Annotated in this window: 51 protein-coding genes (1 of these 51 only partly in view); 17 read left to right on the plus strand and 34 right to left on the minus strand. The window is 64.2% G+C overall.

Translation table 11 applies throughout. The features are described 5' to 3' along the window. Positions 1-383: 383 nt before the first annotated feature. Positions 384-1076: a short chain dehydrogenase gene (locus tag AB2B41_RS10800; RefSeq protein ID WP_367877803.1), complete on the plus strand. Its 693-nt coding sequence runs from the start codon at positions 384-386 to the stop codon at positions 1074-1076. A gap of 241 nt (positions 1077-1317) precedes the next feature. On the opposite strand, the gene AB2B41_RS10805 is transcribed toward AB2B41_RS10800, so the two are convergent. The 14 genes from AB2B41_RS10805 to AB2B41_RS10870 all read right to left on the minus strand — a co-directional run bounded on the left by AB2B41_RS10805 (position 1318) and on the right by AB2B41_RS10870 (position 18403). Then, entirely contained in the window at positions 1318-2136 is an 819-nt protein-coding gene (locus AB2B41_RS10805; protein ID WP_367877804.1) for a DUF2189 domain-containing protein, read from the minus strand. 352 nt (positions 2137-2488) lie between these two features. Then, positions 2489-4345: an ABC transporter ATP-binding protein gene (locus AB2B41_RS10810; RefSeq protein WP_367877805.1), complete on the minus strand. Its 1857-nt coding sequence runs from the start codon at positions 4343-4345 to the stop codon at positions 2489-2491. Beyond that, positions 4345-5178: an ABC transporter permease gene (locus AB2B41_RS10815; protein ID WP_367877806.1), complete on the minus strand. Its 834-nt coding sequence runs from the start codon at positions 5176-5178 to the stop codon at positions 4345-4347. Before AB2B41_RS10815 ends, AB2B41_RS10810 begins: the two co-directional genes overlap by 1 nt. Further along, positions 5175-6116 carry an ABC transporter permease gene (locus AB2B41_RS10820; protein ID WP_367877807.1) on the minus strand — a complete coding sequence of 314 codons (942 nt, stop codon included), beginning with the start codon at positions 6114-6116 and terminating at the stop codon, positions 5175-5177. The genes AB2B41_RS10815 and AB2B41_RS10820 overlap by 4 nt, the downstream gene beginning before the upstream one ends. Before the next feature lie 65 nt (positions 6117-6181). After that, positions 6182-7726: an ABC transporter substrate-binding protein gene (locus AB2B41_RS10825; RefSeq protein WP_367877808.1), complete on the minus strand. Its 1545-nt coding sequence runs from the start codon at positions 7724-7726 to the stop codon at positions 6182-6184. Positions 7727-7808: 82 nt separating this feature from the next. Continuing rightward, positions 7809-9461 carry an amidase gene (locus tag AB2B41_RS10830; protein WP_367877809.1) on the minus strand — a complete coding sequence of 551 codons (1653 nt, stop codon included), beginning with the start codon at positions 9459-9461 and terminating at the stop codon, positions 7809-7811. Between the two features lie 141 nt (positions 9462-9602). Continuing rightward, the gene (locus AB2B41_RS10835) at positions 9603-10352 is read right to left on the minus strand and encodes a DUF1028 domain-containing protein (RefSeq protein ID WP_367877810.1); all 750 of its coding nucleotides are present in this window, start codon (positions 10350-10352) and stop codon (positions 9603-9605) included. 10 nt (positions 10353-10362) lie between these two features. Beyond that, positions 10363-12156 carry a gamma-glutamyltransferase family protein gene (locus tag AB2B41_RS10840; protein WP_367877811.1) on the minus strand — a complete coding sequence of 598 codons (1794 nt, stop codon included), beginning with the start codon at positions 12154-12156 and terminating at the stop codon, positions 10363-10365. 15 nt (positions 12157-12171) lie between these two features. Then, a complete protein-coding gene (locus AB2B41_RS10845) occupies positions 12172-13053 on the minus strand; it encodes an ABC transporter permease (protein WP_367877812.1) in 882 nt (293 codons plus the stop codon). Further along, positions 13050-13994 carry an ABC transporter permease gene (locus AB2B41_RS10850; protein WP_367877813.1) on the minus strand — a complete coding sequence of 315 codons (945 nt, stop codon included), beginning with the start codon at positions 13992-13994 and terminating at the stop codon, positions 13050-13052. The genes AB2B41_RS10845 and AB2B41_RS10850 overlap by 4 nt, the downstream gene beginning before the upstream one ends. A 77-nt stretch (positions 13995-14071) precedes the next feature. Then, positions 14072-15583 (minus strand): ABC transporter substrate-binding protein, encoded by a 1512-nt coding sequence (locus AB2B41_RS10855; RefSeq protein ID WP_367877814.1) that lies wholly within the window; start codon positions 15581-15583, stop codon positions 14072-14074. A 5-nt stretch (positions 15584-15588) separates the two neighbouring features. Continuing rightward, entirely contained in the window at positions 15589-16689 is a 1101-nt protein-coding gene (locus AB2B41_RS10860; protein ID WP_367877815.1) for an ABC transporter ATP-binding protein, read from the minus strand. Beyond that, positions 16686-17690: an ABC transporter ATP-binding protein gene (locus AB2B41_RS10865; protein WP_367877816.1), complete on the minus strand. Its 1005-nt coding sequence runs from the start codon at positions 17688-17690 to the stop codon at positions 16686-16688. The genes AB2B41_RS10860 and AB2B41_RS10865 overlap by 4 nt, the downstream gene beginning before the upstream one ends. Next, positions 17687-18403, minus strand: coding sequence for a FadR/GntR family transcriptional regulator (locus AB2B41_RS10870; RefSeq protein WP_367877817.1), 717 nt, complete (start codon positions 18401-18403; stop codon positions 17687-17689). The genes AB2B41_RS10865 and AB2B41_RS10870 overlap by 4 nt, the downstream gene beginning before the upstream one ends. Positions 18404-18834: 431 nt before the next feature. Here AB2B41_RS10870 and AB2B41_RS10875 point away from each other — a divergent pair, with 431 nt between their 5' ends. Both AB2B41_RS10875 and AB2B41_RS10880 read left to right on the plus strand, forming a co-directional pair. Further along, positions 18835-19584 (plus strand): gamma-glutamylcyclotransferase, encoded by a 750-nt coding sequence (locus AB2B41_RS10875; RefSeq protein WP_367877818.1) that lies wholly within the window; start codon positions 18835-18837, stop codon positions 19582-19584. Between the two features lie 99 nt (positions 19585-19683). After that, a complete protein-coding gene (locus AB2B41_RS10880; RefSeq protein WP_367877819.1) occupies positions 19684-21051 on the plus strand; it encodes a dipeptidase in 1368 nt (455 codons plus the stop codon). Positions 21052-21106: 55 nt separating this feature from the next. Here AB2B41_RS10880 and AB2B41_RS10885 read toward each other — a convergent pair whose 3' ends face one another. Further along, the gene (locus AB2B41_RS10885) at positions 21107-23389 is read right to left on the minus strand and encodes an Orn/Lys/Arg family decarboxylase (RefSeq protein WP_367877820.1); all 2283 of its coding nucleotides are present in this window, start codon (positions 23387-23389) and stop codon (positions 21107-21109) included. A gap of 177 nt (positions 23390-23566) precedes the next feature. Here AB2B41_RS10885 and AB2B41_RS10890 point away from each other — a divergent pair, with 177 nt between their 5' ends. The 3 genes from AB2B41_RS10890 to AB2B41_RS10900 all read left to right on the plus strand — a co-directional run bounded on the left by AB2B41_RS10890 (position 23567) and on the right by AB2B41_RS10900 (position 25170). Further along, the gene (locus AB2B41_RS10890; RefSeq protein ID WP_367877821.1) at positions 23567-24139 is read left to right on the plus strand and encodes a Gfo/Idh/MocA family oxidoreductase; all 573 of its coding nucleotides are present in this window, start codon (positions 23567-23569) and stop codon (positions 24137-24139) included. Next, positions 24022-24858, plus strand: a complete 837-nt coding sequence (locus tag AB2B41_RS10895; RefSeq protein WP_367878007.1) for an SAF domain-containing protein — start codon at positions 24022-24024, stop codon at positions 24856-24858. The genes AB2B41_RS10890 and AB2B41_RS10895 overlap by 118 nt, the downstream gene beginning before the upstream one ends. Positions 24859-24999: 141 nt before the next feature. Further along, the gene (locus tag AB2B41_RS10900; RefSeq protein WP_367877822.1) at positions 25000-25170 is read left to right on the plus strand and encodes a hypothetical protein; all 171 of its coding nucleotides are present in this window, start codon (positions 25000-25002) and stop codon (positions 25168-25170) included. A gap of 6 nt (positions 25171-25176) precedes the next feature. Here the strand turns inward: AB2B41_RS10900 and arsJ are convergent, their stop codons facing one another. Together arsJ and AB2B41_RS10910 are read right to left on the minus strand one after the other, a co-directional pair. Continuing rightward, entirely contained in the window at positions 25177-26448 is a 1272-nt protein-coding gene (arsJ, locus tag AB2B41_RS10905) for an organoarsenical effux MFS transporter ArsJ (RefSeq protein WP_367877823.1), read from the minus strand. After that, a complete protein-coding gene (locus tag AB2B41_RS10910) occupies positions 26445-27443 on the minus strand; it encodes an ArsJ-associated glyceraldehyde-3-phosphate dehydrogenase (protein ID WP_367877824.1) in 999 nt (332 codons plus the stop codon). Before AB2B41_RS10910 ends, arsJ begins: the two co-directional genes overlap by 4 nt. A 134-nt stretch (positions 27444-27577) precedes the next feature. Between AB2B41_RS10910 and AB2B41_RS10915 the strand changes: the two genes are divergently transcribed. Together AB2B41_RS10915 and AB2B41_RS10920 are read left to right on the plus strand one after the other, a co-directional pair. After that, positions 27578-27748, plus strand: coding sequence for a hypothetical protein (locus AB2B41_RS10915; protein ID WP_367877825.1), 171 nt, complete (start codon positions 27578-27580; stop codon positions 27746-27748). Further along, positions 27702-28271, plus strand: coding sequence for an SDR family NAD(P)-dependent oxidoreductase (locus AB2B41_RS10920; protein ID WP_367877826.1), 570 nt, complete (start codon positions 27702-27704; stop codon positions 28269-28271). The genes AB2B41_RS10915 and AB2B41_RS10920 overlap by 47 nt, the downstream gene beginning before the upstream one ends. Positions 28272-28283: 12 nt before the next feature. Here the strand turns inward: AB2B41_RS10920 and AB2B41_RS10925 are convergent, their stop codons facing one another. From AB2B41_RS10925 to AB2B41_RS10965, 9 genes are all read right to left on the minus strand, one after another. After that, entirely contained in the window at positions 28284-28898 is a 615-nt protein-coding gene (locus AB2B41_RS10925; RefSeq protein ID WP_367877827.1) for a nucleoside/nucleotide kinase family protein, read from the minus strand. Between the two features lie 20 nt (positions 28899-28918). Then, positions 28919-29848 (minus strand): carbohydrate kinase family protein, encoded by a 930-nt coding sequence (locus AB2B41_RS10930; RefSeq protein ID WP_367877828.1) that lies wholly within the window; start codon positions 29846-29848, stop codon positions 28919-28921. A 4-nt stretch (positions 29849-29852) separates the two neighbouring features. After that, positions 29853-31349 carry a mannitol dehydrogenase family protein gene (locus AB2B41_RS10935; RefSeq protein ID WP_367877829.1) on the minus strand — a complete coding sequence of 499 codons (1497 nt, stop codon included), beginning with the start codon at positions 31347-31349 and terminating at the stop codon, positions 29853-29855. Further along, complete coding sequence (locus tag AB2B41_RS10940; protein ID WP_367877830.1) at positions 31349-32122, minus strand: L-iditol 2-dehydrogenase; 774 nt, start codon at positions 32120-32122, stop codon at positions 31349-31351. The genes AB2B41_RS10935 and AB2B41_RS10940 overlap by 1 nt, the downstream gene beginning before the upstream one ends. Then, complete coding sequence (locus AB2B41_RS10945) at positions 32119-33123, minus strand: ABC transporter ATP-binding protein (RefSeq protein ID WP_367877831.1); 1005 nt, start codon at positions 33121-33123, stop codon at positions 32119-32121. The genes AB2B41_RS10940 and AB2B41_RS10945 overlap by 4 nt, the downstream gene beginning before the upstream one ends. An 11-nt stretch (positions 33124-33134) precedes the next feature. After that, entirely contained in the window at positions 33135-33965 is an 831-nt protein-coding gene (locus AB2B41_RS10950; protein ID WP_367877832.1) for a carbohydrate ABC transporter permease, read from the minus strand. A gap of 73 nt (positions 33966-34038) precedes the next feature. Continuing rightward, positions 34039-34905, minus strand: a complete 867-nt coding sequence (locus AB2B41_RS10955; RefSeq protein ID WP_367877833.1) for a carbohydrate ABC transporter permease — start codon at positions 34903-34905, stop codon at positions 34039-34041. Between the two features lie 114 nt (positions 34906-35019). Beyond that, positions 35020-36324, minus strand: coding sequence for an ABC transporter substrate-binding protein (locus AB2B41_RS10960; protein ID WP_367877834.1), 1305 nt, complete (start codon positions 36322-36324; stop codon positions 35020-35022). 106 nt (positions 36325-36430) lie between these two features. Next, positions 36431-37462 (minus strand): LacI family DNA-binding transcriptional regulator, encoded by a 1032-nt coding sequence (locus AB2B41_RS10965; RefSeq protein WP_367877835.1) that lies wholly within the window; start codon positions 37460-37462, stop codon positions 36431-36433. Between AB2B41_RS10965 and AB2B41_RS10970 the strand changes: the two genes are divergently transcribed. After that, a complete protein-coding gene (locus AB2B41_RS10970; protein ID WP_367877836.1) occupies positions 37437-37655 on the plus strand; it encodes a hypothetical protein in 219 nt (72 codons plus the stop codon). The two genes, AB2B41_RS10965 and AB2B41_RS10970, sit on opposite strands and share 26 nt — an antisense overlap. A gap of 84 nt (positions 37656-37739) precedes the next feature. Here AB2B41_RS10970 and ubiG read toward each other — a convergent pair whose 3' ends face one another. Together ubiG and AB2B41_RS10980 are read right to left on the minus strand one after the other, a co-directional pair. Beyond that, the gene (gene ubiG, locus AB2B41_RS10975) at positions 37740-38447 is read right to left on the minus strand and encodes a bifunctional 2-polyprenyl-6-hydroxyphenol methylase/3-demethylubiquinol 3-O-methyltransferase UbiG (protein ID WP_367877837.1); all 708 of its coding nucleotides are present in this window, start codon (positions 38445-38447) and stop codon (positions 37740-37742) included. Continuing rightward, positions 38440-39255, minus strand: a complete 816-nt coding sequence (locus tag AB2B41_RS10980; protein WP_367877838.1) for a methyltransferase family protein — start codon at positions 39253-39255, stop codon at positions 38440-38442. The genes ubiG and AB2B41_RS10980 overlap by 8 nt, the downstream gene beginning before the upstream one ends. A gap of 105 nt (positions 39256-39360) precedes the next feature. Between AB2B41_RS10980 and AB2B41_RS10985 the strand changes: the two genes are divergently transcribed. Further along, on the plus strand, positions 39361-40689 hold the full coding sequence (locus AB2B41_RS10985; RefSeq protein WP_367877839.1) for an ABC1 kinase family protein: 1329 nt from the start codon (positions 39361-39363) through the stop codon (positions 40687-40689). Here AB2B41_RS10985 and AB2B41_RS10990 read toward each other — a convergent pair. The 4 genes from AB2B41_RS10990 to AB2B41_RS11005 are packed head-to-tail and all read right to left on the minus strand — an operon-like array spanning position 40686 to position 45282. Continuing rightward, positions 40686-41240: a pyridoxamine 5'-phosphate oxidase family protein gene (locus AB2B41_RS10990; protein WP_367877840.1), complete on the minus strand. Its 555-nt coding sequence runs from the start codon at positions 41238-41240 to the stop codon at positions 40686-40688. The genes AB2B41_RS10985 and AB2B41_RS10990 overlap by 4 nt on opposite strands. Continuing rightward, positions 41233-42273, minus strand: a complete 1041-nt coding sequence (locus AB2B41_RS10995) for a lipocalin-like domain-containing protein (protein WP_367877841.1) — start codon at positions 42271-42273, stop codon at positions 41233-41235. Before AB2B41_RS10995 ends, AB2B41_RS10990 begins: the two co-directional genes overlap by 8 nt. Then, on the minus strand, positions 42263-44629 hold the full coding sequence (locus tag AB2B41_RS11000) for an FtsX-like permease family protein (RefSeq protein ID WP_367877842.1): 2367 nt from the start codon (positions 44627-44629) through the stop codon (positions 42263-42265). The genes AB2B41_RS10995 and AB2B41_RS11000 overlap by 11 nt, the downstream gene beginning before the upstream one ends. Then, positions 44626-45282: an ABC transporter ATP-binding protein gene (locus tag AB2B41_RS11005; protein ID WP_367877843.1), complete on the minus strand. Its 657-nt coding sequence runs from the start codon at positions 45280-45282 to the stop codon at positions 44626-44628. Before AB2B41_RS11005 ends, AB2B41_RS11000 begins: the two co-directional genes overlap by 4 nt. 361 nt (positions 45283-45643) lie before the next feature. Between AB2B41_RS11005 and AB2B41_RS11010 the strand changes: the two genes are divergently transcribed. From AB2B41_RS11010 to AB2B41_RS11040, 7 genes are all read left to right on the plus strand, one after another. Beyond that, positions 45644-46810 (plus strand): efflux RND transporter periplasmic adaptor subunit, encoded by a 1167-nt coding sequence (locus tag AB2B41_RS11010; RefSeq protein WP_367877844.1) that lies wholly within the window; start codon positions 45644-45646, stop codon positions 46808-46810. A 5-nt stretch (positions 46811-46815) separates the two neighbouring features. Next, positions 46816-49986 (plus strand): efflux RND transporter permease subunit, encoded by a 3171-nt coding sequence (locus AB2B41_RS11015; RefSeq protein WP_367877845.1) that lies wholly within the window; start codon positions 46816-46818, stop codon positions 49984-49986. Positions 49987-50044: 58 nt separating this feature from the next. Continuing rightward, positions 50045-50923, plus strand: a complete 879-nt coding sequence (locus AB2B41_RS11020) for a LysR family transcriptional regulator (protein WP_367877846.1) — start codon at positions 50045-50047, stop codon at positions 50921-50923. A gap of 94 nt (positions 50924-51017) precedes the next feature. After that, a complete protein-coding gene (locus AB2B41_RS11025; protein WP_367877847.1) occupies positions 51018-51842 on the plus strand; it encodes a putative hydro-lyase in 825 nt (274 codons plus the stop codon). A gap of 40 nt (positions 51843-51882) precedes the next feature. Beyond that, a complete protein-coding gene (locus AB2B41_RS11030) occupies positions 51883-52914 on the plus strand; it encodes a TRAP transporter substrate-binding protein (protein ID WP_367877848.1) in 1032 nt (343 codons plus the stop codon). A gap of 99 nt (positions 52915-53013) precedes the next feature. Continuing rightward, entirely contained in the window at positions 53014-53562 is a 549-nt protein-coding gene (locus tag AB2B41_RS11035) for a TRAP transporter small permease subunit (protein WP_367877849.1), read from the plus strand. Next, complete coding sequence (locus AB2B41_RS11040; protein ID WP_367877850.1) at positions 53559-54842, plus strand: TRAP transporter large permease; 1284 nt, start codon at positions 53559-53561, stop codon at positions 54840-54842. Before AB2B41_RS11035 ends, AB2B41_RS11040 begins: the two co-directional genes overlap by 4 nt. 85 nt (positions 54843-54927) lie before the next feature. Here the strand turns inward: AB2B41_RS11040 and AB2B41_RS11045 are convergent, their stop codons facing one another. Both AB2B41_RS11045 and AB2B41_RS11050 read right to left on the minus strand, forming a co-directional pair. Then, positions 54928-56535: an N-acyl-D-amino-acid deacylase family protein gene (locus AB2B41_RS11045; protein ID WP_367877851.1), complete on the minus strand. Its 1608-nt coding sequence runs from the start codon at positions 56533-56535 to the stop codon at positions 54928-54930. 12 nt (positions 56536-56547) lie between these two features. Next, a protein-coding gene (locus AB2B41_RS11050; RefSeq protein ID WP_367877852.1) for a TRAP transporter large permease crosses the window boundary here: on the minus strand, positions 56548-56619 show its 3' end. 1218 nt of this gene lie beyond the right edge of the window; 72 of the gene's 1290 nt are visible here — the last part of the coding sequence; the start codon falls outside the window, past its right edge; its stop codon occupies positions 56548-56550.

Consider the following 56619-nt stretch of genomic DNA (forward strand, 5'->3'; position numbering starts at 1 on the left):
CGCACCAGGCGCTCAACATGCGACCGCCAATGCCCGAGACTCTACAAAGAAGTGGCCCAGTCCGTGGGGGCTAGACACCTTGAGCTGGCAGCTTGGACACGAGTAGCCCGGCGCATGTCATTGAGATAACGGACAGGTTACGTCGCTACGTTTTTCCATCGTAATCTCTTGAAAGAGCCCAATAGAAATAAGGACCGAAAACCTGAACGGCGTGTATCAGGGAGCAACGTGATCCTATGAACAATGCGGGCCGTGTCAGATTGTTCGACCTGGTTCAGGCCAAAAGCGCAAATTCTCGAGGACCGACAGATGGAATTCGACCGGGGTCGTGCGATCCTTTACCGAAAAGTGCGACGCTATGACGAGAAAATGAGGGATCAGGCATGAGGATCATCGTGGTTGGCGCGGGTGGGGACATTGGACAGGCCGCCTGCAAGGAGCTTCAGCAGAGGCACGAAATCGTCACGGTAGGTCGTTCTACTGGCGACTATCAGGTCGATGTCAGCGATCTTGGTGCGGTGAAGTCGATGCATGAAGCGGTCAGCACTTTCGATGCCGTCGTGTCCTGTGCAGGGGATGCCACCTTCGCGCCATTGGCCGATTTGACCCACGAGGCATTCATGGTGGGGCTTCGGCAGAAAGTCATGGGTCAGGTAAATCTCGTCCTCGCCGGACTTGATAGGATTTCTGATGGAGGTTCGTTTACCCTGACAAGCGGCGTCCTTGATCGTGACCAAATCCGAATGGGTTCTAATGCGGCAACTGCTAACGGTGCGTTGGCAGGCTTCGTGAAAAGTGCCGCTATCGAAATGCCGCGTGGCCTGAGGGTAAATGTTGTCAGCCCGGGAATGCTGGACGTGTCTGCGCCGCGCTACGGCGCATGGTTCCATGGCCACAAAACAGGTCCAATCCTACGATGTAGGGTTGGCATATGCGAAATGCGTGGAAGGCGCTCTGACCGGGCAAGTTGTCATCGTGGATTGATGGTCGCTTCATGGAACCGGGCGTTCGGGCAGCAGCAGCGAGTTGGCGCTCGGTCCCGCAGATGCGGCATCGGGAACAGCCGCAGCGAATGACTTATCATGGGAAGAATGACCTTGCGGTGCGAAAGCGTAGCATGCGGCACTTTCGGTTTGCCTTGAGTGACCGCTGATTGCGGCCTTGGCTTCCTGGCTTAGATTTCCAAGATGGGGCAGCGTGCGGAGGTATGGCGTTTGTAGCCATGTCTGAAAACTCGCGCTCCGACGACCTGCAAAATTCTAGGTCTCCTGTCTGTACACGAAGGGTACGAAGCTGCTCAAAGTGCTGACTGCTTCGTTACCCAGCTGCAGGCGTCACAGCGCGTTGATAGAGATGCCAGGTGGCGTGACCAAGGGTCGGGAGTGTCACGATCAGGCCCAGAAAGGCGGGGATCAAAGACAAGATCATGGTGACCGAGATGATTGCCGCCCAGGTGAGCATAACCGCCGGGTTGTTCCTGACGACGCGAATGGATGTAAGCATGGCGGAAACGAAATCGATTTCCCGATCGAGCAGCATGGGCATTGCCACGACGGTTAGCGAGAACAGGACAGCCGACAGAATTGCGCCAACGCAGGTGCCAATAGCAAGGAAGATCCAGCCCTCCGGAGTGAAGAACACGGTTCTCAGAAACCCAGCCAAATCCGAGAAGGACGAATCTTGCAGTACGATCACCAGAACAGTCCGAAACTGGTAGAACCACACCCAGAAAATGAACAGGGTGACAAAGGCCATCCAGCCCATCTCGCGCTTTCGTTGATTGGCCATCGCCCTGAGGATATCAGACCAGCCGAAGCTCTCTTGCCTTTGTAACCGGCGGGACATTTCGTAAAGGCCAGCCGCGGCGAAAGGCGCGACCAGCGGAAACCCGACCGCGGCGGGAACAACCATCCAGATTGCGCCAAGCCAGACCAGACACCAGACAAACAGGATTCCGAAAGCCGCAAAAAACAGGCCGAATGACCCGCTCATTAGGGGGCGAGCGAGAAAGTCGGAATACCCGGCCTTCAGCGACGCGGTGATCTCGCTCGCGGTGATCATATTGACCTGGGGCATGGCCTGCTGCTGCGGCGTTGGATTTTCCGGTGGCCTGGAGCCCGTGGCGTCTGATGTCATGACACATTCCTCCGAAAGCATTGCGCCGCACTTCTGCTCTTGATCGCAGAGGCAGCGGTGAAACAGCCATTCCTTCTGCGCACACAGGTTCGCATCAGGTAAGGCATAACGGCAAGCAAAGAGAATAATGGCATCGTCCCGCCCGGGCGGGTCTTCGTGCCTTCCGCAGTCAACGGCTGCAACCAGCCGATCCCTCTGCATGCCGAGAAAAGCGCCCGAGACCGATGGCAGGCCACTATGTCGTCACGGTCTGCCGCCCGAAAATCAAGAACGGGCAAGCTCAAGGCTCGACGATGGAACCCTTAAGCAAGGCGCCGAAGCGCGGGGCAGCTTCTGCGTTGTGGACGAAGGTTCACGGCGTTTTCGCGGGACGCACTTCGAGATTGATCTCGTCCCGCAACACAAGGTGGCCCTCTTCGATCTCGTCGTAGACCGAAGGTTGCGCCACGTGACCGACCGGGAAGACGGGTGAGGGGATGGGACGGAAATTCAGATCGTCGTGGTCCCTGCGCCGGGTCGGATCCGCAATCGGCACGGCGGAGAGCAGCGACTTGGTGTAGCTGTGCTGCGGGTTTTCGAAAATCTGCTGCCGGGTGCCGATTTCGACCAGCCGCCCAAGATACATCACCCCGACCCGGTGCGCGACACGTTCGACGACGGCCATGTCGTGGCTGATGAACAGGTAGGAGACGCCGAGTTCGGCCTGCAATTCCAGCATCAGGTTCAGCACCTGGGCCTGTACCGACACGTCAAGCGCCGACACCGCCTCGTCCGCGATGATCAGCTTGGGGTTGACCGCCAGTGCGCGCGCGATGGCGATGCGCTGCCGCTGTCCACCGGACAGCTCGTGCGGAAAGCGGGACATGAAGCTGCGCGGCAGTTCTACCCGGTCGAGAAGTTCCGCCACGCGGTCCTCGACCGCACCGCCGGTCTGGATGCCGAAATTGCGGATCGGTTCGGCGATCTGTTCGCGCAGGCGCATGTAAGGGTTGAGAGAGGCGAAGGGGTCCTGGAAGACCATCTGCATGTCACGCCATCCCCGGCGCCGAAGGTCGCGGTCACTCAGGGCAAGGATATCGGTTTGCTCAAGCAGCACTTGCCCTGAGGTCGGCTCGGCCAGCCGCAGGATCGAACGGCCGCAGCTTGATTTGCCGCATCCGGATTCTCCCACCAGCGCCAGCGTCTGGCCGCGCGCGATCTCGAAACTGACGTCTTCGACCGCGTGCACGTTTGCGACGGTCCGGCGAAAGAGCCCGCCCTTCACCGGGTAGCGCGTTGTCAGGTTGCTGACCTGCAGAAGCGGCTTTGGCGCGGTCTCCACCGGGCGCGGTGCGGTTGCGGCGGTCTCCTCGCCCACAAGGCGCATCGGCTCCGGCGCGGGCTTTCCGCGCATCTCGCCGAGGCGCGGGACGGCCGCGAGAAGCTTGCGGGTGTAGTCCTCCTGCGGATCAGCAAAGATCTGCTCAACCGGCCCCTCCTCCACGAGGTTGCCCCGGTACATCACGACCACGCGGTCCGCCATCTGCGCGACGACGGCCATGTCATGCGTGATGAAGAGCACCGCCATCCCCGTCTCGCGCTTCAGCCGGTCGATCAGGGCAAGGATTTCGGCCTGAATGGTGACGTCAAGCGCCGTCGTAGGCTCGTCCGCGATCAGCAGGCGCGGCTCGCAGGCCATGGCCATGGCGATCACCACCCTCTGACGCATGCCGCCCGAAAGCTCGTGCGGATATTGCTTCAGCCGTCGCTCCGGTTCGGGGATGCGCACCTGCTTGAGCAGTTCCAGCGCCCGCTCGCGCGCCTGCGCGCGGCTCATGCCGCGATGGGCCTGCAGCCCGTCGGTCATCTGCCGTTCGATGGTGAAGACGGGGTTGAGCGAGGTCATGGGCTCCTGAAAGATCATCCCGATCTCGTCGCCGCGAATGGTCTGCATGGTTTCGGTATCGGCCTCGGCCAGATCGATCTGCTTGCCGTTGAGCGAGAAAGCCAGCCGCCCCGAGGTGATCCGCCCGCCGCCGAATTCCACCAGCCGCATGAGAGACAGGGAGGTGACGGATTTGCCCGACCCGCTTTCGCCCACGACGCAAACCGTCTCTCCCGGTGCGATGGCAAAGGAGATGTCCTCGACCCCGACAATGGGCCCATCCTCGCCCCGGAATTCCACCCGCAGCTTGTCGATGCTGACCAGCGGTGCCTGATCGTTCGCCATCACGCGCCTCCCCTCGCCCGGGGATCGAGCGCATCGCGCAGCGCGTCGCCGAACATGTTGAGCCCCAGCACCGTGATCGCCACCGCCGCCCCCGGCACAAGTGCGGTCCATGGCGCGCGGTCGAGATAATCGCGCGAGGCCTGAATCATCAGGCCCCATGAGGCATCGGGCGGCTGGGTGCCAAGGCCGAGGAAGCTCAGGCCCGCCTCGGCAAGGATCGCGAAGGCGAGGCTGATGGTAGCCTGCACGATCACGGCCGGCATGATGTTGGGCAGGATGTGGAGCGTGATGAGGCGGAAGTCGGAGTTACCTGCCGTCCGCGCGGCCTCCACGTAGGGCATCTGTGCCACCCGCAGCGCCTCGCCCCGGATGATCCGGGCAAGGAAGGGCGTGAAGGCGATGCCGATGGCGATGATCGTGTTCTGCAGGTTCGGGCCAAGTACGGCGGAGATGGTGAGCGCCAGCAACAGCGCTGGAAAGCTCAGCAGCGTGTCCACCAGCCGCATCAGGACGTTGTCCGTGGTCTTGCCCACATAGCCCGAGATCAGGCCCAGCGGCAGGCCGATCACGATGGACATCAGCACCGCCGCCGTGGCGATGTAGATCGAGGTCTGCGCGCCCAAGAGCACCCGGTACATCAGGTCGCGCCCCAGCTGGTCGGTACCCAAGGGATGCGCCCATGTCGGCGGGGAGAGTCGCGCGCGAATGTCCATTTTCGTGGCGAAATCGGGCGGGATCAGCAGCGGGGCGAGAACAGCCACGGCGATCACGGTCAGCACGATCAGCGCGCCGATGATGCCCTTGGAACTGCGGAAGGCGGCAGGCAGCTTCATGACAGGCGGATCCTCGGGTCGACCACCGCGTAAAGCAGATCGACGATGAGGTTCGACAGCATCACGACGGCGGCGATGACAAAAACGCTCGCCTGTATCAGCGGGATGTCCCGGTTCAGCAGCGCCTGATACGTGAGCCACCCCATGCCGGTATAATTGAACAGGCTCTCGATCACGATGATCGAGCCAAAGAGGTACCCGACCTGCAACCCCGCCACCGTCATCACCGGCCCCACGGCGTTGGCAAGACCATAGCGCCAGACCACCGTTTTCTCGTTCAGCCCCTTGGCACGGGCCACGCGGATAAACTCTTGGTTCAAGATGCCAGTCATCGTCGCCCGCGTCATGCGCGTCAGATGCGCCATCAACCCGAGCCCCAAGGCAAGCGAGGGCAGCAGTGCGTGGCGAACCGCCGCCAGCAAGTCCTCGCCCGGATCAACGAAACCGGATGAGGGCAGCCAGCCCAGACCCCGCGCGAAGAGCAGGATCAGCATGATGCCCCAGAAGAAATCCGGCAGGCTCACCCCCAGCATCGCGGTGGAACTGGCCGCCGTGTCCTGCCAGCGATTCGCATGGACCGCCGCCCAGACCCCCAGCGGGACGGCGCAGGTCAGCGCGATGGTCATCGAGAACAGCACCAGCAGCCCGCTCGCCGTCATCTTTTGCAACAAGAGCGGCGCGATAGGTTCCTTGAACACCAGCGACGTGCCCCAGTCGCCGGTAACCATGCCCCCGATCCAGCGCCCGTATTGCACCAGCAAGGGATCGTTCAGCCCCAGGCTCTCGCGCAGGCCTGCCAAGGCTTCGGGATTCGATTGCGTGCCCATAATCATCATCGCCACGTCGCCGGGCAGGATGTTCGTCACCGCGAAAGTGATCGCGGAGATCAGGAACAGGGTCAGCAGCATCGAGAAGATGCGATTGAGGATATAGCTCACGCGAGAGAAGCCTTTGTCAGCAGGTCAGAAAGCCGGGGCAGGTTGCCATGCCCCGGCAGGTGGCATCACGCCTCAGCAAGCCAGACCTTGTGGAACCGCAGGTTCGACCCGTTGGGATGCACGATGGTATCGAGCCCCTGCACATTCGGCTGCGCCCCGATGGTGCCGTTGCGGAACCACAGCACGATGTCGAGCGTGTCGTCGTGGATCACCTGCTGCACTTGCTTGTAGATCGCCGCACGCTCGGTGGGGTCCACCGTCACGCGCGCCTGAGCCGTCAGTTCGTCCACCTTCGGATGCGAAATCTTGCGGTAGTTGAACGCGCCTTCGGTGTTCCAGAGCGAGTAGTAAAGGAAATCCGGCTCCCACAGCGTGAAGAAGTTCATCATGGAAATCTGGAAGTCCTTGTCGACCCAGACCTGGCTCAACCAGTCGGACCACGTGAGCTGCTCGATCGACGCGTCGACGCCCGCCAGACGGAACCACTCCAGCATGATCTGCGCGGATTCCACATGGTAGGGATAGTTCGTCGTGACCTTGAACACCACCGAAAGCTCGCCCGGCCCATAGCCTGCCTCTGCCAGCAGCGCCTTGGCCTTTTCGATGTCCTGCGGACGCTGGCCGAGATCGCTGTTGTAGGAGGCCGACGTCGGGTAGCTGGGCGAGGCGGTCGTCGCCCCCTGACCCCAGAGCGCGCCTTCCAGCAGCACTTCCTTGTCGATCATGTAGTCGAAGGCCTCGCGCACCTTCGGGTCCTTGAACGGCTCGAACTCGTGATTGAAGTTCACGAAGTCCCAGTTGAGCGGGAACCAGGAGACCACCTGCAGGCTGTCGTCGCCCTCGATCTCGGCGATCCGGTCTGCAGGGATGTCGTTGATCATGTGCAGCTCGCCTGTCCTGAGGCCGGTCAGGCGCACCGTGGGTTCCGTAATCTCGCGCGCGATGACGCGGTCGAGGTAGGCAGGCCCGCCCCAGTAGTCGTCAAAGCGCTCCAACTCTACCTCATTGCCGAACTCGCGGCGCACGAACTTGAAGGGCCCGCAGCCGATGGGCGTGGTGCCCTGCACGTCGCCCGAGCCCTCGGGCATGATCACGCCCGCGCCGTTCTCGGCCAGACGCGACAGGAAGGGCGCGTTGACCGCGTCCAGCGTGACGACAACCGTCAGATCGTCGGGCGTTTCGATGCTTTCCACCGCGTTGAACACCTCGAAGTTTACCGCACCGGTCTCCGGGTTGCGGCAGCGGTCGAAGGAAAACTTCACATCCGCCGAGGTCATGTTCTTGCCGTTGTGGAACTTCACGCCCGAGCGCAGCTTGAAGGTATAGGTCAGCCCGTCCTCGCTCTGCTCGAAGCTTTCGGCGAGGTTTGGGATCACCGTCAGGTTCTCGTCCACGGTCACGATGGAATCGTGCACGTTCTGCAGGACACGGCCTGTCGAGGCGGTGCCGGTCTGGTGCATGTCGAGGTTCTGCGTGGTCTCCGAATGACCCCAGATCAGGGTGCCACCCTTCACCGGCTCGGATTGCGCCAGCGCGGGCTGGCCAAGACCATAAAGGATCGTTCCGCCCATCAGCGCGGAAGTCGTCTTGAGAAAATCCCTGCGTTTCATCATGTCTTCTCCTTGTTGCACATGGCCGGGCGTCCTCGCCCGTCCGATTGGTGTCAGCCGACCTTGATCGGTCGGTTCTTTCTCAGTCTGGCTGGCGCGGCCGCTCGTCCGCGACGCCAAGGCTGGCCTCGAGGGCCTGCCCGAGATTCAGTATCGTGCCTTCCTCGAAAAGCCGCCCCCAGAGGGAGATGCCCTGCGGGACGCGGTGTTTCTGGCCGCTGTCATCGGCCTCGCCCGTGGTCAGCTTGCCCGCACCCAGCGAGGCGGGGCTGCGCGTTCCCAGTTCTTCGAAACCCGCCCGCAAATGCAGGCAGGGGTGGCCGGTAAAGTTCGAGGCAACCAGCATCGGCCCGGTCATGAAGGGCCCGATCAGCACGTCGATGTCCTTGAACAGCCCGTCCAGCGCCTGCATCACCAGATAGCGCAGACGGTCCAGCTGCACGTGATCCACCGCCGACAGGAAGCGCGCCTTGCGGAAGGTGTTGGGCCATGCGCCCTCGTCCTGCCAGGTCAGCGTGTCATCTTCGTCCGTCAGCGTCAGATGCTCGAAGGCCGCCGCCGCTTCGGCATAGACCACGTTCATCAACGCGCCATAGGGCAGATCGGGCAAAGATACTTCGACCACCTCGATGCCCAGCTTCTTCGCCGCCTCCAGCGCCGCGCGGTCGACATCTGTCGCGCCCTCTTCGAAGGCCTCCGGCAGATACCCCAGCTTCAGGCCCTCGATGCCCTTCGCGGCATCGAAGTGGAAAGGCGCCTGGATAGAACAGCGGTCGTTCACGTCTCCGCCGTTGATCGCTGCCAGCACCAGCGCGGTGTCCTCCACACCCCGGCAGATCGGCCCCACCTTGTCGAGCGACCAGCAGAGCGCCATGCCGCCTGCGCGGCTGACCCGCCCGAAGGTGGGGCGCAGCCCCGTGGTGCCGCAGCGCTGGGAGGGCGAGGTGATCGAGCCCAGCGTTTCGGTCCCGATGGCAAAGGCACAAAGCCCCGCCGCCGTGGCGGATGCCGACCCGGCGCTCGAGCCGGAAGAACCTTCTTCGAGGTTGAAAGGGTTGCGCGTCACGCCGCCATACCAGATGTCATTGTACGCGAGCGCCCCCACGGTCGTTTTGCCCAAAAGCACCGCACCCGCCTCGCGCAGCATCGTGACGATGCGCGCATCGCTTTCCGGCACCCTGTTCTGGTAGGGCTCCGCGCCCCAGCCGGTGACGATATCCCTCGTGTCGAAGAGGTCCTTCACGCCGTAGGGAATGCCGTGCAATGGCCCCCGCGATAGCCCCTTGGCCGTCAGCTCATCCATGGCGTCCGCCTCGGCCAAGGCAAGTTCCGGCGTGACCGTGGCAAAGCAGTAAAGATGCGGGTTCAGCCGCGCGATCCGGTCTAGGTAGATTTCCGTCAGCCGCCGACTGCTCAGTGCGCCGGAAGCGATCCAGCCGGAAAGCTGCGGCAGGCTGGCAAAGGCGATATCCTCGTCGCTCTCGGGCAGCGGCGCGTCTGGGCGTGAACCTGTCACACCATCGGCAGTTGGCATCTCGAAACCGGGCAGGCGGGGATCGAATCGCAGGCTCATCGGCACAGTGTTCGGCAAATCCACCTTGCGCCGGGCGACGGCGGAGTCGATCTGACCCTGCAGGTTGCCGACCATCTGCGCGCGTTCTTGAGCCGTATACGCAATGGCCAGCAGTTTTTCGGCCGCCGCGATGTCAGCTTCGGTGATCGGATCGGTTTCCATGCGCTTCCCCTTTCCTGAGTCCTTCTTATTCCATCTTGCGCGCGACGCCCCTTAACACCTTGCGCCAGCGGCAAAAATCCAGACCTCCTGCCACCGTGCGCCAGGAAAACCGGCAACGTCGCCCGGATGCCAAGCAGCCTGTCAAAGCGGCGTCGCGAAGGAGCGGCTGGCGCGGCCTTCGGCCTTTCGACGGTCTTCAGCGGCGGCGATCTCGGCGTCGATTCCCTTACGGTCCAGCGTACCGTGCGGATTAGCCCGGGTCGGCAGTGTTTTCGACATGATGAGAAATCTTTCATGCGCCACGTCATAGAGGCGCCGCAGCTCCGCGAGCGGATCCGGATGATCGTCGGCGCGCAGATCGAGCCAGGGATAGGGCTCGGTCCGGTGCACGATCACCGCCGCCGACTGGGTCCCGCGCTTGTCGCCCCCGGCCTTTTCGCCCGCCTCCATGGCGGTCATCAGCCGCTCGATCAGGGGCAGCCCGGCGTGGGCCTGATAGGCCGCCATCGTCTCGGCCACCACGGCCTCCCCGGCCAGCATGTTCCCCGCGACAGACACGCCCTCTGCCGTCAGGTGGCCGCACCAACCGACACAGTCAGGGCCGGTGTAGGCCGCCGTGCGCCCCTGCGCATCGACCATGTGCAGCTGCCGGTTCGCCCGGCCCTCGTCCGCGCGCACCAATGCCTCCAGCACATCCTGCGGTGCCTCGCCTGCCGCGAGGCGATCGGCGGCGTCGATGCCCCAGAGTGGGCTGACGAACGCCTGCGTCGCAACCGCGCCCTTACCCGCCCGGATGTGCGGCACGAGCGCGCCCACGGCAAAGAAGCGGCTGGCCACGGCGACCCCCAGCTCGCCCGTATCTGCATCATGTGCCACGATGGAATAGGTCATGCTTCCCCCTCTATCTTCCCACCGCATAGGCCTGCATCAGCCGCGGCGTTGCCGCGGCGCGCAGCAGGCCGTCGGGCGACCGGCTGGCGGCCGTGAGGCGTCCAATGGTCCAGGGCTCGGCCACTTCCAGCGCGTGTCCCCTGCGCCGCAAATTCGCGATCACTGCTTCGCCAAAGTCTGGCTCCACCATTAGGTGACCGGGCTGAACCGGCCGCGGGTCAAAGGAGCCCTGGAAATGCGCGGTGTTGAAGAGCGGCGCGTCTATGGCTGCCTGCAGGTTCATGTCGCTGTGGACGAGGCGCAGGAAGAGCATCAGTTGCCACTGGTCCTGCTGGTCCCCGCCTGGCGTGCCGAAGGCGTGGCGCGTGCCGTCGGGTGCCTGGGCCATGGAAGGCGACAGGGTCGTGCGCGGGCGGCGTCCGGGGGCGAGCGACGTGGGCAGCCCCTCGTCGAGCCAGAACATCTGGGCCCGGCTGTTGAGCGGCATGCCGAGGCCGGGCACGATCGGAGAGCTTTGCAGCCAGCCGCCGGAGGGGGTGGCGGAGACCGAATTGCCCCATCGGTCGATCACGTCGATATGCACCGTGTCGCCGCGCTTCTCCGACAGATGCGCCATGGTGGGTTCGCCCGCGCCGATGCCTCCGTCTGCGGCCTCTTCGCTGGCTTTCGCGCGGGCGATGGCGGCGTCGGCGAGGTCGTTGTAGCCGTCGATCCGGCCGGGGCGCTGGTCGAGGCTGGCCTTTTGTCCCAGCAGCGCGCGGCGCTCTTCGGCGTAAGCGCGCGAGAGAAGGGTTTCGGTGGGGATATCGCTGTGATCGGGGTCGCCGTAGTAGGCTTCGCGGTCGGCAAAGGACAGCTTCATGGCCTCGGTGACGGTATGGACGAACTCCGCGCCCCGGCTGTCCATCTCCGCGATGCCGCTGCCTTCGAGGGTGCGGAGGGATTGCAGCATCGTGGGCCCCTGGCTCCACATCCCGGCCTTCCAGACGGTCCAGCCTTCGTAATCGACCGAGAGGGGGGACTCGTAGCTGGCCTGCCAGCCCGCCATGTCATCGCCCGTCAGCACGCCGCTATGGGCACTCCCGGAGGCATCCATCACGCAGGCTTCGCGCATCCAGTCGTCGATCGCCTCGGCGACGAAGCCTTGGTAAAAGGCGCGGCGGGCGGCTTCGATCTGGGCTTCACGGCCCTTGGCGGCCTCGGCCTCGGTCAGCAGCCTCTCCCACGTGTCAGCCAGCGCCGGGTTGCGGAAAAGCGCGTCTGCCATGGGCGCGTGCCCACCGGGGAGCCATGTGGCGTAGGACGTGGGCCATTCGTCCCGGAAGAAGTCCGCCAGCCCCGCGATGGTCGCGGCAACACGCGGCAGCACGGGGTGGCCGTGGCGGGCGTAGTGGATGGCGGGTTCCAGCACGTCGCGCAGCGGCAGGCGGCCATGGTCGCGCAGCATCAGCATCCACGCGTCGAAGGAGCCGGGGATCACGGTGGCCAGAAGGCCCGAGCCGGGGATGCGGTCCAGTCCCAGTCCACGATAATGCGCGATGGTGGCCCCGGCGGGGGCGGTACCTTGCCCGCAGATCACCGTCGGCGCGTCATCGCCTGCGGGGCGAATGAGGGCGGGCATGTCGCCAAGGGGGCCGTTCAGGTGCGGTTCCACCACCTGCAGGGTAAATCCCATCGCCGCTGCGGCGTCGGCTGCGGTGCCGCCAGCCTCAAGGATTTTCATTCCGACGGCTGAGGCGATCCAGTGGGTCGATGTGGCGACGCCGAAGGTGCCTTTGATCTCGGGTCTGGTGGTGAAACTCATGCCCCTGCCCTCCTGTCAGTGATCGCGCGGGTCGAGCGCGTCGCGCAGACCGTCGCCCAAGAGATTGAAGCCCAGCACCACGAGAAAGATCGCGACACCGGGATAAAGCGCCATCCACGGGGCCTGTTCGAGGAAGTTCTTGGCGATATTCAGCATCGCACCCCAGCTCGGCGCGGGTGGCTGCTGGCCTAGACCGAGGAAGGAGAGCGACGCCTCTGCGATGATCGCGGTGGCGATGGTCAGCGTTGCCTGCACGATGATGGGTGGGATGATGTTGGGCAGGATGTAGCGGCCGATCATGCCCAAGTGCCCGATGCCCACGGCGCGGGCGCTTTCGACGTAGTCTTCCGTCATCACGCTGAGGGTCTGCGCACGCGCCAACCGAATAAAGATTGGCATGGCCGAGAGGCCGATGGCGATCATCGCGTTTGTCAGCGACGGGCCAAGGAAGGCGGCAAGCGCAATGGCCAGGATCAGGAAGGGTGCCGCCAGAAGCGCCTCGGTGAAGCGCGAGATGATGGCGTCGGTCCAGCCGCGCAGGTAGCCCGCAAGCATGCCCAGAGGCACGCCGAGGAAGACAGCGATCAGGACCGAGACGACGCCTGCGAGCAGCGAGGCCTGCGCGCCCCAGATCATCCGGCTCAGAACGTCGCGCCCGATCTCGTCGGTACCAAAGGGATGTGCCCAGGTGGGGGCCTTGCGCACCGCGCCCCAGTCGGTCTCGGCCGGTCCCGGCACGGGCAGCAGCGGGGCGAGCAACGCCACGATCAGGAAAAAGACGACAATCACGCCGCCCAGCAAAGCCGAAGGGCTGCGGCGGAACTTCTCCCAGGCGCGGTTGCGGCGGCGGGGCGGCAATGCATCGGCTGCGGCTTGGGGGTCGACGACGGCGGTCATTGATCGGACATCCTCGGGTTCAGGATGCGGTAGGCCGCATCGGCCAGAATGTTCATGAAGATGAAGGCAATACCGGTGCACAGCACGATGCCCTGCACCACGGCGTAGTCACGGTTGAAGACCGCATCGACGACCAGCTTGCCGAAGCCGGGAATGGTAAAGATCTGCTCGGTCAGGACCGCTCCTGCCAATAGCTCACCGAACAGGAGCGTGATCACCGTCACCACCGGCACCAGCGCGTTGCGCAACGCGTGTTTGACCAGCACCACGCGTTCCTTCAGCCCCTTGGCGCGGGCCGTGCGCACGTAGTCGGATTTCAGCACGCTCAGCATGGCCGAGCGGGTGTGGCGCATCAGCGTGGCGGCAATGGCTGTGCCCAGCACGAAGGCGGGCATGATCATCGTGCGGATGGATTGCAGCGGATCCTCGGTCAGCGGCATGTAGCCCGAGGCGGGCAGCCAGCCGAGTTTCACCGAGACAAGAAGGATCAGCATGATGCCAAGCCAGAAGTTCGGGACGGAAAGACCGGAAAGCGCCACGATATTGGCAAGCCAGTCGATCCATGTGCCCTTCTTGTAGGCCGAAAGCACGCCAGCCGGGATGCCGATGAGGATCGCGATGACCAGCGCCATGACGGCCAGCTGGATGGTGACGGGCAGCTTCTCACCGATCAGCTCAAGCACCGGTTGCTGGGTGCGCAGCGAGATGCCCAGATCGCCTTGCAGCGCGTTCCCCGCCCAGGCGAGGTATTGCACCGGGATGGGATCGTTGAAGCGGTACTTCTCGCGCAGGGCTGCGATCACGTCGGGATCACGCTCTTCCCCCGCCATCACGAGGATCGGATCGCCCGGCAGCAGGTGCTGCAGGGAAAAGACGAAGATCGAGATCAGGATGATCGTCGGGATCGCGATGATGATCCTGCGTCCGATGAAAGCGAGCATGGTGAAGCCTGGCTGAGAATGAAGTCCAAGTGCCGCCCCGGGATCTGCCCGGAGCGGCTTTTGATTGCGTTCTTCCGTTACTCGGAGAGCGACACGCCGTGCAGGCGGATCATCCCGTCGGGATAGGGCACGAAGCCGCTGATCGCGTCGTCAAGCGCCCAGATCCAGACCTGGTGGTAGAGGTAGACGATGGGCATGTCTTCCTGCTGCTTGGCGATGGCCGCGTTGTAGCTTTGCTTGCGCGTGGCGGTGTCGGTCGACAGCCGCGCCTCGTTCAGCAGACGGTCCATTTCCGGGTCGGAATACTTGCTGTCGTTGATGCCGCCACCGGTGGTCATGAACTGGTGGATGTTGCCATCGGGATCGACGCGACCGGACCAGCCGATCTGGCTGGCGGTGTATTCGCCCGCCGACTGGTCAGCCAGCAGCGTGGCGAATTCCTTGGCCGCCAGCTCGATGGTGATGCCCGCCTCGGCGGCCATGGCCTGAACGACCTGCATGACCTGCGTCTGCACCGGATTGTTCGCGACCTGCACCTCGATGGTCACACCGTCGGCGAAACCCGCCTCGGCCAGCAGCGCCTTGGCGGCCTCGACGTCGCGCTCGGGCACGGGGAAATCCGCGTTGTACCAGGGCGAAGTCGGCGAAAAGGGCTGGTTGCCCGCGGCAAAAGCCCCTTCAAAGACTACCTGGTTCAGGGCGTTGCGGTCGATGGCAAGCGACAGCGCCTTGCGCACGGCGGCGTTCTGGCCCAGCGGGTTTTCCGCCTTGGGACCGTTTGCGATGTTGATGGTGATGCCCTGATAGCCCAGCGATGTGGCCTTTTCGACTTTCAGACCCGCATCGCCCTCGGCAGAGGCAAGGTCGGTCGCGGCAAGACGCTCCAGCATGTGCAGATCGCCTGCACGCAGGTTCGCCAGACGCACGGTGGTGTCGGGGATCGGCAGGAAGGTCACGCTGTCGAAGTTGATCTCGTCCGCGCGGTAGTAGTCGGCGAACTTCTCAAGCACGATGCGGTCCTGCTGGATGCGCTCCTTGAACGTGAAGGGGCCTGCGCAAACCGGGTTGAGGCCGAAAGCCTCGCCCGCCTCGGCGGTCGCCTTGGGCGACAACATCATGCCCGAGCGGTCGGCAAACTGTGCAAGCAGCGTCGCGTCGGGGGCCCCGAGGGTGAATTTCACCGTGTAGTCGTCCACCGCTTCGGTGCTGACGATGGATTTCACTTCGGACTTGCGGCGGCTCAGTTCGAAATTCTGCGAGCGGTCGATATTGGCGACCACTGCGGCGGCGTTGAAAGGCTCGCCGTCGTGGAAGGTCACATCATCGCGCAGCTTCATCGTCAGTTCGGTGCCTTCGGCATTCCATTCCCACTCGGTCGCCAGCATGGGAATGATTTCGAGGTCGGGCGTGATGTCCACGAGCTTGTCGCAGAGCGAGGCATAGACGATCCGGCCCACGAAGGTCCGGGACTGATCAGGGTCCAGAACGTCGGGGTCTTCCTGCAGCCCGATCCGCAGGTCCTGTGCCTGTGCGAGGCTGGTGGTCGCGGCGAGGATCGCCGCCAGCCCCAGTGTCTTGAAGATACGCATGTGAGTTACTCCTCTGTCGTTTTGGTCGTGGTGGGGGATGTCTGTCCCATGGCCGCGCGGGCGGCGCTGTAAAGCGCGAAACGATCGACAACGGCTGCGGGACGGGATTCTTCGGTGCCGGTGATACCGTCGAGTGAGAGGGTCTCGGCCAGATGGCAGGCGACGCGGCGGCCCGGTGCCGTCTCGCGCAAAGCAGGGCGTTCGGTTCGGCACCGATCCTCGGCGTAGGGGCAGCGCGTGTGAAAGCGGCATCCGGGCGGTGGAGAGATCGGGTTCGGCGGATCGCCCTCGATCTTGGTCTGGACCTTCCGCGCACCGGTCGAGGGGATCGGGATCGCCGACAGGAGCGCCTCGGTATAGGGGTGCGCGGGACTGGCAAAGACCTCGGCGGCGTCCCCCAGTTCCACGATCTCGCCCAAGTACATCACCGCGACGCGGTCGGCGATGTGGCGGATCACGGCGAGGTCATGGGCGATGATGATCAGCGTGAGGCCGAATTCATCCTTGAGGTCTTCGAGGATGTTCACCACCTGCGCCTGGATCGAGACATCGAGGGCCGAGACCGGTTCGTCCCCGATCACCACGCGGGGGCCGGTGGCGAGGGCGCGCGCGATACCGATGCGCTGGCGCTGGCCGCCGGAGAATTCATGCGGGTAGCGGTCGGCATGTTCGGCCCTCAGGCCGACCTTGCGCAGAAGCTCAGCCACTTTCGCACGCTGCTCGGCGGGCGTGCCGATCCTGTGTATGCGCAGCGGCTCGGCGATGAGGGCGCCTACGGTCATGCGGGGGTTGAGCGAGGAGAACGGGTCCTGAAAGATGAACTGCATCTCGCGCCGCAGGTCGCGCAGGTCGCTGCCGGTGAGGCCCGAGATTTCGCGGCCCCCGTAGGTCACGGTGCCTTCGGACGGCTCGATCAGGTGCGACAGCAGGCGCGCGAGGGTGGATTTGCCGCAGCCGGATTCGCCGACGATGGCAAAGGTCTCTCCCTCGGCGATCTCAAGATCGACGCCGTTGACCGCCTGCACGACGCTGGGCGCACCAAAGAGCGGTTTGCTGGCGATGAAGCGGCGGGACAGGGACTTGGCGGTGAGGATGGGTGCGGTCATGCAGTGGCCCTCCGCGCGGCGGGCGCGGCCTGTTCGATCGGCGCGTGCCAGCAGGCGACCCGGTGTCCTGCATCGAGATCGGTCAGCGGCGGCGGCGCGTCGCAGGCGGCATCGGCAAAGGGACAGCGCGCGGCAAAGCGGCAACCCACCGGCATGTCCTGAGGGCTGGGCACGGTGCCGGGGATGGTCACCAGCCGCTCGCCCTTACCCGCGAGCGAGGGCATGGAGCACATCAGGCCCAGCGTGTACGGGTGTTGCGGATCGTCGAAGATTTGCGCGGTCGTGCCCGCCTCGACGATGCGCCCGGCGTACATGACGGCGACCTTGTCAGCCATTTCGGCAACGACACCCAGATCGTGCGTGATCATGATCTGCGCCGCACCGGTCTCGCGCCCGAGGTTGCGCATCAGATCGAGGATCTGCGCCTGGATCGTCACATCGAGGGCGGTGGTCGGTTCATCGGCGATAAGCAGGGCGGGATCGTTCGCCAGCGCCATGGCGATCATCACGCGCTGGCGCATGCCGCCGGACAACTGGTGGGGGTATTCGTCCAGGCGGCTCCTGGCGGCGGGGATGCGCACGCGCTCCAGCATCTCAAGCGCGCGTGCCCTACCCGCCTCGCGCGAGACGTCACGGTGTTCGCAAACCGCTTCGGCGATCTGGTCGCCGATCCGCAGCGCGGGATTGAGCGAAGTCATCGGCTCCTGAAAGATCATCGCGATCCGGTCGCCACGCAGGGCACGCAGCGTCTTTTGCGGCGCCGAGAGCAGGTCGGTGCCCTGAAACATCGCCTTGCCGCCCTCGATCCTGAGCGGCGTGCCTTCGAGTAGCCCCATGAGCGCCAGCGCCGTCAGACTCTTGCCGCAGCCGGATTCGCCCACGATGCACAGCGTCTCGCCCGCGTTCAGGGTAAAGCCCACGTCGTCGACCAGCGGCCGCGCCGCCCCGGCAACGCGGATCGACAGGCCGCTGACATCGAGAAGAGGTTGATCGGCGTTCACCGGATTTCCTTTTCCAGAGACTTCTTGAGATTCGCAAAGAGCGTGTTCAAGTGATCGCGCATGGCGTCTGCGGCGGCGGCCCCGTCACGGGCATCGATGGCGTCGATGATCCGGCCATGCTGATCGTCGTAAGCCGCGAGCGCTTCGGGCGAGCGGGCCCGGTGCCGCTTGCGCCGCCATTCCTCTCCCATGCGCACCTCGTCGATCAGGGTAAAGGCGGTCAGCATGACCCGGTTGCCCGCGATCCGTGCAATCGCCCGGTGCAGCGCCCCGTCCCATATCTCCGTCGCCTCGGCTTCTCCAGCCTCATGGGTCCTCTCGGCGAGTTGGCGCAGTAGCGCGACATCGTCGGCGGTAGCGCGGCGGGCGCAGAGATCGGCCAGCGCGGGCTCGATACAAAGCCGAGCCTCCATCGCGGTGAGCGGATCGACTTCCGAGACGATCTTGGCCGCAAGCTCCTCTGTCGGATCGGGCGGCTGGCCGATGAAGGTGCCCTTGCCCTGCCTGCGCCAGACCAGCCCCTCGGCTTCCAGCTGATCAAGCGCACGCCGCACCGACCTGCGCCCCGCCCCGAGCTCTGCTGCGAGATCACGCTCGGTCGGCAGCCTGCCATCGGAGGGCAGAAGCGCGTCCGTCACGATGTGCCGAATGGCACTGAGGACACGCGTGTCCTCGGAATAGTTCTGTCCGTCGATTGATCGGTTTTGCAGCATCCCTGACCCAAAACATTACGTCTTTGGTTTGAACCAATGTTGTTTTGGTTCGGCTCGAGCTGTCAACCTAAAATTAACCTGCGGCAATGCTCAGGGCCTGAATTTCGCCTCAGGATCAGACGGGAAGCTGCAATACTTCTCACGCAAATCTCTGATTTTGTGCAACTTTACAGGATGCTCCAATTTTGAGCAGAATCTTTCATTCCCGCCAACGCGCCACCCCCTACGCCCAACACGTCAGAGCCCCGGCAGAATCGGTTGCTCTCACTTGGGGATGCGATGTTCGCGGGCAAAGCGTGCTGAACGTCCTGTTCCGACTCAGCAGACGGTCCGCGCCCGGTCGCGCCGACCCTGGCCCGGAGGCTTGGGTCGCCCCCACCCAAACCAAAACTCTTCTGGCATTCACCACGCAAACCCGCCTAAATCGCGCTATGCCGTTTCCGCCTCATGTCTTCCGCCACACCCCTGCCCTGCGCGGCCTGATCACGCCGCCCGATGCCTCAGAGATGCGCTTTGGGCAGGACCGGTTCGACGAGCTTGACGAACAGGCCAGGGAAGAAGGCTGGCCGCCCGGTTGGCGGATGGACCACGATGCACGCGAGGCGAACAGGCAAGCGGTTCTCGCCAACCGCATGACCCGGGATCTCTGGGTCTTTGCCTATGGCTCGCTGATCTGGGACCCGGCGGTGCATGTGGAGGAGTATCGCTACGGTGCCTTGCCCGGCTGGCGGCGCAGGTTCTGCATGCGCCTCGACGGTGGGCGCGGCACATATGATCGGCCCGGACTGATGGCAGCGCTGGATGAAGGGGGACATTGCGACGGTGTCGTTTTTCGCATCCCCGCGGCCTTGGTGGACCGCGAGACACAGTTCATGTGGCGGCGCGAAATGTTCGCGGGGGCCTATCGCCCGGTGTTCTTCGAGGTCGGCACACCGCAGGGCCCGGTCGAGGCGCTGACCTTTGTCATGGATCACGACAACCCCCGCTACATGCCAGAGGTCTCCGAAGAAGAAGCCGCGCGGATGATCGCCCTGGCCGAAGGCAGGCTGGGGCCGAATTTCGCCTATCTCGATTCCCTTGTCAGACACCTCGACGAATTGGGGATCACGGATGCGGATATACATCGCCTCCACGCGATCGCCGGGGCGATCCGCGCGGAGGCGGGACTGTACCCACCCTGAAAGCGCCACAGACGCGCCTCGGAAACGCAGAGGATCGAGGCGCTTGCGGCCCGGCCATGACCGCGTCAGATTACGCCGAAATCACCGAGGGGGCCGCACATGGGTTGGACAGACTATCTCGACGCGCATCAGTCGCGTTTCATCGACGAGTTATGCGATTTCATTCGTATCCCTTCCGTCTCGGCCAAGCCCGAGCATATGGCGGACGTGCGGACCGCGGGGCAATGGGTGGTGGACCGGCTGACGGCGGCGGGCATCGAGAACGCGCGGATGTATGATACCGACGGGCATCCGGTGGTCTGCGCCGACTGGCTCCATGCGGGGGCGGACAAGCCGACGATCCTGATTTACGGGCATTTCGACGTGCAGCCTGCGGAGCCATTCGATCTCTGGACCTCGCCCCCCTTCGAGCCGACGATCCGGGGCGACCGGCTTTATGGCCGCGGCGCGACCGACGACAAGGGCGCGATGATGATCCCGATCCTAGCCGCAGAGGCGCTTCTGGCCGAGACCGGGCAGCTGCCGGTCAACGTGCGGTTCTTTTTCGAGGGGCAGGAAGAGATCGGCTCTCCCGACCTGCCGCCATGGATCGAGGCGAACCCGGAGCTCCTGAAGGCCGATATGATCTTTTCCGCCGATGGCGGGCAGTGGGATACGGAGACACCGCAAATGGTGCTGGCGCTCAAGGGGCTGACGTCGCTTGAGGTCAAGGTGAAAGGCGCGCGCGCCGACCTGCATTCCGGGATGCACGGGGGCGGGGTGGCGAACCCCGGCATGGCGCTGGCCCATCTGCTGGCAAGCATGAAATCGGCGGACGGGCGGATCACGGTGGAAGGGTTCTATGACGATGTGATTGACCTGACCGAAGAAGACCGCGCCGCCATCGCCCGTGTGCCGTGGGACGAGGCGGCGTATCTTGCACAGACGGGCGCCCCGGCCACCCATGGCGAACCCGGCTACACAACGCGGGAGAACCTCTGGGGGCGCCCGACGCTGGAGGTCAACGGAATCACCTGCGGCTGGCAGGGGGCGGGAACGAAAACCGTGCTGCCTGCGGAAGCCTCGGCCAAGATCACCTGCCGACTGGTCGCGAACCAGAACCCGGAGAAGATATTCGACCTGATTGCCGCCCATGTGGAGGCACATTGCCCCCCCGGCGTGACGGCGGAAGTGTCAAAGAACCCGGGCCGCGCCGATCCCTTCCTGGTGCCCGCCGGGCACAACGCCACGGCCATCGCCGGACAGGTGCTGGAAGAGGTCTATGGCAAGACACCCTATAAGACGCGCGCCGGGGGCTCCATCCCGGTCATGTCGACGCTGCTCGACCAGCTTGGCCTGCATGCGGTAATGTTCGCCTTCGGACATGATGACGAAAATCAGCATGCACCGGACGAGTTCTTCCGTCTGCCGACCTTCCGGCTGGGACAGACGGCTTACGGGCGTCTGATGGAACGGCTGGCCGGCTGACCGAAGCAAGGCGCTGCCGCAGTGCCGTTTTCGGACAGCCCGCGGCAGCGAGGGCTCAGGCCACGCAGTCGGCGAAGAACAGCGTCTCCCCGTTCTCACCGGTTTCCTGCACAAGGCCGTGGATGTCGGTCTCGAACCCCGGGCATTCCTCGGCGAATTCGCGGTTGAAGCGGAGGTAGTCCACGATCCGTGTATTGAACACCTCTCCTGGAATGAGCAGCGGGATGCCCGGCGGGTAAGGCGTGACAAGGCTGGTGGTGATCCGCCCTTCCAGATCGTCGATGGCGACCCGCTCGGTCTTACGCTTGGCGATATGGGAAAAGGCCTCGGTCGGTGTCATGGCGGGCTGGTGGTCGGAGAGATAGATCTCGGTCGTCAGCCGCGCGACGTCGTACTTGGCGTACATCGCGTGCACATGCTGGCAAAGGTCCCGCAGGCCCATCCGCTCGTAACGGGGCTGGCGTGCGCAGAACTCGGGCATGGCCCGCCACAGCGGCTGATTCTTGTCATAGTCGTCCTTGAACTGCTGGAGGGCGGCCAACAGCGTGTTCCAGCGGCCCTTGGTGATGCCGATGGTGAACATGATGAAGAAGCTGTAAAGCCCGGTCTTTTCCACGACGACGCCGTGTTCGGTAAGGTATTTCGACACGATGGAGGCGGGAATGCCCGAGTCCTCGAAATGGCCGTCGATGTTCAGGCCGGGCGTGATGATCGTGGCCTTGATCGGGTCGAGCATGTTGAACCCGCGCGCCATGTCGCCGAACCCGTGCCAGGCGTCCCTGCCCGATTTCTCGACGCCTTCGCCGTCGGTTTTCTTGAGCTCCCAGTCCTTGGTGCGCCCGATGCCCTCTTCGGCAAGGTCCTCGGGGCCCCAGACCTGGAACCACCAGTCATTGCCGTATTCCTCGTCCACCTTGCGCATGGCGCGGCGGAAATCCATCGCCTCTTCCAGGCTTTCCTCGACAAGCGCCGTGCCGCCCGGCGGCTCCATCATGGCGGCCGCCACGTCACAGGAGGCGATGATGGAATACTGCGGCGAGGTTGAGGTGTGCATCAGGTACGCCTCGTTGAAGAGGTGCATGTCGAGCTTGGTGGTTTCGGAATCCTGTACCAGCACGTGGCTGGCCTGGCTGATCCCCGCAAGCAGCTTGTGCACCGACTGGGTGGCGTAGGTGACGGACTGCTGGGTGCGGCCCCGCTTGCGGCCCATGGAATGATAGCTGCCGTAGAACGGGTGGAAGGCCGCATGGGGCAGCCACGCCTCGTCGAAATGCAGGTTCTCGATATAACCGTCGAGCAGGCCCTTGATCTCTTCGGTGTTGTAGAGAACGCCATCGTAAGTCGATTGGGTCAGCGACATGATGCGCGGCTTGACCGCTTCGGCGTCGTAGTCCTTGAGCAGCGGATTTTCGCGGATCTTCTCCTTGATCGCCTCCGGCTCGAATTCCGAGCGCTGGATGGGGCCGATGATGCCCCAGTGGTTGCGCGTGGGTTTCATGAAGACCGGGATCGCTCCGGTCATGATGATCGAATGGAGGATCGACTTGTGGCAGTTACGGTCCACGACCACCACGTCGCCGGGCGCGACGGTGTGGTGCCAGACCATCTTGTTCGAGGTCGACGTACCGTTCGTGACGAAGAAACAGTGATCGGCGTTGAAGATGCGTGCCGCGTTCTTTTCGGATTCGCCGATGGCCCCGTTATGGTCAAGGAGCTGGCCCAGCTCCTCGACAGAGTTGCAAACGTCGGCGCGCAACATGTTTTCGCCGTAGAACTGGTGGTACATCTGGCCGACTGGGGACTTGAGGAAAGCCACGCCGCCCGAATGACCCGGACAATGCCAGGAATATGAGCCGTCCTCGGCATAGTCGAGCAGCGCCTTGAAGAAGGGCGGCTGGATGTATTCGAGATAGCTTTTCGCCTCACGGATGATGTGGCGGGCGACGAATTCCGGCGTGTCCTCGAACATGTGGATGAAGCCGTGCAGCTCGCGCAAGATGTCGTTGGGCAGATGGCGAGAGGTCTTGGTCTCACCGTAGACGTAGATCGGGACGTCGGCGTTCTTCCAGCGCACTTCCTCGATGAAGCTGCGCAGGTTCAGGACGGCGGGGTCCAGATCGGGGCCTGCGCTGAATTCCTCGTCGTCGATGGACAGAACGAAGGCGCTGGCGCGGCTTTGCTGCTGGGCGAACTGCGACAGATCGCCGTAACTTGTCACCCCTAGCACCTCGAAGCCTTCGTCCTCGATGGCCTGGGCGAGAGCACGGATGCCAAGGCCCGAGGTGTTCTCGGACCGGAAATCTTCGTCGATGATGACGATGGGGAAGCGAAACTTCATCTGTCTATCCTGGGGTGAGACATGGGGGTTCCCATGTTGTTTCGTTCTCTGCGGTCGGGGTCAAGGGCAAGCTTGGACTGATAAGGCACGGCGCGCCTCCTTGTCGCGGATGTCGCTTGTCAGGGGCTGCACGGATGTGTTCGACTGCGCCCGTCGGGGCATGGGAGAGAGCGGAGCATGAACCTTGCAAGACTGGCGGCGGAGGCCGCTGAAAGGGGCACGCCGGTCCGGGCCGGGTTGATCGGGGCGGGCAAGTTCGGCTCGATGTTCCTTAGCCAGGTGCCGACGATTGCGGGGCTGGAGGTCACGGCGATTGCCGATCTGGACCCTGAGCGCGCGCGGAACGCCTGCCGTGGGGTCGGTTGGGATGACGCGCGTGTCGGGGCGACCGCTTTCGTGGAGGACGGAGCAGCGCTGGCGGCGCGCGATGACGTCGATGTGGTGATCGAGGCGACGGGCAATCCCCGCGCGGGGATCGTGCATGCGGAGGCGGCGATAAGTGCGGGGAAGCATGTCGTCATGGTCAATGTCGAGGCGATGTGTTGGTGGGACCGATCCTGGCGGCGAAGGCACGGGCGGCGGGGGTCTGTTATTCCATGGCCTACGGGGATCAACCGGCGCTTGTGTCGGAACTGGTCGACTGGGCGCGGGCGACGGGCTTTCACGTCACGGCGGCAGGGAAAGGGACCAAATACCTGCCAGCCTATCACGATGTCACACCGGATGACGTCTGGAAGCATTACGGGCTGACTCCCGAGGAGGCGAAGGCGGCGGGGATGAATCCGCAGATGTTCAACTCCTTCCTTGATGGGACGAAAAGCGCCATCGAGATGGTCGCGATTGCCAATGCCTGCGGTCTCGATGTGCCTACCGGTGGCCTGAGCTTTCCGCCCTGCGGGGTCGATGACCTCGCGCATGTGCTGCGCCCGCGCGATGTGGGAGGTCAGTTGGAAGGGCGCGGAATGGTCGAAACGATTTCGTCGCTTGAGCGTGACGGGCGTCCGGTTTTCCGTGACCTTCGATGGGGCGTCTACGTGGTGCTGGAGGCGCCGAACGATTATGCGGCGGCCTGTTTCAAGCAGTATGGATTGCCCACCGACACAACCGAACGCTTTGCGGCGATGTACAAACCCTTCCACCTGATCGGGCTGGAGCTGTCGATCTCGGTCCTGAGTGCCGCCTTGCGAGGCGAGCCGACGGGCCAGTCTCGCGAGATGCGCGGGACGGTGGCGGCGGTGGCCAAGCGCGATCTGAAGGCTGGCGAGATGCTGGATGGCGAGGGCGGCTATACCGTCTGGGGCAAGGCGCAGCCTGTGGCGCACGCCGTTGCGGTGCTGCCGATTGGGCTGGCGCATGGTGTGCCGCTGAAGCGGGATGTGGCGCGGGGCGCGGTGCTGAGTTTTGACGATGTGGAGATAGGTGAGGATGCGGTGACCGGGATGTACCGCGCGGCAATTGGTGCGGCATAGTTCCCTTCGCGCTGCCCCATTCCGCTACGACGAAAGAAACAGCTGATGACACGGGAAGAGTTTGAAACCACCGCATAAGAACAGGGCTACGGTGCGCCGAAAGAGGTCAGCTTTGCCCCTTCCTCGCGCAGCGATACACATGTGCATGACCAGATTTCCTTCGTTTACGTGCTCGACGGTCAGTTCATTCTGAACACGGCCGAAGGTGCGCCTGCGTATCTGCCAGGGCAGACCTGTGTTCTGGCGGCCAATGTGCAGCATGCCGAGGAGGCCGGTCCCGACGGGGCGCGGATACTGGTGGCGCGGAAATAGCTTTGTCTAGGGCGTCTGCGTGTCTTGCGCGTGCAACCGCCCTGCGGCAAGTGCGGACACGGCAACCATGGCGGTGGCCGTGCCGAGCATCAGAGCGAGGCCGCCCAATTGGTAGGTGAGGCCCGACAGGAGCGTGCCGCAGAGACGGCCTGCGGCATTGGCCATGTAGTAGAAGCCCACGTCCATCGTCACCCGCTCGGCCCTCGTGAAGGCGAGGATCAGGTAGGAGTGGAGCGCCGAGTTCACCGCGAAGATGCCGCCGAAGATCAGCAGCCCGGCGACGAGTGTGGCGGTGAGCCATGTCTGCGGCCCTGCGGCGCTCAGTGCTGCCACGGTGAGAACGGCGGGGACGGCGGCCAAAATCCAGGCCCATTGGCGGGTGGCGGCAATGAGGTCTTCCTCGGGCCTCGTGCTGGCGCGCAGCAGGCGGGGGGCGCTGGCCTGCACGGCGCCGTAGAGGATGATCCAGAGCGCCATGAAGGTGCCGATCATGAAGAAGGCGGCGCGGCTGCCTGCCGTGCTGCCATCGGACAGGACGGCGTAGAAATAGATCGGGATGCCCACGACGAACCAGACGTCGCGCGCACCGAAAAGGAAGACGCGCGCGGCAGAGAGCCAGTTGACGTTGGCGGATTTCGAGAAGACCTCGGAGAATTTCGCCCCCTTGCGGCCACGCGGCAGGCCGGGAGGCATGGCAAGGATCGTGGATGCGAGGATCGTGGCAAGCACTCCGGCCATGGCGAACACAGCCCAAGTGAAGCCGAGCGTCGCCAGCAACGCAGCACCCAACAGGAAGCCGAGGCCCTTGACCGCGTTCTTTGAGCCGGTGAGCAGTGCCACCCAGCGAAAGAGGCCGCCGTCCTCAGCAGGGGCGAGCAGTTTCACGGCGGATTTCGAGGACATCTTGGCAAGGTCCTTGGCCACGCCGCTGGCCCCCTGCACCACCATGACATAGGCGACCGAGATGCCCACGGCCCAAGCGGGGTCAAGCTGGGCCAGCGCCAGCAGGGCCAGCACTTGCAGGCCAAGCCCCGCGTAGAGGGTCGATGTGAGGCCAAAGCGCGCGGCGATCCATCCGGCGGTCAAGTTCGTGACCATGCCCGCCAACTCGTAGAGGACGAAGAGATAGGCCAGCTGGACGGGGCTGAAGCCCAGCGTGTGGAAGTGCAAAAGCACCAGCATCCGCAGCGCGCCGTCGGTCAGCATGAAGGCCCAGTAGGCCGCCGTGACGGCGATGTAGGCTGATAGTCCTTCGGGGCGGGCGGCGGTTTGGGTCACAGGGAGTTTCCGACCATGAGTGCTACATCGACGAGGCGATGCGCATAGCCCATCTCGTTGTCATACCAGGCATAGACCTTCACCTGCGTGCCGTTGACGACCATGGTCGAAGGGGCGTCGACGATGCTGGAGCGTTCGTCGTTAGTGTAGTCGGCGGAGACGAGCGGGCGTTCCTCGTAGCCGAGGATACCCTTGAGGGGGCCCTCAGCGGCCGTCTTGAAGAGCGCGTTGACCTCTTCGGCGGTTGTCTCGCGCTCCACCTCGATAACGCAATCGGTGAGCGAGGCATTAAGCAGGGGCACCCGGACGGCGTGGCCGTTCAGGCGGCCCTTGAGTTCGGGGTAGATCAGCGTGATCGCCGTGGCGCTGCCCGTCGTGGTGGGGATCAGTGAATTGAGCGCCGAGCGCGCGCGGCGCAGGTCCTTGGCAGGACGGTCCACAATGGTCTGGGTGTTGGTGACATCGTGGATCGTGGTGATGGAGCCGTGGCGGATGCCGAGGTTTTCGTGAATGACCTTGACCACGGGGGCAAGGCAATTGGTGGTGCAGCTTGCCGCCGTCACGATGCGGTGGCGGGCGGCGTCGTAGATGTCGTGGTTCACGCCGTAGACGATGTTGGCCGCGTCGCCATCCTTGACCGGGGCGGAGACGACGACCTTCTTCACGCCCGCGTCGAAATAGGGGGCGAGTTTGGACCCGGTCTTGAAGGCACCGGCGCAATCGATCACCACGTCGACACCATCAAGCGGCAAGTCCGAGAGGTCGCGGGTGCCGATGAAGGGAATGCGGGTGCCGTCGATGGTAACTGACTCGGCGTCCGAGGCGAATTGCGCGGGCCAGCGTCCGTGGACTGTGTCGAACTCCAGCAGATGCGCGTGCATGGCCGGATCACCCACAGCGTCGTTCATCCAGGCGATCCGCGCACCGCGTTCCAAGAGCGGTCTCAGCGCCAGTTTTCCGATGCGGCCCAATCCGTTCAGCGCGTAGACTGTCATGCGGTTTCTCCTTCTGGCACGGATGCGATGTGACTGCCTGATCTTGGCCTGCATTGTTGGAAATGCGCCGGGCCCGGTATAGTCTTGGCATATCACATTCGGATGTAACAGTTTTGTTGCGGAAAGGACGAGGGATGGACAAACCGCAGGCCGTTATCATTGGCGTAGGCGACGGGCTTTCCGCCGCACTCGCGCGCGAGCTTGCCGCCGATCACGCGCTCACGCTGGCCGCGCGCACGGCGGACAAGATGCAGGCGGTTGCCGGGGAGACCGGCGCGCACCGTTCTGCTGGATGGCACCGATGAGGCGGCGGTTGCGGCGCTTTTCGACGATCTGCCCGCGCCGCCGCGCGTGGCAGTCTACAACCCGTCCTCGCGGGTGCGCGGACCGGTGGCGGAGCTTGATGCAGGCGATGTGCGGCGGGCTGTGGAAATCACGGCGATCGGGGCGTTCCTGACCGGCAAGCACGCGGCGCGGCGGATGCTGGAGGCGGAGCCGGTGGATGGTGTGCGGGGGACGATCCTGTTCACCGGGGCCTCGGCGGGCGTGAAGGGATTTCCGCAGTCTGCCCCCTTCGCCATGGGGAAATTCGCCCAGCGGGGGCTGGCCGAGAGCATGGCGCGAGAGTTGCATCCCAAAGGCATTCACGTGGCGTGGATCAACATTGACGGTGGGATCCTGAACCTCGGTCGGAGCGAGCCTGCTGACAGACCCGGATCCATGCTGCGGCCCGAGGCGATTGCGCGCACCTATCGGCACCTGATCGAACAGGACCGCAGCGCTTGGTCGAACGAGGTGGCGGTGCGGCCTTGGGTGGAAACATTCTGAGAGCTGCTTTGGTCAGTCCTGTCTGAACACAAGGTCCGGCGTGATGGAACCCGTCCGCACGGTGTCGGCGTTGGGCAGGTCATTGCCCTCGGCGCGGCGCCGGGCATCCTCGGGCGAAAGGCCGTGGTCGAGCCAGCGTTGGATCAGACGTTTCTCCAACTCCGCGCGAGGGACCTCGATGGCGACGGTGAGGTCCCAGAAGGGATGAAGGTCGCGCCAACCGGGGGCATCGAGCAGGAGATAGTTCCCCTCGACCAGCACGATCCTGGCGGCCGCCGGGATCACCGCACCATCCGGGACCACCGCATCGGCGGCGCGGTCGAAGGTGGGGACCGGCACGTCGCCGCCCTGCCTGATCCGTTGCAGCAGCGCGTGAAGCCCCTTGGTGTCGAAGGTCTGCGGCGCGCCCTTGCGGTGCAGCAGGCCCATGTCGCGGAGTGTGTCGTTGTCGAGGTGAAAGCCGTCCATGGGCAGCACGGCCGCCCCGTCGAGTGCCCTAGCAAGCGCCTCGGAAACCGTGGACTTGCCCGCGCCCGGGGGTCCCGCGATGGCGACGACGATCCTTTCGCGGCCCTCGGCGGCCCTGGCGATGGCGGTGACGATATCCTGCGGCAGGTCGAGGGGCATGGGGCTTGCCTTTGAAGAGCTTACGGTTCGATTTCGCTGGCCCAGGGCGGGTTGGCCCCGGCCCGTGAGACGGTGACCGCCGCGACCCGCGCGCCCAGTGTGAGGGCGCGGCGGATGGCGTCTGCCGGGGCCTCGGCAAGCGCCTTTTTCGCAAGGCAGCCCTGCTCCCGCAAGCCCGCAAGAAAGCCCGCGTTAAAGGTATCGCCCGCGCCGACCGTATCGACGACCTTTGCCTTGGGTGCGGGGACCGAGATGCTGGTGTCCTGTAGGTAGGCCGTGGCCCCCTTGGCCCCTTCGGTGACGACGACGACCATGGGGCCCCTGCCCCGTAGGGCCCGGGCCTTGGTGGTGAGCGTGTCGGGGCCGGGTTCGAGCCAGCGCAGGTCCTCGTCCGAGACCTTCACAATATCGCTCTGGGCGATCATCCGCGCTATGCGCGTGCGGTAGGCGACCTCGTCCCGGATGAAGCCGGGGCGGACGTTGGGGTCGAGGATGGTGAGGCGATCTCGGTGCGCGTCCGCCAAAAAGGTGGCGTAGGTGTCGGCAGCAGGTTCCTCGACGAGGCTGATGCCGCCGAAGTAGAGCGCTGAGACACTGTCGGGAAGGCTGGGCAGGTCGGCGTTGGTCAGGGCGCGGCCAGCGGAGTTCTCGTCGTAGAAGGAATAGCTCGCACTGCCGTCCTGCAGGTGGACGATGGCGAGGGTTGTCAAGTGGTTCGAGCGGACAAGGAAGTCGGTGGAGACCCGGTTTGCGGCCAGCGTGTCGGCCAGCAGGGTACCGAAGGCGTCGTTGGACACGCCGGAGAAAAGCGCCACCTCGGTCCCGAGCCGCCCGAGGGCGATGGCGGTGTTGAAGACCGCGCCACCCGGCAGGGGGCGGAAGGCCTGACCGCCGTCGGGCAGATCGACGGGGATCATGTCGATCAGGGCTTCGCCGCAGCAGAGGATCATTGCACTACTGACCGAGGTAACGCTTGAGCGTCGCTTCGACGCCATCGGCGTGAAGCGCGCGTAGCCAGTCGGCGAAGAGATCGGCGAAAGCGGGTTCACTGCCCAGATCGCCGTAGACGCTTTGCAGCGCAAGCCACGCAACGGGATTGTCCCGCGCCTGCCGAGCGGTCTGCCGAAGCATATCCCAGTTCGGGTCGTTCGGTTCGACCGTGCTGCCGTCCTCGCGGATACCGAGGCAGTAGCGGGCCCAGAGCGCGGAGGCCAGCGCGAGGCCGGAGGGTGCGATGCCACTGGCCAGACAGGCGCGGATCGAGGGGAAGAGAAAGCCGGGCTGCCGGCTGGAGCCGTCGAAAGCGACGCGGCGGGTGGTGTCCCTGATCTCGGGGTTGGAAAAGCGCCGGTCGATGAGGTCGAGATAGGCCTGAGGGGTCTTTCCCGGAACGGGGGCCACGTGGGGCGCGATCTCGTCCGTGACGACCTTGCGCAGGAAAGCGCGGATCAGCGGATGGGCCATGGCATCGGCGATGGTGGCAAGGCCGAGGATTTCGGCAGGCACCGCGATGACCTGATGACCGCCGTTCAGGATCCGGATCTTCATCGTCTCGAAGGCGTGGACGTCGTCCGTAAAGGTCACACCCACGTCTTCCCAGGGTGGCCTGCCCGCGCAGAAATCGTCCTCCATCACCCATTGGCGGAAGTTTTCGTGGGTGACAGGTGCGGCGTCGCCGATGCCGAAGCCGCGCGCGAGGGCAATCTCGGAAGGGCCGGTCGCCGGGACGATGCAATCAACCATGGCGTTCGGGAAGGTGCATTCGCTGTCGATCCATGCGGCGAGTTCCGGGTCGGAGAGCCGGGCGAGCGAAACAACGGTCTGGCGCAGCACGTCGCCGTTGCCTTGCAGGTTGTCGCAGCTTTGGCCTGTGAAGGGCCCCTGCCCCGCGTCGCGACGCTTGCGCAGGGCAGCGATCATCGCGCCGAAGGCGGTGCGGGGGGTGTCGGGATGGGCTGCGTCATGCAGCATGTCGGGGTGCGTGGCGTCGAAGCCGCCCGTTGCCGGGTCCCGGTAATAGCCGCCCTCGGTCACGGTCAGCGACACGATGCGGATCGCGGTGTCGGCCATTTGGGCGATGAGGGCCGCGTTGTCGGGCTCGACTGGCAGGAAGTCGATCATGGCGCCTGTGACCTCAGCGGATTTGCCGGTGGGGTCAAGCTCGATCAGCGTCGTCAGGCAGTCCTGCGCCAGCAAGCGGTCACGTTGGGCGGCGTCGGCGGGGCGGACGCCCGCGCCGATGATCGCCCAGTCCATTGCCTTGCCTTGCTGCATCAGCCGGTGGATGTACCACGCCTGATGGGCACGGTGGAAATTGCCCAAGCCGATATGGACGATGCCGGGGGTAAGCTTGCCACGGTCGTAAACGGGACGCACGACGCCCTCGGGCAACTGGCCCAGCGCATCGGCGCGCAGGGGCACCCGCCCCGGATTGGAACCACCGTCTGCCATCAGCTCATCCATTGCCCGCCGTCCACGTTGTAGCATTGCGCCACGATGTATTCCGCCTCGTCGCTGGCAAGGAAAACGGCCATGCCGGTGAGGTCCTCCGGTTTGCCCATGCGACCGAAGGGGACGCCCGCGGCGACTTCTTTCTTCTTCTGTCCTGGTGCCTTGTTCTCGTACTTTGCAAAGAAGGCATCGACACCGTCCCAATGCTCACCGTCCACCACGCCCGGAGCGATGGCGTTCACGTTGATGCCATGTTCGATCAGGTTCAGGCCCGCGGATTGCGTGAGGCTGATGACCGCCGCCTTGGTGGCGCAATAGACGGCGACCAGCGGTTCGCCCCGCCTGCCCGCCTGACTGGCCATGTTGATGATGCGGCCCCTGATGCCGCGTTCGATCATATGCTGGGCGACGGCCTGTAAGGTGAAGAGAGTGCCCGCGACGTTGATGTCGAAAACCCGTTGGTAATCCGCGCGGTCGATCTCGACGATCGGAGCGGCGGTGAACAGCGCGGCGTTGTTGATCAGGATGTCGATCTGGCCGAAAGCCTCTACCGTGGCCGCAACGCCCGCGTCGATGCTGGCCTGATCGGTCACATCCATCTCGACCGCGATGGCGGCCGCGCCGATTTCGGCGGCGGCTTCTTGCGCGCGGTCGATGTTGATGTCGGCGATTGCCACCCGCGCGGCCTCGGCCACATAGGCCTTGGCGAAGGCCAGACCGATGCCCCGGGCCGCCCCGGTGATGAGCGCGGTTTTCCCTGCGAGGCGGGTCATGCGATGCGCAGCCCGTTCTCGTCGAAGCGGTGCATCACATAGTCGCGCGGGGTCAGAAAGACCTTGTCGCCGTGGTCGAACCCGACCTCGCCATCGGCGCGGACCGTGATGGTTTCCGCGAGTCCCGTGTCGTGGATATGGAAGAAGGTGTCAGAACCGAGGTGTTCGGACACGCTGACCTTGCCGCTCCACAGACCCTTGTCCGCCGAGACATCGATATGTTCGGGGCGGATGCCGATGGTATGGGCGCCGTGTTTAGCGGCTTCGTCCCCTTCGATGAAGTTCATGCGGGGTGAGCCGATGAACCCCGCCACGAAAAGATTGCGCGGCTCGCGGTAAAGCTCCAGCGGCGAGCCCACCTGCTCGATATGACCCGCGCGCAGCACGACGATCTTGTCGGCCATGGTCATCGCCTCGACCTGGTCGTGGGTGACGTAGATCATCGTGGTTTGCAGACGCTCGTGGAGTTCGGAGATTTCCAGCCGCATGCCCACCCGCAGCGCCGCATCGAGGTTCGAGAGCGGTTCGTCAAAGAGAAAGGCAGCCGGCTCGCGCACGATGGCGCGGCCGATGGCGACGCGCTGGCGCTGACCGCCGGAAAGCTGGCCGGGGCGGCGGTCGAGATAATCGGTCAGGTTCAGCACGCTTGCCGCCGCTTCGACCCGCCTGTCGATCTCGGACTGGGCCATCTTGGCCATGCGCAGGGGGAAGGCGATGTTCTTGCGCACCGACATATGCGGATAAAGCGCGTAGGACTGGAACACCATGGCAAGGCCGCGCTTGGCGGGCGGGACGTTGGTGGCGTCATTTCCGTCGATGCGGATCTGGCCGCTGGTCACATCCTCAAGGCCCGCGATCAGGCGCAGTAGCGTGGACTTGCCGCAGCCTGAGGGGCCGACGAAGACGGTGAATTCGCCGTCCTCGATGGTCAGGTCCAGCGGTGGAATGACTTCCACTTCGCCGAATGATTTCGTCACCTTGTCGAGTGTGATGCGTCCCATGGGTCAGGTTCCTATTTCACCGCGCCGAAGGTCAGGCCACGGACGAGTTGTTTCTGGCTGAACCAGCCAAGGATGAGGATCGGGGCGATGGCCATGGTCGAGGCCGCGCTGAGCTTGGCAAAAAAGAGGCCCTCGGGGCTGGAGTAGCTGGCGATGAAGGCCGTCAGGGGGGCCGCGTCGACCGCCGTGAGGTTGAGTGTCCAGAAGGCCTCGTTCCAGGCGAGGATGAAGTTCAGAAGCACCGTGGAGGCGATGCCGGGGATCGCCATGGGGGTGAGGATGTAGAGGATTTCCTCTTTCAGCGTCGCCCCGTCCATCCGGGCGGCTTCGAGGATCTCGCCGGGAATTTCGCGGAAGTAGGTATAGAGCATCCAGACGATGATCGGCAGGTTGATCAGCATCAGGATCACCACCAGTGCCGCCCGATTGTCGAGTACGCCAAGCTGGATGCAGATCAGGTAGATCGGGTAAAGCACGCCCACGGCAGGCAGCATCTTGGTCGAGAGCATCCACAGCAGGATATCCTTGGTCCGCTTTGAAGGGACAAAGGCCATGGACCAGGCGGCGGGGACGGCGACGATGATGCCCAGAAGGGTGGAGCCGCCCGCGATGATGACGGAGTTCCACAGGAAACGCATGTAGTTGGAGCGCTCCTGAACGATGGCATAATTTTCGAGCGTCCAGTCGAAGAAGAGGAACAGCGGCGGATCGTTGATCGCCTGTGCCTCGGTCTTGAAGGAGGTCAGGATCGTCCAGAGGATCGGGAAGAAGATCAAGAGGCCAACGGCCCAGGCCAGGACGGTGTTGAGCGTCTTGCGTTGCGTTGTGACGGCGCGGGCCATGGTCTAGTCCTCTCCGCTTGGCGCCGGAAAATTCGAATTTTCCGGGCAAATTTCTTCGAAGAAATTTGTGTCTCTAGGCATCGAGGTTCTTCCCCACGATCCGCATCAGGAAGATGGCGACGATATTGGCCAGGATGATCGCATAGACCCCGCCTGCCGACCCGAGGCCCACGTTCTGGCTTTCCAGCACCCGCTGGAAGATCAGGTAGGTCAGCGTCCGTGTGCCAAAGGCACCGCCGGTGGTCACGAAAATCTCGGCGAAGATCGACAGAAGGAAAATCGTCTGGATCAGGATCACGATCGTGATCGCGCGAGAAAGATGCGGCAGGATGATGAACCAGAACCGCTTGAGCACCGGCGCGCCGTCCATCTCGGCGGCTTCAAGTTGTTCGCTGTCGAGCGACTGGATCGCGGTCAGCAGGATGAGCGTCGCGAAGGGCAGCCATTGCCAGCTGACAATCATGATGATCGAGGCCATGGAAGCTTCGGAGAGCCAGGACACCGGGTCGGCCCCGAAAAAGCGCCAGAGGTGCGCCAGAATGCCATTCACCGGGTCCATGAACATGTTCTTCCACACGAGCGCCGAAACGGTGGGCATCACGAAGAAGGGTGCAATGACGAGGATGCGCACGACCCCCTGCCCCCACATCGGCTGATCCAGCAGGATCGCAAGCAGGCTGCCGAGACAGACGGTGATGACAAGGACACCGCCGACGATGATCAGCGTCGCCGAGACGGCAGGCCAGAAGGACGACGAGGTAACGAAGCGCACGTAGTTGTCAAAGCCCGCCCAGCCGAGATCACCGCCCCGAAGCGGCAGGTATTTCCGGAAGGAAAACCACAGCGTCATGATCAGGGGGACCAACATCCAGCCCAGCAGCAGCACGACAGCGGGGGCCATCATCAGGCGGGCGGCGGAGCGTGAAGCTTTGGTGGCCATGGGATGCACCTTTCCTGTGGACGCGGCAGAGGCGTCGGCTAGGGGTGTTGAGTGTGCAAGAAAATCGGGAAAAATCCAAGGGGCGGGCGCTGCCGCCCCTTGGGAAACGTTGCCTTAGTAGCCTGCGGCTTCCATGGCGTCGGTGGTGATCGCCTGCGCCTTTTCAAGCGCTTCGTCTACCGACTGCTGGCCCGCGTAGACCGCCGAGAACTCCTGGCTCACCTCGGTCGCGATGCCCGCGAATTCAGGGATGGCGACGAACTGGATGCCGACATATGGCACCGGCTTGACCGTCGGGTTGGTCGGATCAGCCGCATTGATGGAGTCGAGCGTCATCTTGGCGAAGGGCACTTCCTGGTACTCGGGCGTCTCGTAGAGCGAGGAGCGGGCACCCGGGGGCACGTTGGCCCAGCCTTCCTTGGCCGCGACCAGCTCGATGTAGTCCTTCGAGGTGGCCCATTCGATGAACTGCTTGGCCGCGGCTTCCTTCTGGGTACCGGCGGGAATTGCCAGCGCCCATGCCCAGAGCCAATTGGAGCGCTTCGCGACACCGTCCTTGTTGGGGGCGAGCGCAAAGCCGACCTTGTCGGCCACGGTCGAATCGTTGGGGTTTGTCACGAAGGACGCCGCCACGGTGGCGTCGATCCACATGCCGCACTTGCCCTGCTGGAAAAGCGACAGGTTCTCGTTGAAGCCGTTGGTGGCATAGCCCTCGGGGCCATAGTCGTTCATCAGGGTCGAGAAGAAGGTCAGCGCCTCTTTCCACTCGGGCTGATCGAACTGGGCGGTCCAGTCCTCATCGAACCAGCGCGCGCCGAAGGAGTTGGCGGTTACGGTGATAAAGGCACCGCCCTCGCCCCAGCCTGCCTTGCCGCGCAAGCAGATGCCGTTGATATCGTTTGCCGGATCATCCATGGCCGCAGCGGCCTCGCGAATGAATTCCCAGGTCGGGGCATCGGGCATCGTCAGACCGGCCTTTTCCATCAGGTCGGTGCGGTACATGATCATCGAGCTTTCGCCGTAGAAAGGTGCGGCGTAAAGCGTGCCCTCGTGGCTCAGACCATTGCGCATGGCGGGCAGGATGTCGTCGGCATCGTATTCTGCCGACAGGTCGTCAAGCGGGACCAGCCAGCCGTTCGCGCCCCAGATGGGGGTTTCGTACATGCCGATGGTCATGATGTCGAACTGGCCACCCTTGGTGGTGATGTCCGTGGTCACACGCTGGCGCAGCACGTTCTCCTCGAGCGTGACCCACTCGACCTCGTGGCCGGTCTTGGCCGTGAAGTCATCGGTGTAGCCCTGCATGCGGATCATGTCGCCGTTGTTGACGGTCGCGATGGTGATCGTTTCGGCGAGTGCGCCAGAAGCGGTGATCGTGGCAACCGCGGTGGCCGCACGAAGTGCGTTCCTCAAAGACATCCGAATCCTCCCTAAGTTGGATGTTGTGTCAGGTAGCGTAAATGCCAATCTGTCGTCGCGTCAACAAGTTTCTTTACGCGCGTAAAGTTTAATGGCGAATATCTTCTCAGGCCGAATCCCGCATGATCAACCGGGCCGGGAAGAGCGTTTCCGTGCGCCTCTCCAGCCTGCCGCCGCTCTCGATGAGGCGGAAAAGGGTTGCGACCACCTCGTCCGAAACGGCGCCGTAGTCATGGGCGGCGGTGGTCAGCGACGGGCAGGTAAAGCGCGAAAAGGGATGATCGTCATGGGAGGCCACGCGCAACGCGCAATCGGCACCACGCCCGACCTTGAGGCCCATTTCATAGGCGGCGGACAAAAAGCCGATGGCAAGGCGGTCATTGGAACAGAGCACCGTGTTGGTCCCCAGGGTCCCCTCCTGCAGCGCCTTGAGCGCCCCCTGTTTGCCGATTTCCTCAAAGGCCCAGCCGCTGCCGCTGATGGCCACGATCCGCGGCTCAAAGCCCAGCCGGTCCATCATATCGATATAGGCCAGCCGCCGCTTGTTCGCGTTGGGGTTGGCGGGCGTCTTCATCTCGAAAAAGCAGGGCGGTTCGCCGGTGCGCGTCAGATATTCAACGGTTTGGGAGACAAAACTGCGGTTGTCTGAACCGACGAAGGCCTCGCCCAGCCCTTCGATGTTGCTGTCAAAAAGGACGGTGGGCACGTCACGGCAGAAGCTCTCGATCGCGGATTTGTCGGATTGCCGACCCAGCGGTGCAAACAGAACGCCCGCCGGTTTGAGCGAGCGCAACGTGTCGAGGATCGCCGTTTCGTATTCCGGTTCGCCCTGGGAGTTGAAGAGAAAGGGCGACAGCCCCGCATCGACACAGCGCCGCTCGATCACCCGCACGATCTCGGCAAAGAAAGGGTCCGCCAGGTAGGGCACCACGATGCCGACGTTCTTGGTCAGCTTGCGGTTCTGGTTCATCGCAAAGATGTTGGGACGGTAGTCGTATTCCTCGAGCGCCGCCTCGATCCGCGCGCGGGTGCTGGGGCGGACGCTGCTGGGGTCGTGGAAATACTTGGACACGGTCGGACGGGAGAGCCCGCTGATGGCGGCAAAATCCTCCATGTTCCTGATCTTGGGGTTGGTCATCTGGTGCTGGCCGGTCTCTTTCTGGCGGTCCTTCGGATCGTCGGGCGCTAAAGTTTACATTGCTACACCAAAGTTTCCGCGCGACAATTTTCAAAAACAAGGAAAAATTTCGTTTTCTGTAGCTTTTCCCGGCATGACCGGGGAATTTGTCCAGCGGGGCAGGCAGATAGAAGATGTGTCCAGCGCGCCCTGATCGGACAGCACGACACAGATTTGACCGCCCACATGAGTTGTCTCAACCTCGGCGGACCATATCCATTCCCCCGGTACGACAGCGCTATGTGCGCCGGGCGACGCCCATGTAGATGACGGACTTCAGCGGCAGAGGACCGAAAGTGAAATCAATCCGGCCGTTTACACCCCGCGGTCCCAACCCTGTTTGCACCCCCGGTTCCAGCCCCGCCCGCTCCATCGCAGAAATCAGTTCCGCGGGCTTGATGAACATCTCCGGATCGTGGGTGCCCTTGGGCAGCAGCCGCAGAACATCCTCGGCCACCGTGATCACGGCAAGCCGCGCAATCAAGTTGCGGTTGATCGTGTCGTAGAGGAACAGACCACCGGGTTTCAGCACCCGCGCGACTTCGGAGAGGACCTTGTCGAGGTCCGAGACATGCTCCAGCACGTCCACGCAAACGACGGCGTCGAAGGCGCCATCGTCATAAGGGAGCGCTTCGCCCACGCCCACGTCATAGCGGATTTCCTTGCCGCCCTGGGCGGCGTGCGCTTGCGCGGCCCTGATCGCCTCGGCGGCCGGGTCGATGCCCGTCACGCGCGCGCCACGCTCCGCCAGCGCCTCGGCCATGAAACCGCCCGCGCAACCGAGGTCGAGCACCGCCTTGCCCTCCCAGTCGATATGGCGGTCGAACCATTTCAGCCGTCCCGGCACCATGTTCTTGAGTGTCCGTACCCATCGCACATCGTCCGACCACCACTGCGCGGCGAAATCGTCGTAGATGCTCAGGTCGTTGCGTTTCGTCTCAGTCATCGTATCTCATTCCCCGCATCGGCACCGCGTAGGGCACCTGACGCTTGTAAACCTCGAACCGGTCGCCGTAGCGCGCTGCAAAACGGCGTTCTTTCAGCTTGGGCGCGATCAGGCAATAGGCAGTCAGCGTGACGGCCAGCGCCAGTTGGTCAGGCGTCCAGACAGGCACCGTCCAGAGTGTCAGCGCAAAGGCCACGTAGATCGGCTGACGGATGAAGCGAAAAAGCCCTTTTGTCGGCATGTCGGGAAACTTGGGCTTGGCATCCTGCGCCAGCGACATCCAGCCCAACGCGCCCGATTGGACCTCCGCCCCCGCATCATAGCTCGCCTTGATCAGCATCAGCCAGGATGCCGCATAGGCAGCACAGATAATGTAATAGGCCGCACCTTCCGCGCGCCACCAGACGATGCCACTGGGTGTCCACAGCGCGAAGAGCGCGAGCAACTGAACAGAGGCGACGATGGCGAAGGTGGTCGTGGCGAGCGTCCCACCATGCCCGGCCGGGGCAAGCCCGCCCAGGAACTTCCCTCCCCGGCGCGTCAGCAGAAGGGAATGGACGACCGGGAACTGCAGAACCAAGGCAATGTTGGCGAGGGTCGCCCAGGGATAAGGCACCGCCCCGAAACTCTCGCTCATCCCGAAAAACATCGCGACGATCATGGCGATGACGGCTGCGGCAAAGATCGTGTGACAGAGGATGCCGTAGCTATAGGCGATCAGGATGCGCCGCCTGCCGGGCGGGGTGCGCATGCTGCCCAGGGCCAGCGAGATCAGGCGCATCATCGGGGTTTGTGTGTTCTCTTGCATGGCGGGGAAACTAGGGGCGCACGGTATCGGTTCCAGTGGCCTGACCAAAGGTCGCAGCGGGCTGATCCGCATTGCCGAGAGGTTTCGTGCGCCTATCTCCGACCCATGGAACGCAAACCCGCTCACTCCCGTGCCGTGCCGGTGCCAGCGAGACGCCTTGAGCGTCTCGGCAGGCTGGGCGCGATGACGGCTGGCTTGGCGGGCAACATGGCCGTGCAGGGCATCGCGCAACTGGGCCGGGGCCAGCGGCCTTCGATGCGCAACCTGCTGCTGACACCCGCCAACATGAACCGCGTGGCCGAACAGCTGGCCCAGATGCGGGGCGCGGCGATGAAGATCGGGCAGCTTGTCTCGATGGACACGGGCGAGGTTTTGCCGCCGGAGCTGGCGCAGATCATGGCACGACTGCGGGACAACGCGCATTTCATGCCGCCCGCGCAGCTCAAGCAGGTCCTGAACGCCGAATGGCCCGCGGGCTGGCTCGGCAAGTTCGCCAAGTTCGACGTGCATCCCATCGCTGCGGCCTCCATCGGGCAGGTGCACCGTGCGCAACTGAAAGACGGGCGCGATCTGGCGATCAAGGTGCAGTATCCCGGCGTGGCGCGCAGCATCGACAGCGACGTGGCGAACGTCGGCGCGCTCATTCGAATGACGGGGCTCTTGCCCAAGGGGTTCGAACTGGCCCCGTATCTTGCCGAGGCGCGAAAGCAACTGCATGACGAGACGGATTATCTGCGCGAGGGCGCCGCGCTGGCCCGGTTCGGCGCGCTGCTAGGGTCTCACGCGCATTTCGTCGTGCCGGAGCTTCAGGCAGATTGGAGCACGCAACAGGTCCTCTCGATGAGCTACGTCCCGGGGACGCCCATCGAAGAGGCTGCCGCCCTGCCCCAGGAAGACCGAAACCGGATCGCCGCGCGCCTTGTCGAACTGACGCTGGAAGAGCTTTTTGGCTTTGGCGTCATGCAGACCGATCCGAATTTCGCGAATTTCCGTTACCAGACGGACACTGGGCGCATCGTCCTGCTGGATTTCGGCGCGACACGCGACATCCCCGCTCAGATCAGCGATCAATATCGCCGGATGATGCGCGCGGGACTGGAGGACGATCCAAAGACGCTCAAAGAAGTGGCGGTCGAGATCGGATTTATTGGGACCGCGACAAAGGAAGCGCATCGCCGCCAGATCGTGGACATGGTCCGGACCGTCTTTGCCGCGCTCCGCGCCGAGCCGCTTTTCGACTTCGCGCAGACCGCGCTGTCGCGGCAGATGCAGGCGCAGGGCATGGCGCTGGCCGAGGACGGTTTCGTGCCGCCGCCCCTGCCCATTGACGTGCTTCTGTTGCAACGCAAGTTCGGCGGTGTGTTCCTCTTGGCCAACCGGCTGAGAGCAAGGGTCAACGTGCTGGCGATGCTGGAACGTTTCCTGGGCGACTAGGGCGCAACCCAGGTTCCTTGCCAGCAGTCCTTCGCGACGTAGAGCGCACGCCGGTGCCTTCCGCCGAGGTGGACAAGATCCACGCTTATCAAATGACACGCCAGTACCGCGAACCGTTCCCGCGTGGGCGGTTTTTCGTAATCGTAGACATGGGTGATCGGCACCCCCGGCGCGGGCTCCGTCCCGTAGGAGACACGCGAAGCGGGTGGCACCTTGGACCATTGCGCCTCGACCTCGGGTCCGGTCAGGATGTCGACACGCGCACCTAGCCTGATCTGCAGGTCCGCGCGTGGTATCCAGACATGAAGGGCAGCAAACGGCGTTGCTTGCAGCGCACGTATCTTCGCGGTCGAGATGTCTGTGTGCACCTCGACCCGCGCGGCGCTTTGGCTGGCGGCACGCAAGGCGACGGTGCGCGCCTCGGGCATGCCTTCGGGCGAGACGGTTGCGAAGGTCGGATAGCGGGCCGGGTGACGCGCGTCGGCGACACCCCGCGACAGGTGCTGCCAGGCCTCGTCCCACAAGGTGCGCAGATCGTTCGGATCACTCATAGCCGGTCATCTCCAGATAACCACGACCCGCATGGCTGCCGCTGATGGTCACGGGCCCTTCCCAATAGGGAATGGAGAGGTCCATCCAGGATTGCGGGTTCAGCGCCTCGACCGTCGCATCGACGCCCCGCTCGGGCAGGCGGACGCGCCAGCGGGTCGGTATGTCGCGGCCCGCGACGGCGCTGGTTTCCAGTGCTTCGGCAGTAAAGGCACCGTCGGGAAAGGCCGTTGTGCTGCCATCTGCCGCGATCCAAGTGGCGGCGCTGAAGCGGGTGCCATTGGTCTGGCGCAACTGGAAACCCATCAGTTTGTCGCCTTCCGCGAAGGAGAGCGAAAACCAGTCCCAGCCCGATTGCGTCTCGGAGAGCGGCTGGGATGACCATTCCCGGTCAAGCCACGCCTGACCGGTCACAGTTACTTCACCCTCCGGCAAGATCAGCGTTCCTTCGATCCGGTAGAAGGGTTGCGAATAGTAATAGCTCGCCTGCCCCGATGCGGATTTTTCCGAGAACCCGCCCTGCCCATGGAAGATAAGCGGTCCTTCGGCGGTGAGGCGCATGTCATAGGCGAATACCGGTCCTGCAGCCACGAGGTTCAGCCTGTCGAAACTCTCCCCCTCCATCCGCCATTCATCAATCCAGGCGCTGAACGGATCGGCCTTCACCCCCGCCTGCCCGATGCCGCCCCGCGCAAACCGCTCGGTGGCGTAATGCGCTTCCGGCGTCGTGACGGCGGCATGGCCGAACCAGACTTGCGGCGATTGCCAGCCCTCTGCCTCACCTGGCGCGAGGGCGGAGCGGAAGAGCGTCCATTGTAACCCGTAGGGTGTGCCGTCCGGCCCTTCGAGATTGGCGGTCAGGTACCACCACTCGATCCGGTAATCAGGGTGCGGGCCGTGATCGGCGGGAAAAGAGAACGAAGGATCAGGTTGCGGCGTCGCAAAGGCCTCGGCCTCGGTCCCGAGCCCAGAAAACCCCTGTGCGAAAACAGCAAACGGCCAAAGGTACAGAAAAATCAGAAGCCTAACGTTCATGGGCAAAGACCTTGAGCAGTTGCGAGGGGGGCGTGCGGATTAGGCGCAGTGCGGGCCATGCGGCGGCGATCACGGCAGCGATCAGCGCGTAGGCCCCCAGCAGCGCGTAATCGAGCGGGAAGAGGAACATCGGCAACCGCCAGCCGAAAGCCTCGACGTTGATGATCGACAAGAGGACCCAGGCGAGCGCCAACCCAAGCGGCAACGCACAGAGAAACACCAGCGCCGCCAGCACGACCGCCCGCAGCAGCTCCAGTTGGCCGAGGCTCCGGCGGGTCAGCCCAAGCGCCCAGACCGGCGCAAGTTGCGGGAAGCGCAGGTCGGCGAGCGTGAGAAGGCTCATCAGGATGGCAAAGCCCGCGACGCCCAGCGTCAGGACGTTGAGTGCCGAAGTCACCACGAAAGTCTGCTCGAAGACCTGCAGCGACAGCGCTTTGACCGCCGCCTGATCGATGATGGCGTTGGGGGCGAGGCCGATCTCCTCCACGATGCTGGCGCGCAGCGCGTCCGGGGTTTCTGTGCGGATGCCGAAACGGGTTGGATAGCTGCTGGGATAAAGCCCCTTGAAGACGCCTTCGGACAGGATCACCTGGCCCTGCGGATTGCCGTAGTCCCCCACCACGGCGACAATCGGCAACTTCAGGTCACCGGTCACGGAGACCTCGTCCCCCACCCACAGCTCCGCCCGCCGCGCCAGTTGTTCGTTCAGGACCACCGCCTGACCGGCCTCGACCAGGTCCCATGCATCGGGCGTTTCGCTTAGGAAGGCCCAGCTGTTCCGGTAGGTGGGACCAACGCGCACGCCGAATAGCTCGACAGGCTGACCCGCCACCTGCGCCGACGTCGAAAGAAGCGGCAGGCTCTCCAGCCCTTCGCCGCTCAGGAACCCCTCAAGAGCCACGCTTTGCTCTTCGGTTTCGACCTGCACGAAAAGCTCGGGCGCGAGGCGCTGGTCGAGAAAGCCGACGAAGGTCAGCCGAAAGCTCGACACCATGGTCGAGACCCCGATGTTTGCGGCCACCGCCAGCAGCAGCGCCATGAGCGCAAGGCTCAAGCCCGGCAGCTGCTGGCGCGTGTCGGCCCAGAACCAGCCCCAGACCGGCGCGCGTGTCCGGCGCTGAACGAGGGTAAGCGCGCGTTCCGCAACCGCAGGCAGCGCCAGCGCCGCGCCAATCAGCAGACAGCCCAGCAACGCGAAGCCTGCGGCCAGCCCTTCGCCAAAGATCGTAAGCAAGGCAGCCGCGCCCAGCAGAACCACCGCACCAACGCTCTGCAACCAGAACCGTGACGCCGTTGCCATTACCCAGGCACGCGGCCGGACGCTGGCCAGAAGCGGCATGCGCGCGATCTGCCAGATACGGCCCGCCAATGCCGCTCCGGTCCCAAGGATTGCCAGCGCCATGCCCGACAGCCACCATTCGGGACGCAGCTCCAGCGTGCCCGAGATCCGCGCGCCGTAAAGCCCGCGCACCGTTGCCGCCACATCGGGCAGCAAAAGGGCGGCGATGAAATAGCCCAGCACGATCCCGAGCGCCGCACCGACAAGCGCGAGGCTGAACATCTCGAGGGGGATGAGCACGATGAGGGTACGCAGCGGGACACCGAGAGAGCGCAGGGTGCGTATCATGCCGCGCCGCTGCTCGAAGGCAAGGCCGATGGTGCTGTGCACGATGAAGAGACCGACGGCGAAACTGAGCAGGCCGAAGGCGGTCAGGTTGAGGTGGAAACTGTCGGTTAACTGGCCCACGTCGGCCACCTGGCTGGAGAGCTGCAGGCGAAGTCCCGGGGCGACCGTTTCCAGATCTGGCTGACCCAGCGGCTGCCCCGGCAAAACCGTCAGGCGGCTCAGATCGTCGCGGCTCAGGAGGCGCTGCAGCGTCCCGATATCGCCAAGCGCAAGGCCCGGTGCGATGGCGGGATCGACAGTCACCTCGGCCCGCCCGGCGAGCTGCGCGGCAACCTCGGCATTGGCAAAGAGGTGATCCGCCTGCCCTTCGATGAATGCCCCCTCGCCAAGGATCCCCGCCGCATTGGGCGAGGTCAACGGCTCGATCCCCACCAGCCGCACGTCCCCCAGCCGCCCTTCGATCACCGGCGAGACAAGCCATCCCGAGCGGCGCAGCGTGACGTAAAGCGCTTGCGGAATGCTGTCCCCCTGACGCGGCACCAGCTGGTCGAACTGCCCCTCGCCCAACGTCGCGGCGGCGGCATCATAGCTCGCCCGCGCCTCAGCATTGATCGCCTGCACCCCGGACCACAGCGCCGTGGCCAGCGCGAGGCCCGCCAGAAAGGCAAAAAGCTGCAAGGGGTTGCGCCGCCAGTGCGAAAGCAGCGCGCGCAGGCAGGGTCGGATCATGTCAACTGACCGCCACTGAGGTGAATCTCCCGGTCCATCCGCGCTGCTATGGCGGGCGAATGGGTGACCATCAAGAGCGCCGCACCGGTCTGTGCGACCAGTTTCAGCATCTGCGCCAGCACGTCCTCGGCGGTCGCCTCGTCAAGGTTGCCGGTAGGCTCGTCCGCGAGCATCAGACGGGGCCGCGCGGCAAGCGCCCGCGCGATGGCCACACGCTGTTGCTGCCCGCCCGACAGCGCCTCGGGGTATTTGCGCATCTGCGGCCCGAGGCCCAGCGCCTCGACCAAGCCGTCGACATGTGTCTTGTCGACCCGGCCCGAGAGCGCTGCCTGAAAGGTGATGTTATCAGCGACGGTGAGCGAGGGGATCAGGTTGAACTGCTGGAATACCAATGCGATGTCGGTGCGGCGCAGCCCGGCGCGCGCGGCGTCGTCCATCTGGGCCATATCCTGACCCGAAACACGTACCGCGCCCGCATCCGCCGCCTCAAGCCCCGCCGCGATATGGAGCACTGTGCTCTTGCCAGAGCCCGACTCGCCGGTCAGTGCCAGCGTCTCGCCTGCCTTTAGGCCAAAACTGACACCGCGCAGCACGGGCACCAGCCCTTCGCTGTCGCGAAACGATTTCTCGACGCCCTCGAATTCAAGCACCATGACGCACCTCCAGTGCGCCCATACCTATCGCAGGTAAATACGATTGACAGGCTGTTGCGCGCTGTAAGTCCCCAGAAGGCCAATCTGTCGCGGCGATGTGCGCCGCCAAAGGGCAATAACGCAGGTCCCGGATATGAGGCTCGCGCCGATCGCCTGCTAGGCATTCGGGTTATCCTCGCCCCCCGTCCGCCGCCGCCATGAATTTATCCTCTTGGCTTCGGCGGTTCGGTTCAGGATAGGATCAAGCTCCAGCTCTGTCGGTTGGATTTACGCACCCCGCGTCAAAGCAGCACTGGTCAGGCGCTGAATCGTGCTATCTTCTGCATTGCGGCACGGAGCCGCGAGAGGAAAGGAGCGCGCCATGCCCGGCCGCAGCATCGTAGCACTGATCATCAGCTTCTGCCTGGTCGCCGGCGCGGCACTCGCACAGGGGCGGCCCGCAGGCGTCGCGACGGCTCTGGTCGAGACGCGCACGATGTCCGAAACCGTCACCGTCTTCGGCGAGGTCGTGACAGGTCGGGAAAGCGCGGTTGCCGCACGTGTGTCCGGCGTGGCCGAGCGGGTGCCGTTGCGCGTTGGCGACACGGTGGCCGAGGGTGACGTGCTGGCCCAGCTCGATACCGAATTGCTCAAGATCGAGGTCGATCAGGCACAGGCGCAGATCGAGATCGCCGAGGGCGCGGTCGCGGTGGCAAAGGCCGTTCTGGACCGGGCACAAAAGGCGCTGCGCAGGGCAGAAACGCTCAGGGAGAACTCCACCATTCCCGAGGCACAGCTTGACGAACGCAGCGCCGACTACGCTGCCGCCATTGGCGGCCAGCAAGAGGCCGTGGCCCGCGTCCGGGCAGCAGAGGCGGCCTTGAGGCAGGCCGAATACCAGCTCAAGAACGCCACGATCCGCGCGCCTTTCGATGCCGTCGTCTTGCAGGTCACGACCGAGCGTGGACAGTTCATTTCGGTCGGCACCCAGGTCGCGACCCTGCTCGATCAGGGCGCGATGGAAGTGGAGGCCAATGTGCCCGCCCGGTTCATCGCCGCCCTGCGGCCAGACCTGCCGGTTGAAGCGCGCACCGATACAGGGGGGCAGATGCGCCTGGAGCTGCGCGCCATCCTGCCAACGGAGTTTTCGGCAACGCGTACCCGGCCTGTCCGCTTTGTCATCGCCGATCCGGGAACACCTGTCGCCGTGGGCCAGTCCGTCTCACTCGAAGTGCCGGTGAGCGCGCCGCGCGAGGCGACCGTGGTGCCAAAGGACGCGCTGGTGCAGTCGCAGGGCGGCTGGACCGTTTTCGTGAACGCCGAGGGCAAGGCCCAGCCACGCGAGGTCGAGATCGGCGCAGCCCTTGAGGGCGGATTCGAGGTGCTTGCGGGCCTCTCCCCCGGCGACGAGGTCGTCGTGCGCGGCAACGAGCGCCTGCGGCCAGGTCAGGACATCGCCCCCTCGGGCCCCGCTGCGTCAAGCGGCGGTGGCCAGCAGATTGCCAACGGTGGCTCGGCCAGCGACACGCCCCGTCGCGCGCAGGACTGACGCCCATGGATCCGATCCGCGCCGCCATCGAACGTCCCATCGCCGTCATCGCCGTGGTGATCATGGCCGTGCTTTTCGGCGTGCTGTCGCTAGCGCGCATTCCGGTGCAGCTTGCCCCCGACGTGCGCAAGCCGGTCGTGGTGGTTGAAACCCTCTGGTCCGGCGCCGCCCCTGCCGAGATCGAGCGCGAGATCATCAACCCGCAGGAGGATGCCTTCCGCGGCCTCGAGGGGCTCGAGATCATGTCGAGCCGGGCGCGGACCGGGCAGGCGGAAGTGACCCTGGAGTTCGCCGTCGGCTCGGACATGGGCGACATTCTGCTCCTGGTGTCCAACCGGCTCGACCGGGTGGGGAATTATCCCAGCGAAGCGGGCGAACCGACGCTGAACACCTCGGGTTCGGACGACAGCCCCATCGCCTGGGTGATGGTGCGCGCGACCGATCAGACCGCGCGGCCCCTGCCGGAATACGGCGATTTCATCGAGGACGTGGTCAAGGAACGGCTTGAACGGGTGAACGGTGTCTCGACCGTAAACGTCTTTGGCGGCGTGGCGCGCGAATTGCAGATCGTCATCCGCCCCGAGGAACTGGCGCGCTTCGGCCTTACAATCCCCGCCGTCGTCGCGCGGCTCAGGGCCGAGAACATCAGCCTTTCGGCGGGCGATGTCGAAGAAGGCAAGCGCCGCTACGTGGTGCGCGCGGACGGCAATCTCAACAACGTCGCGGCCATCGAGGATGTTGTTCTGCGCAGCGAAAGCCAGGGGCGTTCAGGCTCGCTTGGCCGTGTGCGCGTTTCGGACGTGGCCGACGTGGCCTTTGCCTACAAGGACAAGACGACCCGCCTGCGGTTCCGGGGCGAACCGGCGCTGGCTTTCAACATCGTGCGCGAACAGGGCGCCAACGTGATCACCACCATGGAAGAGGTCAAACAGGTGATCGAGGAGCTCAAGGCCGGGCCCGTTGCCGCCAACAACCTGCAGCTTGAACAGGTCTACGACGAGACGATTTATATCGAGGGCGCCATCGACCTTGTGACCCAGAACATCTGGATCGGCGGACTGCTTGCGGCGAGCGTCCTGCTGATCTTCCTGCGCAGTCCGCGGGCGACCATCGTGATCTCCATGGCGATCCCGGTTTCTATCGTCGCCACATTCGTGGCCATGGCCGCGACGGGGCGCACGCTCAACGTGATCTCGCTGGCGGGCATCGCCTTTGCCGTGGGCATGATCGTGGATGCGGCCATCGTGGTGCTGGAAAACATCTACCGACTGCGCGAACAGGGCAAATCGCGGCGCGAGGCGGCCTACATCGGGGCCAAGCAGGTCTGGGGTGCAATCCTTGTCTCGGCTCTGACCACTGTGCTGGTCTTCATCCCCATCCTCGTGATGCAGCTGGAAGCCGGGCAACTTTTCCGCGACATCGCGGTCGCGATCTCGGTCTCGGTCCTGCTGTCGCTGATCGTCGCCGTCACCGTGATCCCGGCACTGTCGAGCCGCCTGCTCAAGGATGGCAAGACAAGCACAATGCGCCTGCCCGGTATCGACCATTTCGGCCGCGCCTTCACCTGGTTGATCATGGCCTACGTGCGGTTCACCGTCCGTTTCCGCGCCGCCGGGCTGGTCATGGTCGCGGCCATCGCGACGGGCGCCTCTGTCGCCGCCTGGGCGTTTCTGCCCAAGCTCGAATACCTGCCCGAGGGCAACCGCAACCTTGTCTTCGGTCTGATCATTCCGCCGCCGGGTTACAACCTCGACACCACCGAGACCATCGCCCAGCGGATCGAGGCGGTGGCCGAGCCGATGTGGCAGGCCCGCCCCGCGACCGAGACCGAGGACGGACGTCCCGCCCTCAATTCCTTCTTCTTCGTCGCGACCCCCGGTAACAGCTTTGTCGGTGCCGCCGCTGTCGACGGCTCCCGCGTGGCAGAAGTGATCCCGATCCTGTCGCGACCCATCTTTGCCGAGCCCGGCACCTTCGGCTTCATGACACAGCCCTCGCTTTTCGGGCGGGGCGTGGGCGGCGGTCGCACGATCGAGCTGAACGTCTCGGGCGACGAGCTGGAAGATATCCTCGGTGTCGCGGGCCGCGCGGCGGGCATCATCGGAGAGCTTCTGCCGCGATCCGAAGGCCACCAGTTCCGCCCCATTCCCGGGCTGGAGCTTGGCGCGCCGGAACTGCGACTGATCCCCGACCGCATCCGCCTTGCCGATGCGGGGCTCTCCACCTCCGATCTTGCCGCCACGGTGGATGCCTACAACGACGGGCTCCGGGTGGCCGAGATCAACGTGGGCAACCGACGCCTTGATCTGACGCTCAAGGGCGTTGATGAAGCGCTCCGTGGGCAGCGCACGCAGGACGTGGGCTCCTTCCCGGTGGTCACGCCGTCTGGCCAGATCGTCCCGGCCTCGGAACTTGCGGAGGTGCGGGTGACCGCGGGGCCCACGGAAATCCGGCACCTCGAACGCCTGCGCACCGTCACACTGGAGGTGCGGCCCTCGGACGCCCTGCCGCTTGAAGCGGCGGTCGAGATGTTGCAGGCGGACGTCATCAGCGTGCTCGAGGAACAGGGCCTGCCCCCGGGCGTGCGCCTGACTGTCTCGGGCACCGCCGACCAGCTCTCGCAGACGTGGAATGCGATCCAGATCAACCTTGCGGTGGCTATGGTCATCGTCTTTCTCGCCATGGCGATCCTGTTCGAAAGCTTCCTGTTGCCGCTGGTCGTGATGATCTCGGTCCCCGTTGCCGCTGCGGGGGGTGTGGGCGGTCTGGCGGTCCTGAACATGGTCGGAACCCAGCCGCTGGATATGCTGACACTGCTGGGCTTCGTCATCCTGATCGGGATCGTTGTGAACAACGCGATCCTCATCGTGCACCAGTCGCTCTACCATCTGCGCGAGGAGGGGATGGAACCCGTGGCCGCGATCGAGGAAGCCACGCGGAACCGTATCCGTCCGATCTTCATGTCGACGCTCACCTCGGTCTGCGGGATGCTGCCGCTGGTGCTGTTCCCCGGAGCGGGGTCCGAGCTGTACCGCGGTCTTGGCGCGGTGGTCGTGGGCGGGCTGTCGATGTCCGCGTTCCTCACGCTGCTGACGGTCCCGCCGCTCTTGCGGCTGGTGCTGTCGGCGCGCCCGGCTGAAGCGGAGGCTGGCCCAACGCCGGTTGCCGCCGAATAGGCCATTGAGACCGGTATTTAGCATTTCCACGCCGATCGGATCACGCCTATGAATAGGCATGAAATTCGATCAGATCAGGACGTTCCTCTGGGTCGCGCGCCTTGGTGGGTTCCGCAAGGCCGCCGAACGCCTGCATCTGTCGCAACCCGCCGTTTCAACCCGGATTGCCAACCTCGAGGATGAATTGCGGGTGCCGCTTTTCGAACGGGGGCACGGCGATCTGGTCCTGACCAAGCATGGCACCCTGCTTTTGTCCTATGCCGAGCAGATGCTCTTTGTCGAAGAAGAGATCAAACAGCGCGTCGCCAACCCCTCCGAGGCCGAAGGGCTGTTCCGGGTGGGTGCCTCCGAGACCATCGCGCAATCCTGGCTGCCCGAATTCCTGAAGGCCTTCAGCCAGCAATACCCCAGGGTCAACGTCGACCTGACGGTGGACATATCGTTGAACCTGCGCGCCGCCCTGCTCGAACGACGGCTCGACCTCGCGTTCCTGATGGGTCCTGTTTCCGAGTTCAGCGTCGAGAATGTCACCCTGCCCGCCTTTGACCTGCATTGGTACCGCAGCACGGCGAATCCCCAGACCGATCTCAGCAAGATCCCCGTCATCTCCTACTCCAGCAAGACACGCCCCTACCGGGAACTGATGTCGGAACTGTCACGGCGTGTGGGCCCAAAGGCGCGGGTCTTTGCCTCTGCCTCGCTCTCGGCCAGCCTCAAGATGATCGCCGCGGGCATCGCCGTTGGCCCCTACCCGCGTGCCCTTGCCGAAGACCATCTCGCCTCGGGCCAGATCGTCGAATTCGATCCCGGTTTCCTGGTGCAACCGCTGGAGTTCACTGCTTCGTTCCTCTCCGAACCGCGCAGTTTCCTTGTCGAGACAAGCGCCCATATCGCCCGCGACGTGGCCGAGGCATGGGATTTGTCCCACCCGCGGTGAGATAGATGATATCTATCACGGCCGATATAAAATGATAATTTGCATGAATGCCCACATTTTGTGATGCTCTGGCCATATCTCAAAAGGGGACCGCATGACAGACCAGACCGTTACGCATTCCGATCTCAAGGGGCTGCCCGCCGAAAAGGTCAGGGCCGCGATCAGAAGCGGCGCTTATGCGGGTCACACTGCGGGCCTCGCCGCAGGAAAGCTTCAGTGCAACCTCGCCATTCTCCCCGAGGTCTATGCGCTGGACTTCCTGCGGTTCTGCCAGCGCAACCCCAAGCCATGCCCGCTGGTGGGTGTGGGTGACACCGGCAACCCGATGCTCCCGACGCTTGGCCGTGACATCGACATTCGCACCGATGTGCCCAAGTACCGGGTCTTCCGCGACGGCGTGATGACCGACGAGGTGACCGACATCAGCGGCATCTGGCAGGATGATCTGGTCACCGTGGCGCTTGGCTGTTCCTTTACCTTCGAGAACGCGCTTCTGCGCAATGGCATTCCCGTCCGCCACATCGACAGCGGAAAGAACGTGCCGATGTACCGCAGCAACATTCAGCTGGTGCCCGCCGGTCCCTTCGCCGGAGAGATGGTCGTCACCATGCGCCCGATCCCCGCGGATCAGGTCGAGGAAGCCCGCCGCATCAGCGCGCGCTACCCGCAGGCCCACGGCGCGCCCATCGCCTTCGGCGATCCCGCCGACATCGGCATCGCGGACCTGAACAACCCCGACTGGGGCGATGCGGTAGAGATCAGAGAGGGCGAAGTCCCGGTCTACTGGGCCTGTGGCGTCACCCCCCAGAACGTGCTGCTCGCGGCGAAACTGCCGCTGTGCATCACCCATTCCCCCGGTCACATGCTGATCGCGGACGTGGCCGAGGACGCGGAAACGACGATCCTCAAAGCCGCCTGAATTCAACCCAACAAAAACCAATCCAACAAGGAGTATCCCAATGAAAAAAGCACTCTCCATACTTGCCGCCACGACGGCGCTCGCCGCACCCGCATGGGCCGAGAACCTGTCCGTCGTCGGCAGCTGGTCCAGCCTGCCGCTGCACCAGCAGTACGAGGCCCCCTTCTGGTCCGAGAAACTGCCCGCCGCCTCGAACGGCGATCTGACGGTGGAACTGACCACCCACAACCAGATGAGCCTCGGCCTTGGCGACATCTACCCACTGCTGGGCCAGGGCGTCTATGACGTTGCCATGACCGTGGCCGACTATGCCGTTGCAGACGCGCCCGAACTCGAAGGTCTCGACGTGCCGCTGATCGCACTGACCGCCGACGAGGCACGCGCCATGGTGGACGCGGCGCGTCCGATGGTCACAGATATTTTCCATGACCGCTTCAACAGCCACGTGCTGGCCATCGCGCCCTATCCGCCGCAGGTCGTCTTCTGCAACCACGAGATTGCGGGGCTGTCTGATCTTGAGGGCCTCAAGGTGCGCGCCTCGGGCCGCATGACCGCGAAACTGCTGGAAGCACTGGGTGCCGAGGGCGTCAACGTCTCCTTCTCCGAAGTGCCGGGTGCGCTGCAGAACGGCGTTGTCGACTGCGCCGTGACCGGTGCCGGGTCGGGCTATTCCGCCGGCTGGTGGGAAGTGTCCACGCACCTGCTGCCGATCCCGTTGGGCGGCTGGGATTCGGTTGTGACCGCGATCAACATGGACAAGTGGAATTCGCTTTCCGACGACCAGAAGGCGCTGATCGAATCCGAGATCAAGTCGGGCTTTGAAGACCCCGCATGGGCCAGCGCGCAGGATGCGCTTGTCAATGACATCGCCTGCCTGACCGGCAACGGCGACTGCCCGGCGGGCGAAGCGCGCAACATGACGCTGGTCGAGGCGAGCGATGCCGACTTTGCCCGCGCCCGCGAAATCCTGACCGGCGAAGTGCTGCCCGAATGGGCCGAGCGTGCCGGTGGCGACTGGGCCCAGCGCTGGAACGACAGCGTCGGCAAGGTCGTGGGTGTGACAATCAACTAAACACGGCGTCCCGGGCCTGTCCCGGGACCTCCCGCTCACAACGTCGACGCCCCGGATCGCGTCCGGGGCGCGACATCTTCCACCAGAGGGACAGAGCCCATGGAACTGCAACTGATCGACACCCTGCGCCGGATCAATCGCGGCGTCGCACTGGTGGTCGGCTTTGGCCTGCTGGCCTGCGCGGCCTTCATCCTCGCCGATATCATCATGCGGCAAATCGGTGAAGGCATGGGCGGCACCGAGGAAATCGCGGGCTACACCATGGCGCTTGCCACCTCATGGGGCATGGCCTTTACCCTGCTTGAACTTGGACACGTGCGCATCGATTTGTTGCGCGTCCGCTTCCAGACCTTCGGTCGCGCGCTGATGGACGTCTTTTCCATGATCGTCATGTCCACCGTGATCGTGACCATTGCGATCAAGGCATGGCCCGTGGTCGAACGCTCCATCACCAACAGCTCGCGCGCCAACACGCCGCTCGAAACCCCGCTGGCACTGGTACAGATCCCATGGTTCGCGGGCTGGGTGTGGTTCGCGCTCATGTCCTGCATCGTCACCCTTGTCGCGCTGAGCCTGGTGATCAAGCGCCGCCACGAAGAAACAGAAAGCTTTGTCGGAGCCTTCGCAGAACAGGACACCCTGCAATGATCGGATATGTAACCGTCGGCCTTCTGGGCCTGCTTGCGCTCTCGATCCCCGTGGGGATCGTGCTGTTTCTTCTCGGTTTCGGCATCGACACGTTCTTCTCCAGCTTTCCACTCACGCGGGGTCTGGGCAACATGGTCTGGTCCTCGTCCAACTCCGCGACGCTGATCGCCATTCCCTTCTTCGTGCTCCTGGGTGAAATCCTCGTCCGCTCGGGCGTCGCCACCCGCACCTACGCCGCCCTCGACCGTTGGGTTTCGTGGCTGCCCGGTGGCCTTGTCCACGCCAACGTCGCTACAGCAACGATGTTCTCGGCCACCTCCGGTTCCTCCGTCGCCACCGCCGCGACCGTTGCCACCGTCGCCATGCCGCAGGCCGAGAAGCTGGGCTATGACCCCAAACTCTTCTCCGGTGCCATCGCCGCAGGCGGCACGCTGGGCATCATGATCCCGCCGTCGATCAACCTGATCGTCTATGGGTTCCTGACGCAATCCTCGATCCCGCAGCTCTTCCTCGCGGGCCTCATCCCCGGCCTCGCGCTGGCGCTCGCCTTCCTCGCGGTGACCGCGATCATCTGCACGATCCGCCCCGAACTCGGCGGCCAGCGCCGCACCTTCCCCTTCCCTCAGATGCTGCGGGCGCTCATCGACCTCATCCCGATCATCATCCTTTTCGGCCTCATTGTCGGGTCCATCTACCGTGGCTGGGCAACGCCAACCGAAGCCGCCGCCGTGGGCGTCGCAGGCGCGTTCCTCATTGCGCTGGCTTTCGGCGGCGTGAGCTGGGACATGCTGATTCAGAGCCTCACCGGCACGGTCAAGATCACCTCGATGATCATGCTGATCGTCATCGGCGCGTCCTTCCTCAACTTCACGCTGGCCTCCGCCGGTCTGGGGCGGGAGCTGACGGAGTTCATGAACGGCCTTGGTCTGACGCCGCTCAAGACGATCCTTGTCGTGGTGGTGCTTTACATCGTGCTGGGCTTCTTCATCGAGACACTGTCACTGATGGTGGTGACGATCCCGATCATCGTGCCGCTGGTGGTGGCACAGGGCTATGACGTGATCTGGTTCGGCATCCTGATGATCGTGCTGATCGAGATGGCGCTGATCACGCCGCCCGTGGGGCTGAACCTCTACGTGGTGCAAGGCGCGCGAAAGTCAGGCTCTCTGAACGAGGTGATGCTGGGGGCGCTGCCCTACTGCCTCACGATGCTCGGCATGGCGTTCCTGCTGATCGCCTTCCCGATGATCGCGCTCTGGCTGCCGCAACTGTTGCAATAACAGAGCAATACGATCTGAGATGTACCGCCCGGCCTCAAGGCCGGGCATCGCTCTCCCTCCCGCAGGAGGGCGATGCCCTCCGCACTCAGGCGGCAAACTCCCGCAGCACCTGCCCCGCGTTCACCGCCGTGCGCTCCCCGTTCCGCATCGACAGCTTCCCGTTCACCAGCACATGCGCGATGCCGCTGGCATAGCGCCGCGGATGCTTCGCCGTCGCGTTGCTCGCAATCGCCGCCTTGTCGAAGACGCAGATGTCCGCGTGATACCCGGCCTTCAGCCGCCCCCGCTCCTTGATCCCCAAACGGTCCGCGGGGATCGAGGTGATCTTGGCCAGCCCCTGCGCGAGGCTCAGCACCTGCCGGTCGCGCACGTAATACTGCAGGAACCGCGCCGCCCAGCCGTAGCCCGACAATGACCCGATGTGGTCCTTCAGTACCCCGTCATTCGCAATCGCCACCGTGTCAGAGATCACGGCGCATTCGTCCTGCTCCAGACACAGGTCCACATCGGAATTGCGAAACGACTTCGACGACCACATGCAGGCCATCATGTTCTCTCCCTCCTCCAGCAGGATATCGAGCACCGCGTCGTAGGGATGGCAATTCCGCATCCGCCCGATCTCGGCGAAATCCATGCCGACGATATCCTTGTTCTCGGTCGCGTTCAGCAGGATGATGTCCGACCATTTCTCGGCCTTCACGATCAGCCACATGGGCTGCGGGTTGGCCTTGATCTTCTCCCGCGTCTCCGGGTCGGCAAGCCGTTTCATCACCTCGTCGATGCCCCCCGCCTGCGCCCATTTCGGCAGGATCGCGGCCATCAGCGTGTGGTTCCAGTCGTGCGGGATGACGTCAAAGGCGATATCGCAATCGTAGCGGCGCGCCAGCTCGATCATTTCCAGCGTATGGTGCATCGCGTAATCGGGCGCGCCGAACTTGGGCTGGATATGGCTGATCTGCAGCTTTGCGCCCGACTGCCGCGCCGTGGCGATGGCCTCGGCAAAGCCCAGATCGTAATGCGTGTCCCGGTTCCGCACATGGGTCGCGTAGAGCCGCCCGCGCTTCGCCGCCACCTCGCACATCGGCACCAGATGCTCGGGCGCGGCGAGAATGCCCGGAAAATACTCAAGCCCCGACGAAAAGCCCCCCGCCCCCTCGTCCATGCATTGATCCACCAGCCGCGCCATCTGAGCCACTTCGTCCGCCTCACCCGCGCGCAGATCACCGCCGAGGATCGCACGGTGGATAGTCCCGTGCCCGACAAAAGCCATGACGTTCACGCCAAGCTCGGTTTCCTGCAGCACGTCGAGATATTCGCCGAAACCGTGCCAGTTCTTGTGCCTGGCGTCGTTCGTATGCCAGGGCGCCACGCGCTTGATCTGGTCGTGGCTCACCACCGGCGCGCAGGAGATACCGCATTGCCCGATCACCTCGGTCGTCACGCCCTGATGCACCTGGCTTTCCGCCCTTCCATCCGCGATCAAAGTGAAATCGGAATGCGTGTGCATGTCTACGAAACCGGGCGAGACGGTCAGCCCCGAGACGTCGATCACCTCCGCCGCGCGGGCGGGGTTGATCTGCCCCTCCGCCGCGACCTCCGCAATCCGGCCATCCTTGACGACCACGTCGCCGATGAAACTGGCGGCCCCGGTGCCGTCGAAAACCTCGCCGCCTTTCAGGATCAGATCGAACATGCGTTAACCTCCCTAACGTGCAGGCCCGTAAAGCCAGTTGGGCAGAACCGTCGCGATATCGGGAAAGGCGATCAGGATCAGCAT

The sequence above is a fragment of the Sulfitobacter sediminis genome, from assembly GCF_040811725.1.
GTDB lineage: Bacteria > Pseudomonadota > Alphaproteobacteria > Rhodobacterales > Rhodobacteraceae > Sulfitobacter > Sulfitobacter sediminis.

What these genes read in the sequence shown, in the direction of transcription:
- AB2B41_RS10800 (WP_367877803.1), top strand. Translation starts at nt 384, where the DNA reads ATGAGGATCATCGTGGTTGGCGCGGGTGGGGACATTGGACAGGCCGCC.
- AB2B41_RS10805 (WP_367877804.1), bottom strand. Translation starts at nt 2,136, where the DNA reads ATGACATCAGACGCCACGGGCTCCAGGCCACCGGAAAATCCAACGCCG.
- AB2B41_RS10810 (WP_367877805.1), bottom strand. Translation starts at nt 4,345, where the DNA reads ATGGCGAACGATCAGGCACCGCTGGTCAGCATCGACAAGCTGCGGGTG.
- AB2B41_RS10815 (WP_367877806.1), bottom strand. Translation starts at nt 5,178, where the DNA reads ATGAAGCTGCCTGCCGCCTTCCGCAGTTCCAAGGGCATCATCGGCGCG.
- AB2B41_RS10825 (WP_367877808.1), bottom strand. Translation starts at nt 7,726, where the DNA reads ATGAAACGCAGGGATTTTCTCAAGACGACTTCCGCGCTGATGGGCGGA.
- AB2B41_RS10830 (WP_367877809.1), bottom strand. Translation starts at nt 9,461, where the DNA reads ATGGAAACCGATCCGATCACCGAAGCTGACATCGCGGCGGCCGAAAAA.
- AB2B41_RS10835 (WP_367877810.1), bottom strand. Translation starts at nt 10,352, where the DNA reads ATGACCTATTCCATCGTGGCACATGATGCAGATACGGGCGAGCTGGGG.
- AB2B41_RS10840 (WP_367877811.1), bottom strand. Translation starts at nt 12,156, where the DNA reads ATGAGTTTCACCACCAGACCCGAGATCAAAGGCACCTTCGGCGTCGCC.
- AB2B41_RS10845 (WP_367877812.1), bottom strand. Translation starts at nt 13,053, where the DNA reads ATGACCGCCGTCGTCGACCCCCAAGCCGCAGCCGATGCATTGCCGCCC.
- AB2B41_RS10850 (WP_367877813.1), bottom strand. Translation starts at nt 13,994, where the DNA reads ATGCTCGCTTTCATCGGACGCAGGATCATCATCGCGATCCCGACGATC.
- AB2B41_RS10855 (WP_367877814.1), bottom strand. Translation starts at nt 15,583, where the DNA reads ATGCGTATCTTCAAGACACTGGGGCTGGCGGCGATCCTCGCCGCGACC.
- AB2B41_RS10860 (WP_367877815.1), bottom strand. Translation starts at nt 16,689, where the DNA reads ATGACCGCACCCATCCTCACCGCCAAGTCCCTGTCCCGCCGCTTCATC.
- AB2B41_RS10870 (WP_367877817.1), bottom strand. Translation starts at nt 18,403, where the DNA reads ATGCTGCAAAACCGATCAATCGACGGACAGAACTATTCCGAGGACACG.
- AB2B41_RS10875 (WP_367877818.1), top strand. Translation starts at nt 18,835, where the DNA reads ATGCCGTTTCCGCCTCATGTCTTCCGCCACACCCCTGCCCTGCGCGGC.
- AB2B41_RS10880 (WP_367877819.1), top strand. Translation starts at nt 19,684, where the DNA reads ATGGGTTGGACAGACTATCTCGACGCGCATCAGTCGCGTTTCATCGAC.
- AB2B41_RS10885 (WP_367877820.1), bottom strand. Translation starts at nt 23,389, where the DNA reads ATGAAGTTTCGCTTCCCCATCGTCATCATCGACGAAGATTTCCGGTCC.
- AB2B41_RS10890 (WP_367877821.1), top strand. Translation starts at nt 23,567, where the DNA reads ATGAACCTTGCAAGACTGGCGGCGGAGGCCGCTGAAAGGGGCACGCCG.
- AB2B41_RS10910 (WP_367877824.1), bottom strand. Translation starts at nt 27,443, where the DNA reads ATGACAGTCTACGCGCTGAACGGATTGGGCCGCATCGGAAAACTGGCG.
- AB2B41_RS10915 (WP_367877825.1), top strand. Translation starts at nt 27,578, where the DNA reads ATGGACAAACCGCAGGCCGTTATCATTGGCGTAGGCGACGGGCTTTCC.
- AB2B41_RS10925 (WP_367877827.1), bottom strand. Translation starts at nt 28,898, where the DNA reads ATGCCCCTCGACCTGCCGCAGGATATCGTCACCGCCATCGCCAGGGCC.
- AB2B41_RS10930 (WP_367877828.1), bottom strand. Translation starts at nt 29,848, where the DNA reads ATGATCCTCTGCTGCGGCGAAGCCCTGATCGACATGATCCCCGTCGAT.
- AB2B41_RS10935 (WP_367877829.1), bottom strand. Translation starts at nt 31,349, where the DNA reads ATGGCAGACGGTGGTTCCAATCCGGGGCGGGTGCCCCTGCGCGCCGAT.
- AB2B41_RS10940 (WP_367877830.1), bottom strand. Translation starts at nt 32,122, where the DNA reads ATGACCCGCCTCGCAGGGAAAACCGCGCTCATCACCGGGGCGGCCCGG.
- AB2B41_RS10945 (WP_367877831.1), bottom strand. Translation starts at nt 33,123, where the DNA reads ATGGGACGCATCACACTCGACAAGGTGACGAAATCATTCGGCGAAGTG.
- AB2B41_RS10950 (WP_367877832.1), bottom strand. Translation starts at nt 33,965, where the DNA reads ATGGCCCGCGCCGTCACAACGCAACGCAAGACGCTCAACACCGTCCTG.
- AB2B41_RS10955 (WP_367877833.1), bottom strand. Translation starts at nt 34,905, where the DNA reads ATGGCCACCAAAGCTTCACGCTCCGCCGCCCGCCTGATGATGGCCCCC.
- AB2B41_RS10960 (WP_367877834.1), bottom strand. Translation starts at nt 36,324, where the DNA reads ATGTCTTTGAGGAACGCACTTCGTGCGGCCACCGCGGTTGCCACGATC.
- AB2B41_RS10970 (WP_367877836.1), top strand. Translation starts at nt 37,437, where the DNA reads ATGTTCCTGATCTTGGGGTTGGTCATCTGGTGCTGGCCGGTCTCTTTC.
- AB2B41_RS10965 (WP_367877835.1), bottom strand. Translation starts at nt 37,462, where the DNA reads ATGACCAACCCCAAGATCAGGAACATGGAGGATTTTGCCGCCATCAGC.
- ubiG (WP_367877837.1), bottom strand. Translation starts at nt 38,447, where the DNA reads ATGACTGAGACGAAACGCAACGACCTGAGCATCTACGACGATTTCGCC.
- AB2B41_RS10980 (WP_367877838.1), bottom strand. Translation starts at nt 39,255, where the DNA reads ATGCAAGAGAACACACAAACCCCGATGATGCGCCTGATCTCGCTGGCC.
- AB2B41_RS10985 (WP_367877839.1), top strand. Translation starts at nt 39,361, where the DNA reads ATGGAACGCAAACCCGCTCACTCCCGTGCCGTGCCGGTGCCAGCGAGA.
- AB2B41_RS10990 (WP_367877840.1), bottom strand. Translation starts at nt 41,240, where the DNA reads ATGAGTGATCCGAACGATCTGCGCACCTTGTGGGACGAGGCCTGGCAG.
- AB2B41_RS10995 (WP_367877841.1), bottom strand. Translation starts at nt 42,273, where the DNA reads ATGAACGTTAGGCTTCTGATTTTTCTGTACCTTTGGCCGTTTGCTGTT.
- AB2B41_RS11000 (WP_367877842.1), bottom strand. Translation starts at nt 44,629, where the DNA reads ATGATCCGACCCTGCCTGCGCGCGCTGCTTTCGCACTGGCGGCGCAAC.
- AB2B41_RS11005 (WP_367877843.1), bottom strand. Translation starts at nt 45,282, where the DNA reads ATGGTGCTTGAATTCGAGGGCGTCGAGAAATCGTTTCGCGACAGCGAA.
- AB2B41_RS11010 (WP_367877844.1), top strand. Translation starts at nt 45,644, where the DNA reads ATGCCCGGCCGCAGCATCGTAGCACTGATCATCAGCTTCTGCCTGGTC.
- AB2B41_RS11015 (WP_367877845.1), top strand. Translation starts at nt 46,816, where the DNA reads ATGGATCCGATCCGCGCCGCCATCGAACGTCCCATCGCCGTCATCGCC.
- AB2B41_RS11020 (WP_367877846.1), top strand. Translation starts at nt 50,045, where the DNA reads ATGAAATTCGATCAGATCAGGACGTTCCTCTGGGTCGCGCGCCTTGGT.
- AB2B41_RS11025 (WP_367877847.1), top strand. Translation starts at nt 51,018, where the DNA reads ATGACAGACCAGACCGTTACGCATTCCGATCTCAAGGGGCTGCCCGCC.
- AB2B41_RS11030 (WP_367877848.1), top strand. Translation starts at nt 51,883, where the DNA reads ATGAAAAAAGCACTCTCCATACTTGCCGCCACGACGGCGCTCGCCGCA.
- AB2B41_RS11035 (WP_367877849.1), top strand. Translation starts at nt 53,014, where the DNA reads ATGGAACTGCAACTGATCGACACCCTGCGCCGGATCAATCGCGGCGTC.
- AB2B41_RS11040 (WP_367877850.1), top strand. Translation starts at nt 53,559, where the DNA reads ATGATCGGATATGTAACCGTCGGCCTTCTGGGCCTGCTTGCGCTCTCG.
- AB2B41_RS11045 (WP_367877851.1), bottom strand. Translation starts at nt 56,535, where the DNA reads ATGTTCGATCTGATCCTGAAAGGCGGCGAGGTTTTCGACGGCACCGGG.